The following is a 56,768-nucleotide window of genomic DNA, read 5'->3' on the forward strand; positions in this document are numbered from 1 at the left end:
CTCCCGCGCCGGCTTGGACTCACGCTTGCGTGGACTCACAAGCTCCGATGTCATCACTCACCGTGCCCATCCCGCCGGACTTCAGCCCGGCGTGTCGGGCCGGAAACACCGATCTTGGAACAGTCCCGGGCGGGTCGTCGGCGACCCGGATTTTCCGGGGTCTGCGCACTTGGGACGGTCGGAGCTACCGAGACGGGGGCCGGACGCGGTGTGCCTATGGGGCGACGTTGCCGCCGTCGTCATCCGGGCGAGAGGTGGTGAGCTTGAATGCGTACGGCGAGGGTAAGTCGTCGCCAATCTGCCGCCGAAACTCATCGTCGACGGCGATCAGGAAGTCGACCTCGTCTTCGGCGCCGGGAAGCTCCTGACCAGGTGCTGCAGCGGTGTAGAACAACGTCGTCCAGCGCTGCTCGGCCACCGACCAGACGACCAGGTGCACAGGCGCGAACAGCATCCAAACCGCGTCAACGTCTTCAGGTAAGTCCGTGAGCGGCTCGAGGTGGTGGGCAATAACGACGTCGAGGAACTCGACGGACATGTAATCCAGCATGTGCGCGATGAGGAAGATGTTGCGCGCACGCTCCGGGGAAGACTTCCTGTGCAGCTGCTCGGCTGCCTTGTCGAGCATTCCGCGGCCAGCGTGCACGACGTCGTTCACCGACACGATCCGGGTCATTATCGTCGGTTCGCCCGGTTCCTCGCCGCGTGCCAGAGCACGCTCGATGGCGGCGTCGAACAGGCGAACCTGACCAGGCAACGACTTCACTTCGAAGTCGGCGAACCGTGCATCGCCGCGGCCGATCATCGCTGGCGCCCACTGCGGCGGCGTTTCGCTGAGATCGAACACCAGGTCCGTGCCGCCGTCGAGGTCGGTCGAGATCGGCGGCGAGCCGAGGAACGCAGTGGTCAGTACTACGGCCAGATGTTCCCCGGAACGCACCTTGAGCCGGGCTGCCCCTTCGACGTCGAGGGCGCCGACGACCTCGCCGACCGCCGCCCACACCGTCTGGTGTGCGATCGCGACAATGTGGCTACCAGCGGGGTTCTTGTCCGTCATCGCTGCAGCATGCCATCGCCGCCGATCAGAACAGCCGGCTCTCGACGTCCGGGTCGCCCACCGGCACCGGCGACGCGTCCATCAGCGGAGCCCTCACCGGCATAACGCTGCGCAGAGGAAGGCGCCGACGGGTGGCTCTCCAGCTGAACCCGGCCCTGCGGGCGGCCGCGGCGCGGGCCAGGACGCGGCCGATTCCGCGGCGGTGGTGCCGGGCTTCGACGTCCCGCAGACCGCGCCGAGCGGCCGGGCACAGCGACGGCTGGACCTGGCAGTAGATCGTGGTGCCCCACCGCAGCTGGATTAGCCCGGCGGGACGACGACCACCCACAGCTGACCAGGTCGGAGCGAGTGCCCGGCCGAGCAGCGGGCCGGCAGGAGCGGACCGGACGACAGCCGGGCCACAGCCACAGCGAGACGGCGAGGTAGCGTCCGGCCCGCACGGCTTCGGCCGATCGATGCGTCGCGTCGAACTCGGCCGGCAACAATTTTCGCCACGCCAACCGGGTTCTCGTCGTTCGCCAGTCGGCGAACGACCCGGAACGCACCGGCCGAAGACCTCGATCAGTCCCAGGGCGTCTCACAACCCAGCTGTGGTCCCCGACGTGACCAAGTGGCGCCGAGGATGAGACCTCGAACAGGCCACCTATCGGTCGGGTCTCGGTACAAGACCTCTGGCACACCTCATAGCGCCCGGCGCCGGACCGGTGCCAGCCCTCGGATACACCTATGCCCAGCATGCGCAGTACGGTCATGGCTCGAGGTGCTCGGCACGAACGACGGCTGGTCGCGCGGGGGCAGTCCGGGCGTTGGGCAGCGGCGTAACGGTGCCGTCGCGAGACTCACAGGCACGACGATCCGAGCCCGACTGGCTCGACTGGTCCAGCCACCGGAAGCTCCTGCCCGCGTTAGAGCCGCCGGGCTGCATCGACCGGTATAGCTGAATGCACCGGTCGTCTCTGTCGGTCCTTGTGCACGCGCGATTGGGGCCGTGGCCGAGGACTCGCTCGTTCCGAGCCCTCCGGTCGTCCCGAAGCCTGTCGGCCAACCGCGGCGCTCGCGTCGCAGGAGGGGGCCGTGGTCTTCGCCCGGGCCGATGGGCGAACGCCCGCATCGCCCGGGTCCTGAAAGGGTATGGATAGGGTTCGTCCATGGGATTCGACTGGGAAAGCATCCTCGGCACAAGGGAAGCCGGACTCGACGATGCCTACGATGCCGCGGTGTCGGCCGTCATGTACCCAGACCGGCCCACGGCGGAGGTGCGCCGGTCGCTCCCGGTTGGGGAAGCGCACGATAGGATGGATGGCTCGAACTCGTGATGGGGAGCTGTCTCCAGTCGAACTGCGGGATCACGACTCCTGCCGGGGACACGATGACGCTATGGCCGGCCGTGGGCGACCGCTATCCGGGCCGCGTCGCCGACCCTCACGTCCTCGACCCGGCCGGGACGGAGAATCCGCGCGTCGGGTCCGGTCCTGGACCGCACTGCCGCATCGGCGTGCTAACGGCCCGGATCGGGCTCGTGGTGGGGCTCGCCGCCTGGGTTGGCGTCTCGTGACCGCCATCGGGCGGCTGGTCCTTGGGCTTGCACGGCTGCTGGAGGAGGATGAGCGCGAGGAAATCGGCCACTTTCTGGCCGAAAGTGTGCACGGCACCGACGCCGGAGACGCAACGTCCGAGGAGCAGTCCGGCGATGAGCCGGATTGGGACTACCTCTGGCATGCGCTGCTGGGCGCGTCCGATCACGCGCATCGGATTCTGGCCCTGCTCGAGTCCGAACGGGTCGCCTTCGATGTCTCGGCCATCATCGAGTCGGCACGGGACCTGCGCTCGCAGATCAACAGCGCTTACGAGCTGATGTGCGAGGTCCACGCCCTGGACGGGCTAGTTCTCGAGGCGAATGCCACGATCGACGACCTTCAGTTGCAGGCCAGACTCCACCGCGCCCGTGCGGTCGACGCCGATCTCGAATCCATGCGCCGGAATCCGTTGCCCGAGGCGCCAACGTGGACCGTTGACATCGACGAGCACGGCGGTTTCGTCGCCACCACCACCTCCCAGGCCGGCGAAGTTGCGCCGTGGAAGTTCTGGGGGAGCGCGGCGACTGCCGCGTCGGCGGCCGACACCCTGGCCTGGTTCTTCCACGACCGGCTGCCGAAAGTCGTCTTTGATCCACCGGCTTCCCCTATGCCACTCGCCTCGAGTGTCGCGGACGCCGACCGTTCCCCCCGAGGGCCCGTCGGTTGAGCAGCTGCTGGACCGCCGCGGCACGGCCTATGCCGAGCACGTGACCGCGGTCGAGAATGCCCGTGACGCGCTTCGCCGCCGCGCCGCGGACGTCGAGGGATTCCTCACCGAGCGCGCCGCCGAACTTAATGCAGCCCGCCCGCAGCGCCTGCGTCACCACCAGGTGCTCACCACCCTCCCGCCAGGCGCCAACCATGACCATCTCGGCTTCGCCAACACGGTGATGTGGGTGCTGTCCCGACTGGTTGTCGGCACCCGCCACCCCGTGTGGGGCGACTTCGGCGGGCACCGGGACGAAACGCCGCTGGACATCGCGATCGGGCTACTAGGCGCCAACGACGTGGACGCGTTCACCGCCAAGCTGTTCACCCCCAAGATCGTCCTGATGATGGCTCCCGGCTGGGCCGGCCCGCTCTACCGCGTGGGCTATAACGGCAACCATCGCGTCCACATGGCCCGGATGCTCGATCTGCCCTGGCTGGCCGCCGCGGTCGAGATCAAAGCAGTCCCGCCATCGTTTCGGATCAGTGACCTCCTGGCCATGGACCCCGATGACGGTACGAGAACCCGTTCCTGCGAGCGTCGGATCCGGGAGCGAACGGAGCTCGTGACCGGACTGTTGCGCCGCGGGGTCATCGGCGGCGAACTCACCGGAGACCGGGGCGAGCTTCTGCGGTGTCGGAGGCTGCCGGCGGCGTGGTTGCTGCACCGCGCCGAGTACGCCACTGCCGTCAACGCCGTCTACGAGGATCGTTATCCGGGCGCGTTGGCCCAGCTCGGCATCCCGCTCGAGGCCGGCACGAATCCAGCAGCGTGGCGACGCTGGCTCACCGAGGCCTGATGCCGTTCGGCGCCCTTGCTGCAGCGCCCGTCCTCGCCGCGGAGAAGGTCCGGCACGGCGGGACGCGATGAATCCGAGGGCGCAGTGGAAACGGAGCGGGTCATAGTCGCGGACGTCATCTTCGATGGTGAGCAGCCCGGTCTCTCGGCGGGTTGCGCACGTGGAGGAGTCCCATTCGATTCCGAGCGCGCGGATGCTGAGTTGCCGGGCCGCCACGTCTCATCCGCCGGGCCGTCGAAAACGTCCATGGAGTTGGAGGTGTTCTGAGTGAAAGCCGGGCATTCCGTGAAGGCCTACGCGACTTCACTAGTGCGCGCGCCTCAGCAGCTGAATACGTTTCGTGCTCGATTATAACTTTTCCGTAAGTATCTCCCATGCCCTCCAGGCGGCAGATAGCGTCTCGGACGTCGTCGGCTTCGGCAATGGCCAGACCGAAGGCGGCACCGCGATTGGGCTGTCTGTCATCGCGAATTTCCATCCAATCCCTGAAGACGTGGGTCCTTCGTGCCCGTGTGCCAGTCAGGATGCAAGGAGACGGCTGTGGATCTCGTCGGTGTCATCGCAGCGAGCGTGATGCTCGTGCTGTTCTGCGCGTGGGTGGTGGTTGCGCTCGTGAGAAGAGCGCCCGTGATGGCGGTGCTCGCGCTCGTCGGCGCTTTCACGTTCGGCGTGCTTTCCCTGGAACTGAAGGATCCGGAGTTGGTCCGGGCCGCGGCCGAGTTCGTGAAGTCGCTCTTCGGGAAGGCGTCGGGTTCGTGAGGGCCGCGCGAAAAGTCCGCCGTTGTGGGAGAGGCGGACTCTTCGAGGCGTCACGACGCCACCTTGGCAAGGATCGCGCGGGCGAGGACCGGCGGAATCGGGCTGCCGACCAGCGCGCCCGGCAGGGCATCGTGGCGTTGTCGTGCTCGTCGTCCAGATCGGCGAACAAGATCGTGTCCCCGACGTGCTCGATGGTCTTCGCGGTCGATTTGCGACCCAGCCAGGTTGCGACGAAGACCCAGACCGCTGCGCAGCTGACCTCCGGCGGTCGAGCAAGATCGCCCGGTCCGTATCACGACGGCCAGGCACACGCTGCCCGCAGTTCAGATCGACCGCCGCGGCGCTTCCTGGACTGCAGGTTCGACACCGTCCGACAGTGCGGCAGGCCGGTCCCGACTGGATCCTGCTCCCCGGTAACGGTCTGCGAGACGAGTTCGGGCTGACGGGTGTAACCGGCAAACAGGTAGCTGCCCCGACCGCTGTCTGGCACGCTTCATGCCGTGGAAAAGCTTGAGCGCCTCGTGGTGCACGTCGAAGAAGCGATTCGCTTCGGCACGGCGACGGATGAACCTCACCTTCGGCTGGGCCTGATGATGATCGACTCCGCTGCCGAGCTCCTGATGTATCGCGAGACCGACTACCTGCTGCGGTGGGGCGCGAAATACGAGGGGATGCTGAAGCACGCCGAAGCGGCCTTAGCGGACGGGTTCGGTGACCAGAAGCACATCGACGAGTTGCGCGGGAAGGTGTTCTCGAAGACTCAGCGCAACAAGATCGATAAGGAATTCGATCCGAAGTGTGACCTACTGGTTCGGGAAAACATCATCGACCTATCCCAGGCGCGGGTCTTGAAGAAGCTGCACAAGTACCGCAACGAGACCCTACCACCGAGACCAGCTGCGCCCAGCCACACTGGCCAGTGCGAACAGGATCTACATCTACTTGGTGTGCACGATGATGACCACAATCCCGGTACACATCATGAGGTTGTCGGTTGTGCCCGACACGCTGAAGAAGTACCTGAAGCCGGGCGAGACAAGTTTCGGCTTCGGAATGGATGCACAGGCATATATTGGGCGGGAGTTGCTCGCCGGCTCTGGCATCGGCAAACAGATGGGACTGGGCGAGGCCCTCGCCGAGCACGTCGCCTACCGCCTAGACGAGATCGAGGCCATGGTGGAGGAGTGCGTCTCGTTCTTCAACGACACGATTGACCCCGGCTGGGATTTCCTGACCGTGCTTGGCATGATCCAGGCACCTGAGCCCGGCGATCCGCTCGATCATGTGCGGCGCACCGTCGATGACTATCGCAAGTGGGCGCGGCCGGTGAACATGGCGAAGTTTCGGGCTTGGCGGAAGGCTGCCGCGGATCTGGCCACCGAGACCGACGACCTGACGGCGTTCGCTGCCTTCGCCGATCTCGAAGATGCGTTCGAGCCGATCGAGCAGCAGGTGAAGGGACTCGCACATGAGGTTGACGAAGCGATCCAGCTCCAGATTGACATCGCGCGGGGCAAATGACGACGGCCTTGGGTCTAGTGGCGGCTGTCCTCGCGGTGCTTGCGGATACGGTCCAACGGTCGCAGGCGGTGCCGGGGCACGCAGTGCGTGACGACGGCCGGCTCGCCGACGAACCGGTCTCCAACGGGATGCCGCGCGTCCAGGAGTGAACCTCGGCGGCATGCCGCCGAGGCCAGTAGCAGATCGTTCACACCCGGGACCAGCAGCCGGTCGGGTTCGACCAGCGCGGTCCAGACCGCTCCGGGACCTGCCTGCCGAAGCCGTCCCGCGGCGTAGGCGCGGGCGACGTCACGGGAGTCGTTCCACGACCAGGCGGCGCGCCGGCTGGTGACCGGGCCGCGATACACGCTCACCTGCTGTTCGAGGCCCTGTCGCACTCGAGCAGGTGGCGCGGAATACCCTCGAAGCCGAGGGCTTCCCGCACCTGATTGAATTCCTCGACCAGGTCTCCAGCACGCCGATGCGCCCGTCTAGGACGTGCAGCAGTCCGTCGGCGGCGTCCCGCCGGCCACCGAGGCGGAATTTCGGCTACGGATGCAGATAGGGCATCGTCAGCCGGTCGCCGGCAGGTATCCGCGCCAGCACCAGACTTGCCGCGCACACCTCCGTCCACCCAAATCAATTCCTGGTTCCCTGACGGTGGCCGAGCCGATCCGGCCACCGCGGGTCGTGGTGCGCGGCGACCTCTTCCGGGTTGCGGGGAGCCGCCAGCGATCTCGTCCTCGCCTCGCTTCGCGACCAGCCGCGCGAGCTTGCGGAACTGGCCGGCTCCAGCCCGGTGAACCGTGCAATCCACTCCGGCCGCGACGCTTGGAACGCCTGTACCACACCAACATGATCGACTACCGGCCCGGAACCGGGTTACGAGACATCCTTTAGTACTGTCGCCGCCCACAGGCGTCACGCGATTCGCGCTGTGCGCCAGGCAAAGGGTTCGTTGTTAAGTTGTGGGAATCAAGATTACTCTGGATTTGCTCTAGTTGGTCAGGCGTAACACTGACGGCGTAGACACAGTTGGTATCACCAATTTTGTCTTTACTGACGTCAATGGAGTAGGTGACCGTGGCTCCAGGTTGTGACGGTAGCACGTCTTTCGGGTAGAACTCTTTATGATGGTCAGTCCCAATATCCTCCGCTTCGATTACCCGCACGAACTCCCGGCCGGCCTCTGGTGCGCAACGAATGGTGAACGTAACCTTTGGTTGTGGCCCAGTTTCACTCGGATACAGCACATCCACCCGAAAACCATTGCAGGGAGCTGTCCCTGAAGTACTCGTAGCTGTCGAGCTTGGCACGGTTGGCGGCGGTGTGGGGTCGGGCGCTTTGTTCGTCAAACTGTTGATGATCGCAGCAACAGCAGTTCCAGCTGCGGTGAGTATGGCCGCACCGATTACGGCCGGTATCCTCCACTTCCGGCGACGCGGTGCAGAGGTGTCCGATGCCGGAGGCGCATCCTTTTGATCTTCTGGTTCGTCCGCCATCTTTGCTCCAGTCTGCCGCGCCTGTCGATGCCGATAGATCGGTGCCGCTTCCCAGGCTGTTACGGGGTGACCTCGCACATGCAAACGCCGGGCCATCCGCACCGGATGGCCCGGCGTTTACTGTCACATCAAGCTACGCCACAGCGGTCGCACTACTCTGCGCCATGTGATACAGCCACGTCCGAAACTCCGGCGAGCGGGTGTAGACGGTCGGCGCTTCGCCGGGATACTTCGCGGCCGCCCATTGGCCAGGGCGTTGCAGGGATGGCAGGCATGAGGTTGCCGTCCAGGCACAGCGCGCTGCGCCTACCTGAGTGGCCCAGTGCCTACGGAAACGACTCGATAGTGACGGTGATCCAACCCATTTGCCAACCGCCATGGGGCAGCGGCGCCAGCCGACGTCCTTTCCGCGAGCGCGTGCGGTATGGGGCCGAAGGGCTCTGGTGAGGCGGTCTCGTCGGTCGAAGACTGGTGGGACGCCGAGGCCTCGTGACCTTCCCCCGGTTGTCCGGACAAAGTCAACTCGGTGGATCCAGGCTAGTCACGATCAACTCCGGCCGTGGCGCACCGCCGAACCGGGGACGGGCATCGCTCTACCGATCTTGAGCACGTACGGCAGCGTTTGTCGTCCTTCCTTCTCAAGGATCTCGGCCGCCTGGCCACGCAAAGTCTCCAGAAGTTCCTCAGCTACGGGCAACTTCGCCGCCTTTGCCCTTCGATTGCTGTCTTCCGCGTTCCATTGATCGATCGGATACCAACCGACGACATACACTCCTGCATCGGTCTTCTCAGCGGGTAGGTACCGATCGGCAAGCTGAGTGCGCTGCGCTGTGAGAACCTCCTCGTGCCACGAGCCCTTGATCTCGACGGGGACGCTCGCCGTGGTCGCCGTTTCGAACTCGGCGTCGGGCGAGATCCCCTCCACGAGGATGTCCGGGCGCTCACCCGAGTCGCCCGCGTCCGTAGGCCTGATGACGACTTCTCGGTTGACCACAACGGCCCGTCGGGCAAGTCTGATCTCGAGTTCGTGAGCGAGGTATGCGGCGAGCGTTCCTTCGGGTTTAGGCCGCCAAACCAGAGGACGGTGGGTACCGCTGGGAGATCCCGTCGGTACCGGCGCACGTTCGCAGTCCCATAGGAGGTTCGAGTGACTCGGCAGGTCACGGTCGATCTCGGAAAGCACGTCGATGACCAGCTCGGCCAGCTGTAGCGCGGTCCGGACGACACGCCGGTGCGGGTTCGCCAAGAGCTCGATGACCTGCCGTGGCTTCAGCAGGATTGTTGCCCTGGCCTGCGCTCGGCGTCGAGCCGAGATCAGCGCTGATCGGATCCTAAGGCTGTCTGGGAAGCTGTCTACGAGGCCACGTATACCCAGCACGGCTTGTTGAGTGCCGAGCTGTGACAGCGTCTCGAGTATGGCGCTGCGCCAGTCGTGGCCGGATCGTTCGGGGGGTACGGGGCCGCTTTGGAACACGTCGTTCTCCAGCGGGAACACGTCTGCCAGCCAGCGCCAAGCCTCGATGAGGGCGTCCTCGTGCAGAGAGTCCGTAACCGCGTCTGTGCGGTAGCTTGACGCGCACGCCAGGGCAACATCGTGCGAGAGCTCGGAGGACGCGGTCACGGCTTCGCGAATCCGAGGCCAGAACCTCTCTGGGTCTGATGTCAGAAGAAGTTGGCCGGCCGCGACGACCAAACGCTGCTCCTCGCCGCCGGTCAGGTTGTCAGCAAGCACCTCTTGTGCCCTCTCCAGGGCAGCGTCGTTGTTGGCAAGGAGGGGTTCACGCAGTAGGTCGGTCCAGGTCTTGACTGCGGCATTTCTGGCTTCGAGCGTGTCGGGGAGCTGGCCGAGCTCGGTCGGACTGGCCGGTTCACGGAGCACTGCGCCTACGTCACGTGCCAGCGCCACAAGGGCGGCGTGCAGGTCGACGGGCATCAGCGACGCGATTGCCGGCAGCGCCCAGGGCGCCTCGCCCCGGGAAAGTGCTGCGGCCACTAGCTGGCGGATTGCGGTGGTGAGTTCAATCGGCGCGTGAGCTGCGACGCGGGACATCAGGTCACGAATCAGTGAGGACTCGCCCTGTACGTCGACGCGGTGCGCCTTGTCGAGCACGACTCCGACCCAAGCCGCCCAGCGGTCCGCCATATCGTCGAGGCCGTCACTCTCGTAGAGAACGATGAGCGCCGCGTAGCCAGCCTCGGCGCGGTAGTCCATGACCTGGGCTCCCAACCATTCGGCGCGATGGTCGTGTTCGATGTGCAAGAACCTACGTGCTGCGGCGTTGAAGGTCGCAACGAACTCGTCGGGTGACCACAGACCTGCGCCTGGAAGAGAGCGTGGGTCATAGGTGTCGGAACCGCTGAACTCGCCAGTGGCCGGATCCGCTCGCAGGTAGCGAGCCAGCTGCCAGAAGGCGTCGGAGTCCCCGGCGACGGCGGCCTGCAGGCGTTCGATCTGCTCAGTCGCGAATGTGTCCGCGTACTCCCAGCTCTTCTCTTTCGGTGCATTGAGGCGCATCGACTTGGCGAGATTACCGTTGAGATCGACCCCATCGAAGACCCAGCGGAAATGTTCCCCTTCGGAGGTGTTGCGCCTTGTGTAGGCCAGTTCCAAGGTCGCGCTGTTGTACAGGTCCGCAACGCTGGCCGCGACAGTCCCCATCGCATCGGCCTTCTCGTTCTCCCCATCAGCCCGAAGTACGTCGACTCGATCGATCAGCCAGGCGAAGTCTGCATCGCTGAGCAATAGAGATCGCTCGCCGCGGTGGAGGCCGTGCGGAACGGCTCGTCCCCCACGTTCTGCCGTCCACTCAGAGGTGATCTGGTAGGCCCGGTAGCGGTCGAATGTAGCGTGTTGCACGGTGAATTCGGAGATCAAGGCTTCAGCAAGCGTCCGCCTGACTTCTGTGCTTGCGGGAGTACTGTTTCCGCTCTCGTCGATCAGATCGGCGCCAAGAGGGAACGGCAACGTGGCTGATGCAGAGAGTAAGCGCATCATCTGGTGAGCCAACGTGGGCAGGTTTTCGGCGAAAGCTGGTGACAACGTGATTCGGTCGAATACCGGTGCAAGAGATTCTCCCACCGTCGAGTTGCGCCAGAGATCGGCATGGTGGTGGCTCGGATTTGCGATGTGCGTACCGTCTGGCTTCAGAAGCTCGTCGATGAGGCCGGCACTTATGTTAAGCAGACCTGGAAGGTCCGCCTCGCTGACGGCGCCGGGAATCTTCCGCAGTTGCCATCGATACATACCGAGCATCGACTCCGCGCGGACCGGATGTAGGTGCGGCATGACGTCGGCCAGTTCAAGATGAGCGGGCCACAGCACGGACAGGATGGTCCCGACGAGCTCTTCGCTTTTGTCGTCGTGGTCGTCTCCGGTCGCGAGGGTCGCCAGCAAGTCGCGCAGCCGCGGAGCAGTCGTGAGCGAATCGGTTGTCATCGAGGCCTTGATTGCGTTGTAGCGCAAGCCCGGTGCAAGTTCCGGCGTCTCGGCCAGTCGCAGAAGAGAGTCGGTGACCTCAGCGACCTCGTTATCCCGTGCGAAGCGGATCGCCGACCTCGCCGCCGCGAAGTTCTGCCACTCGTCAGAGCCATTGGCCAGGACGTCGTCCAGCGCAGCCTGCAGCTGCCCGGGCAGTCCTGGATGCTTGAGCATCCACCGGGTCCGGTGCCATGCTCGATCAGTGAGCTCCACTTCGGCGGCGCGGCGCAGTAATCCCTCCACCATTACGGCACGTGAACTGCCGTCGGTGATGTATGCACCGTGGGCAATCAGGCCTTCCGGGTCGGCCGCAGCCAGCCATTGATGGTCTTCAGGTGCATGGGCGAGCATCCACGCTGCAGTCTCACGAAGGTGGATCGGAATACTGGCGGTTGCTTCATCGGGAGCTGCTACGAGGAAGACGCCGGCTATTCCCTGCCGGGCAGTGGCCTTATCAGCGAGCCGGGACGTGAGATACCTGGCGGCAAGGAACGCGGCGAACGAGGAATGCGCGAACGCTATCCGGTCCTTACCGCTTCGTGAGAACAAACCGGTCTTGAGCGTCTCGCCCACTGTGGCCGGCGATACTTCAAAGGAGCCAGCCGTGGTCTCGGTTCCACCCGACAGCATCCCTTCTGTGAGGTCATCTGGGCTGGAGTGAGCGTGCTCGCCACACCAGATCGTGCGCTGCCCGCAAAGCAGCATGCGAGTGGCGATGCGTGAGGCGACAACGAGCCGTTGCTCGACGGTGGTGACGGTGAACGAATCCGTCGCTCGCTGGCGGTCGGGCTCGTCAGCCAGGCGTGTGACGCCCATTTCGAAGAGCTCGCGCGGCGTCTTGCCCAGGGAGTTCGCTTCTTGCTGAAACGCGGCGAGCAGAACCTTCAGGGTCAAAGGTACGTTCGCAAGAGTCCCCACGCCCGCCTCGGTGACCGCGTCCATGAATGCCTCGGCGTTGACTCCTGCGCCGGCAGCGAGCGTGACGGCATCGTCACGCGTGAGGGGAGCAAGGTCGGCGACGACGCACTCACCCACCGCCTGTTCCAGCACTTGGGTGAGCTTTTCGGGATAGTCGGAGGTCCGACACGCGATGAAGAACCGAAGCGCTCGTGTGTCCTTGCCGCTGAGAGCCCGTTTCAGGCGCGCCGGGAGCCGGTGCACATTCGCCGCCTCGTCGAGTTGGTCGAGCACGATCGTTAGCGTCCCCGTGGGTGGTTCCGCGGCTCCGGAGGGCGGCAAGGCTGCGAGATGGTCGCCGAAAACGTCGCTGAGGGCACCTGTGGAGCTGATCTCCGAACCAGTTACCCAGACTGTGCCCGGAGATCCCGGCTCGGGTTCTTCGACCCCCTGGTCAACGGCAGTCAGTTGGGAGAATGTCGTTGTTTTCCCCGCGCCCGGTTCACCGAGCAATACCAGCGCGCCTGAACCGACAACGGCGTCATCCGGACGCATCATGGCCGTGCCGCTCCGGATCAGCCCGACGTGCGCGGGGTCAGGCAGGAACCCGTCGTGATCCAGCTCGAACGGCGGATCTTCCTGATCGTCTCCGCTCCGAGGGCGCAACCAGCGCAAGACAGGCTCGGCGAACTCCAGTTCTCGAATCATCCTCAACCGTCCTTGCGCTCAGGGTCTGCACCGCATCCTGCCTTAGGCCGCGCAGTCGACGGCGGTGCGGGTGCGGTCGGGCAGAACGTGCGCCGTGCTGGGTCTTACCGACCGGGTACCGATCCCCATCAAGGTTGACCTGCATGTTCATGTCGCTTAGTGCCGGTGGCGAGATCACCGCGGGTGTGCTGCTCGTCGAACTCGGCGCGACCGCGCACTGAATCCGGAGAACCGCGATGGCCAAGCTGGTGGACGAGACGATCTTGATCGTCGTGCGTCCTCCGGCATCGGCGCCCAGGTGGCTCGCGACGTCGCGAGCCACCGCAACCGGGTGGTCGTTCGGCGCCCGGTGGAGCTCGCGATCGTGGCGGCCGACGTCCGGGCGGTGGGAGTGCCTGTCTCGACACCGTCGCCGATGCCGATGCCGATGCCGATGCCGCGGCCGCGGCCGCCGCGGTGGCGGCGCGGGTGGTGGCGGAGTTCGGCGCGGTGGATGTCGTTCGAACTGATCACGGAACTCCGGGGAAGTAAGCGTGACGACTCGTATCGTCTTCGGTGGCGGAAACGCGACATTGTCCGCACTCATCGGTCCGACCTGCACTGTCCACCCGGGGCTCGACCTGTTCACCGCGGATCCCGTCGCGGCTGGGCAGGATCGCCACGGTCGGCGCGGTACTCACATACGCGGGACTGATCCCCAAAGTGGTGACAGGATGTGCAGGATCATAGCCATGGCCGGAGGTGGGTATCCGGCTGCTCTGTTCGGAGTACCGCCTTCAGGTATTCCGGTCCACTTCGCTCTTGACTTGCCGCCACGGGCTGCTGTAGGGGACATCGCGATGCCTTGGTGGCGACCCGATCCCGGTGAACTCGCGTCCGCAGGTTGCCGCGGCTCTTGCTGAAACACCACGGGATACGTAAGCGACGTCGGCCGGCATATCGCCCTCCGGCTTTCCGGACAGGAATTCACGCCTGCCGCGAGCTCAGCAGGAGCAGGCACAGCACGGCGATCCCGGTGACGAGCCCGGCGACCAGCAGCATCGGGCTCAATGTCGGCGGCGTCGCCGCGGTCGCCTGCGCAGCCGGCCTCGCTCGGCCACCATCCATTCGCCGGTCAAGCCCTCGGGCAACGACGTCTTCCGCCGGTCGGTTCCCCTAGTGCTGGGCATGCTGACCAACGGCCCAGCTCGGGTCGCGCGCCGATCCAGCTGGCCGCGGTCGATGTCAGCGGCGGGATCTCCGACGCCTGGCGCTCCGTGGCTGGTTCCTTGACCACGAGCACCTTGTGCGACGAACACCGATTCGGGAGCCGGTCCGCGTCCTGTGCCCATATCCGGAGTCTTCGGAGACGATCGCCGGCCGAGTCAGGCCGATCGGGCAAGCGCCCTGCCGGTCTCAGCCTGCCTGTGCCCTGGCGATCAGCCGTTCCCGGGTCCGCCCTGACCGGGCGGCCTCGACGACGGTGAGAGCCATCGCCAAACCCGCGTCGCGGACGAACCGGTCGCCCTCGGGGCCGCCCGCCGCGAGGGCGAAGGCGGCGGTGTGGTTGCCCTCCTCGGGCGGCAGGTCGAAGGAGAGCATCGGGTGGATGGCGGGCACGCGCAGCGAAACGTTGCCCATGTCGGTCGAACCGAACATCTTGTCCGGGTAGTCGGGGAAGGTCCGGCCGACGGCCTTCGCGTGCCTCTCGAACAGCGGGGCCAGATCGGGATCGTGCCGGAATTCGCGGTAGATGGACGGCAGCGCGGTGTACTCGACGCCGGTGCCGGTGGCCACCGCTCCCGCCTCGAAGCAGCGCCGCACCCGCTCCCACACCTCGTCGACCTCGTCGATCGTGTCGGCCCGGACCATGCAGTCGACGACAGCGTGGTCGGGGATGACGTTGACGGCGGCTCCGGCCTCCTTGACGACGTGGTGCACGCGGATGCCGTCGCGCAACTGCTGGCGCAGCAACCCGATCGCGGTCTGGGCGACGACCGTCGCGTCCCCCGCGTTCAACGCGCTCCAGGGACGCGAGGCGTGGCCGCCGACCCCGGTGTAGGTGACCTGCCAGGAGCGCGAGGCACGCAGGTGCGGGACGACGACGTCCTTCAGCGTCGGGTGCACCATCATGGCCGCGTGGGTGCCGTCGAAGACCCCCTCGTTGACCATGATCTCCTTGCCGGTCCCCTTCTCCTCCGCCGGAGTGCCGAAAACCCGGATCGTCAGCCCGAGTTCGCCGGCGTACGGGGCCAGCGCCAGTGCGGCGCCGACGGCGGACGCGGCGATGACGTTGTGACCGCAGCCGTGCCCGATCCCGGGGAGCGCGTCCATCTCCGCGCACAGACCGAACACGAAACCGCCGGACCCGGCCGAGGCGGCGAACGCCGTCGGCAGGCCGGCCACCCCTTTCTCCACGGAGAACCCGCCGGATTCCAGGGCCGCGACGAGCGCGGCCGAAGTCGCGTGTTCTTCGAAGGCCAGTTCGGGGTGGGCGTTGATCCGGTGTGAAAGCTCCAGGACCGAGTCCAGGTTCTGCTCGAACGCGCGCTCGACGCGCTGCTCGATTCCGGTCATCGTGACAGCTCCTTTCCGACGTGGTCGGCGATCTGGGCGTGGGTGGCGAACCAGACGCCTTCGTGCGAGGCGATGTGTTCGAGCAGTTCGGTGAGGATCGTGACGCGGGAGCGATGCCCGATGACGTGCGGATGCAGGGTGAGCTGGAAGACGCCGCCTTCGGCACGGGCGAGAGCGAACTCGTCGCGCCAGATCGACAGGACCCCGCGCGGCGGCGTGTACGGCCGCTGTGCCCCGAAGCGCTCCATCATGAAGTACGGCATGTCGTCACGGATCCACTCGACCGGCAGTTCGACGATGCCGGTGGGCTCGCCGTCCGCGACGATCTCGTAGCAGTCGTCGTCGGCCATCAGCGACGAGTCGTACGTCAGCCCCAGGTCGCGGATGATCTCGAGCGAATGCCCGGAGAAGTCCCACGATGGCGTGCGGATGCCGACCGGCCGGGTCCCGGTCAGGCGTTCGAGCGTGTCCGCGGCGCGGAAAGCGAGTTCGCGCTCGGCTTCCGGCGGCACCTGGGTGTTGCGTTCGTGGATCCAGCCGTGCAGGGCGATCTCGTGCCCGGCGTCCACATAGGACTTCGCCTCGCCGTCGTGCAGCAGCGCGGACACTGCGGGCATGAAGAAGGTCGAAGGTGCTTCGAACCGGTCGAGCAGCTTCAGTATCCGGGGCACACCGACCCTGGCGCCGTACTCGCCCTGGGACAGCTTTCCCGGCAGCACTTCGCCGTCGCGCAGGGGGATCGTCTCGTGGTCGGAGTCGAACGACAACGCCACCGCCACCTCGGCGCCGCCCGGCCACGACTCCGGCCGCAGTGCACGCCCGGCGCGAACGCGCTCCACGTGCCCGCGCCAGACCGGTTCGTCCCATTGCCACGGTTCACTCATACTTCCTCCGTTTCTCCGAAGTTTCGCCGCAGTCGGCCGCCCGCATCGACCACGATGGACGGATCCAGCTCCCGGGACATCGCCGCGATCCGGGCGAGGATCGAGGCCGCCACCTCCGGGCGCGGCGGGATCGGCCGGCTGTCCGGATCGAGTTCGATGGGGTCCAGGCGCAGGGAAGGCCCGCCGGTGCCGCCCAGCCGGATCCGGAACACCGCGCTCTCGAACCAGGGGCCCTCGAGCAAGGCCGATCGGTAAGGCGGGGCCGGGCGCGCGTCTTCTCGTACGGTCATCGATTCCGCGTTCCACCCGTCGCACCAGTCGAAGAGGAAATTACCGGTGGAGTACAGGATCAGCCCGTTCTCGTGGAACTCCACCGGGTGCAGGCAATGCGGGTGGTGCCCGATGACGAGGTCCGCGCCGGCTTCGACCAGTCGCCGGGCCAGGGGGCGCTGGTATTCCGCCAGCGGGCCCTGCGTCGCGGGCAGGTAGCAGAACGGCACGCCCCAGTGCAGCGCCACCGCGACGAAATCGTTGTGCTGCTTGGCTTTCTCGATCAGGGCTTCGGCCGCGCGCACGTCCGGTTCGTGCGCGCTCGAATGCACGAAAGGCGGCATTCCCGGGGTTTCGTCGAGGAGCGTGCTGTCGAACTCGAAGCTTTGGCGCACCCGGATCGCCCCGACCCCGGCACGATCGGCCGTGGCGTTGAAGCCCAGCGGGAGGGCTGAGCAGAAGCTGAAGAAGGCCAGTGTCCGCCCGGCGGCGGACACGACGCGAGGCCTGGTCGCTTCGGCGATCGTCGCACCCGCCCCGGCGTGCCGGACACCCGCGGCGTCCAGCGCCCGCATCGTGTCACGCAGCCCTTCGCTGCCGAAATCCAGCGCGTGGTTCGTCGCCAAGGAGACCAGATCGAAGCCGAGTGCCGCCAGTTCCGCCGCGCCCGCGACCGGCGCCCGCATCGTGACCAGCTTCTCGGCACGCACCCCGGAATCGGTGTACGGGACCTCCAGGTTGCCGATCGTCAGGTCGCCGCCGCGAAGCAGCCCGAACGCCGGATCGCTCGCGCGTCGTCGCGGTCGCCCCGCCGCGACGACGTCTCCCACCACTACGAGGTCCATCGACCCTCCGTTTCACATTGCGATACGGCATATCGCATTGTAGCCCAGTTGCGGGTAGGCTCGGTGACATGCGAGAGGAAGCAGCCGATCGGCCGTCCGGCAGTGTCCGGTCGATGAACAGCGTCCTGACCACCTTGCGGGTGTTCGAAGAAGTCGCCCTGCGACAACCGATCGGGGTCTCGGAACTGGCCCGGGTGACGGAGATCCCGAAGGGCACCGTCCAGCGCTGCCTGGTGACACTCAGGCAGGCCGGCTGGCTCAAGGTCATGGACACCGAACGCGCGCGGTGGGGCGTGACGAGGAAGGTGCTGGCCCTCGGACTGCGCAGCACAGGGGAGCGAGATCTCCAGGACGTGGCGGCCCCGGTCCTCAAGCGTCTCGCGGCCGCGACCGACGAGACCGTCATGCTCGGCGTGCGCGACGGCGAGTGTCTCGTCATCCTCGCGCGTGAGGACACCACGCAGGTCGTTCGCGTCTTCCTCGAAATCGGCACGCGGGTGCCGCTGCGCGCGACGTCGGGCGGCACCGCGATCATGGCGCTGCTCGAGGACGACGAGGTCGATGAACTGCTGAGGTGCGAGCTCGCGGAGTTCGCCGACGCCCCCTTGCCGGACGTCGCGGAGCTCCGGCGCGAGATCGCCCAGACCGCGAAGCGTGGCTACGCGCTCAACGGCTCCTCCTCGTGGTACCGCCCGCACGTGGCCTCCATCGGCGCGGCCGTCCGGGACCCGCTCGGGCGTCCGATTGCGGCGGTCACGCTCGCTGTTCCGGAAACGCGATACCGCCGCGACCAGGAGAACACCCTCGCGCCCCTGGTCATGGCCGCCGCGGCCGAAATCAGTCACCTGCTCGCGGCCGACTGACACCGGGGAGGTCTCGTATGTCATCACGGGAGCCGGTCCATCTTCGCGCTGTCGGGCATCGTCGTGATCGTGACCACGCCGACGACCGCCGCGGCGACCACGTAGATCCAGATCTTGTCGCGGTGCCCGATGCCGGTCAGCCAGGTCGTGAAGTACGGCGCCGTGCCGCCGAAGAGCGCGACCGTTGTCGCGTAAGGCAAGCCGGTCCCGGTGGTGCGCACCCGGGTCGGGAACAACTCGGCGTAAAGCGCCGCCACGTTCGCCGAGTTGCCGACGAGCAGCACCACCCCGACGAACTCGACGAGCAGCAGCGTCCAGAAGCCTGCCCCGTCGAGCAGGCGATAGGCAGGCCACGCGTACAGCGCGAACCCGACCAGGAAGACCAGGAAGGTCGGACGCCTCCCGAACCGATCCGACAGCAGTCCTCCGAGGGGGAGCAGCAGCATGAACGCGACGACGGACAGCGAATTGGCGAGCAGGGCCTGATCGAGGTCGAGGCCGGTGGTCACGGCGACGTAGCCGGGCATGGCCGTGATCCACAGGTAGTAGATGATCGTCCCGGGAACGGTGATCCCGACGACGCGAAGCAGGCTCAGCTTGTGCCCGGCGAACAGCGTCCGGACCGGCCGGGGCGGGGCGGTGGTCGCCGCCGCGTCGTGGAAGTGTCGCGTTTCCTCGGTGCGGACCCGCAACCACAGGACGACCAACCCCAGAGCGGCGGCGGCCGCGAAGGCGATCCGCCAGCCGAAAGAGTGCAGCTGCCGATCGTCCAGAAGGGTGGTCACGGCGAGCGCGAACAGCGACGCGAGCAGGATCCCGCCGGCCGTCGACACCTGCTGGAAGGATCCCGCGAACGCCCGCCTCCCCGGAGCCGCGTTCTCCAGGATGTACGACACCGAGCTCGGCCATTCGCCGCCGGCGGAGAAAGCCTGCACCAGCCTGGCCGCCAGCAGGACCAGGGGCGACAACACGCCGGCCTGCTCGTAGGTCGGGCACACCGCGATGGCGAGACCACCGGCCGACATCAGGCCGATGGTCAGCGTCAGGGCCTTCTTCCGGCCGAACCGGTCGGCGTAGGCGCCGAGCACGAGGCCGCCGAGCGGACGGACGAAGAAGCCCACCGCGAAGATCGCGAGCGTGGACAGGAACGCGGCGGCCGGATCGCCCTTCGGGAAGAACTGGTTCGCGAAGACCGGCGCCAGGGACGCGTAGATCCCCCAGTCCACGTACTCGACAGCGTTGCCCAGCGCCCCGGCGAGCACCGCCTTCCGCTGCTGGGCGGTCATCTTGGCCGAAGGTGCCGCGGCACCAGGGTTTCCGGTCACGACGGTGTGCTGTTCTGCAGTCACGGCTCTCCCTGAGGTTCGAAGCCAGCCCGATCGATGGGATTACCGTAATACGGTATTCTCATCTGTCAACGGGCCGTACTACGGTCATACGATGTTGCGAGGAAGTGAGTTCGCTGTGCCCAGCACTGAAACACCCGGCCCGGAGCTGAACCCGTTGCGGTTGCGGGACGTTTCGATCCCCAATCGCGTGTGGATGTCCCCGATGGCCCAGTACGCCGCGGGACCCGACGGTTTGCCGACCGACTGGCACCTGGTGCACTACGGCCAGCGCGCGGTCGGGGGAGCGGGCCTGATCATGGTCGAGTCCACGGCGGTCGGCCCGCGGCACCGGACCACCTCGGCGGACCTCGGGATCTGGACCGAAGAACAGGCCGTCGCCCACCGTCGCCTGACGTCGTTCATCGCCGGACACGGCGCGGTCCCCGCGATCCAGCTGCTGGCCGCGGGCCGGAAGGGATCACACCAGGTGCCCTGGGAGGGCGAAGGGCAGAACGGCCCGGTCGGAGTGCCCGACGGCGGTTGGGGCGTGTTCGGGCCGTCGGCGATCCCGTTCGGCGACCTGGCCGTGCCCCGCGAAGCGACTCAGGCCGACCTCGACGAGGTCGTCGCCGCCTTCGCCCAGGCGACCCGGATGTCCCACCTCGCCGGGTACCAGGCCGTCGAGATCCACGCCGCGCACGGGTATCTCCTGCACCAGTTCCTGTCCCCGCTGGCCAACCACCGCACTGACGAGTACGGCGGGAGCCCGCGGAACCGGATGCGCTTCCCGCTGCGCGTGGCCCGGGCGGTCCGGCAAGCCTTCCCGGAGGGCAAGCCGGTCTTCGTCCGCATCACCGCGACCGACTGGGCCGAAGGCGGTATCACCGTCGAGGACGCCGCCGGGTTCGCCAAGGAACTGGCGGCCGCGGGCATCGACCTCCTCGACGTCACGTCCGGTGTCCTCGTGCGTGACCTCGAAGCCCGGCCGCCCGCACGGGCCGGGGTGAACGTCGGGTTCGCGACCACGCTCAAGCAGGCCTCGGGTCTCGCGGTCGCTCCGGTCGGGCAGATCGACGGCCTGGCGGCGGCGAGCCGGATCGTGGGCGACGGGGAGGCCGACGCCGTGCTGCTGGGCCGTCCCCTGCTGCGTGACCCGTACCTCGCTCTGCGCGGCCGCTCCGCCGACAAGGAAGCCTGGCCCGTCCGCTACCACCGCGCGCTCTGACCCTCTCCCGTACGACAAGGAAACCATTGTGAGCAAAGAGAACCGCGAAGTCGTCCGCCCCGACGGCACGACGATCCACTACACGGTCACCGGTCCGGCCGACGGGCCGGTCATGGCACTCGTCCACGGCTGGGGCTGCGACCGCCGCGACTTCGACGCGATCATCGGCTTCCTCCCGCGGCATCTCCGCGTGCTGGCGGTCGACCTCGCCGAGCACGGAGACTCGCGGTCTGCCCGCGACGTCTGGACGATGGCGGAATTCGCCCGCGACGTGGCGGCCGTCCTCGAAGCCGAGTCGGTCGGTTCGTGCGTCGTCGTCGGGCATTCGCTGGGCGGGGCGGTCGCGGTCGAAACCGGCAGGCTGCTGCCCGGGGTGGTCACCCGCGTAGTGGCGCTCGATGCCCTGCACTACCTGTCGTTGTTCCCCGCGCAGGACGAACACGCGGCCGAGGCGTTGCTGCACCCCTTCCGTGAGGACTTCGCCGGGGCGATGCGGGGCATGGTCGAGGCGGGCTCACCGCCCGGCACCGATCCCGCCCTGGTGGACGCCTACATCGAGAAGATGAGCGCCGTGCGTCAGCCGGCGGGCTTGGCCGCCCTCGAAGGACTGGTGAGCTGGGACATGGACGCCGCGCTGCGCGAGACGCCCCAGCCGATCGTGGTGTTCGCCGTGCGCGCGATCATCACCCAGGAAGCCATCGACCGCTACGGCGATCGCGTGCGGATCGAGACGATCGAGCTGGGAAGCCACCATTTCCACGTCGAATCGCCTGAAGCCACGGCGGCGCTGCTGGCCACCGAGATGTCCGCTTAGGACTCCCGGGTCCCGGTCGTCCCTCGGCGGCCGGGGGCCGCTCAGCCGGACTGCCGTGCGGCGAGTTCGCGCAGCGCGGTGGCCGCGGCGTTGCGGACGTGGTCCTCGCACGCCTCACGAGCGGCGGCGGCGTCACCGCGGACGGCCGCGGCGTCGTGGATGGCGGTCAGCTCGCGGACGGTTTCCGGCCCGCGGCCTTCGGCCTGCATGGACAGGCCACGCAGCAGCTGCACGCGGGCGTGGATGCCGCGCAGTGTCGAAGCGATGATCGGGTTCGCCGCGCCGTCGATGAGGACGTCGTAGAACTCGTCCTTCATCTCCAGCCGCTCGGCCAGATCCGCCTTGCGGTGCGTCCTGGCGTAGCGCCGGACGACCTTGCCCATCAGCTCACGCTGTTCGGTGGTGGCTCGCTCGGCGAACAGGGCTCCGGCCAGGCCTTCGAGCGCGCCGCGCACCTCGAACAGCGCTTCGGCGTCGCTGGTGGTCAGCTCGGTGACGACCGGCCCGCGGTTGGGCACCGTGGTCACCAGGCCTTCGGAGTCGAGCTGCCGCAGGACTTCGCGGACGACGGTGCGGGAAACCTCGTACCGCGCGCACAGCCGGGATTCGACCAGCCGCTCACCCGGCTTGAACTCCGCGGCCAGGATGTCCTTTCGGAGCGCTTCGAGGACCTGCGCCCGCAAGGGAGCGGCCACGCGCTGCACTCTTTGTCCGGTCACGCGGCCGCCTCCTCGTCATCGGTCTAAGACGGTATCACTGTAGTAGGACTCGTCAGGTCGACGCCGGTCACCTTGGCCAGGTAGCGGGCGATCTCGGACTGGTCCGGGTTCCCCTCGCCCAGGTCGGCGAGGGCTTCACGGCAGAACCGAACACAGGCCCGCGACACCTCCGGCGCCAGCCCGAGCGAGGTCGACAGGTCCAGCGCGGTGGTGATGTCCTTGACGGTCAGCCGAAGCGAGAAGCCGACCTGGAACCGCCCGTCCAGCACTTCGGGCCCGATCTTGACCTCCGTCGACTGGTTGCGGCCGGTGGACCGGTTGACGACGTCGAGCATGATCCGTGGGTCCAGGCCGAACTTGGCGCCCGCGGTGAGCACCTCCAGCGCCCCGACCAGGCCGATGGCCGACAAGAGGTTGTTGAGCGCCTTCAGGGCGTGCGCGGCCCCGACGGGGCCGACGTGCGTCACGGACGTCCCCATCGCGCGCAGGATCGGCAGGACCCGTTCGCAGTCTTCGGCGGAGCCGCCCGCCATGATCGTCAGTTCGGCCGTCGCGGCCTTGCGCGGGCCGCCGGAAACGGGGGCGTCCACCATCGCGACGCCGCCCTTCTTCAGTCGCCCGGCCAGTTCCCGGGTCGCACGGGGCGCGGACGATCCCATGTCCACCACCAGCGTGCCGGGCCTCAACCGGCTGGCGAAGCTTCGCGGGTTTCCGGGATCGCCGAGCACCCGCTCGACCACGGTGCTGTCGGGCAGCATGAGGATCACGACGTCGGCCTCGGCTCCGTCGAGGAGGCCGGGCAACGCCGTCACCCCCGCGTTCCGGGTGGCCGCGTCGAGCGCGGCACGGTCGGCGTCGTGGACCGCGACCGGCACGGATCGCGCGAGGTTGCGGACCATCGGCTGTCCCATCGTGCCCAGGCCGATGAAGGTGACGGCGGCTGCCATGACCACTTCCCTTCGTGGATGTCCGGCGGGTCAGCCCTGGAAGGCGGCGACGGTCGGCTCGAGGCCGTCCGCGCCGACGACCTCGCGCCAGGCCTCGAAACCGGTCTGGAACGCGACGATCCCCGCTTCGGGCAGAGAAATCTCGATCGCTTCGAGGATCTCGCGGGGCGTGACACCGAGTTCGAGGGCGACCTTGATGTGGCTCTGGATGTGCCCCTTCGTGGCCCGCATCACCGTGAGGCTGACGATGAAGATGAGCTCCTTCGTCTTGCGGTCCAGCGTGCGCTGGTCGAGGTACGCGGCGCTGACCAGCGTGTTGGCGGCCTGCAGCACATCGAAGTCCTGCTTGGCCATCACCTTGTGGTAGTCGAGGACGTAGCCCCGTTTGCGCGCCATGTCGTCGATGTAGGTCTGCGGATCGTGCTCAGTGGTGGTCATCTGGCCCTCCGGTTGTCGGTGCACTAACCATAATACTGTATTACGGTTAGTCAGGCCAAGGGCGACCGGGCGCAGCGTTCCGCGCCGCCAAGCTGTCGATCAGGTGAGCTCGGCAGCGGCAAGGAGGCGCCGAGCACGCCGCCGGACCGGATCGTCGATCATCTGTCCGTTGTGGACACCGACGCCCGAGTTCGGAGCTGCCAGCACGCCGCGCGCCCATGCGACGTCCTTCGCCGACGGGGCGAAGATCTCGGCGGTGCGCTTGACCTGTGCGGGGTGGATGAGCAGCTTCGCGCCGAACCCCAGCTCGCGGGCGTGCCGTGCGTCGAGGGCCAGGGACTCGGGGTCGCCGAAAGCCGTCGTGACGCCGTCGATCGGCGGCGCGCAGCACGCCGCCGCCGAGGCGTGGACGAGCTGCGACCGTGCGGCGGCCAGTGCCGCGTGGGAGGCCGGGTCGACGCCCAGCTCGGCGGCGAAGTCGACGTTGCCGAAGGCGACCCTGACCACGCCCGGGGCGCGGCAGATCTCACCGGCGGCCAGCAAACCGCGGGGGGTTTCGATGATGGGGATGATCGCGACGGCGCCGTTGCCGTGGCAGGCCGCGACGTCCTCCGCCGACTCCGCTTTCGGGACGACCACCGCCGTCGCCGTGCTGACCGCGGCTACGTCGTCGTCGTGCCACGGCGTGGTCCGGCCGTTGATCCGCACCGCGGCGCGTCCTCCGCCGGCCAGCCACCGCGTCACCCCGGCTCGGGCGTGGACCTTGCTCTCCGGCGCGACCGCGTCTTCGAGATCGATGATCACCACGTCGGCTCCGGCGGCGGCCGCTTTGCCGAACCGGTCAGGCCGGTCCGCGGGGACGAACAGGAACGTCCGGGCCGCTTCGAGGGCAGGTGCCGCCATCGCCGGTCTCCTCTGCAGTGTGTTCAGGCGCCGAACTCGGCGCGCAGGGCTTCGGTGTGTTCGCCGAGTGCGGGGACGGCGCCCATCCGGGCTTCGCGGCCGCGCACCGTCACCGGCGGCAGGAGCGCCCGGACGGTGCCGCCGGTGGTCTTGATCTCCCGCCCGCGGTCGCGGGCGGTGAGCTGCGGATGCTCGAAGAACTCCGCGGGCGTCCGGACTCGCGCCGACGCGATGCCGGCTTCGTCGAGCAAGGCCATGGCTTCGTCGGCGGTCAACTGCGTGAACGCGGCCTCGATCAGCGGGGTGATCGCATCGTTGTGTGTTACGCGGTCGGTGTTGGTCACGAACCGCGGGTCGACGGCGAGTCCGGGCTGCCGGAGCACCTCGGCGCAGAGGGTCGCCCATTCGCGGTCGCTCTGGACGCCGAGGAAGACCGCCGAGCCGTCGCCAGCGCGGTACGGGCCGTAGGGCGCGATGGACGCGTGCCGCGCGCCGGTGCGCACGTTCGCGCGCCGGCCGTAGACGGAGTAGTAGGCGGGCTGCATCATCCATTCGCCGAGCGCGTCGAGCATCGCGACGGTGATGGTGCTGCCGGTGCCGCCGCGGCTTCGCTCGTACAGCGCGGTCAGGATGCCGCTGTAGGCGTACATCCCGGTGGCGATGTCGGCGATCGAGACGCCGGCCTTGGCGTGCTCGTCCGGCGTCCCGGTCACCGACACCAAGCCGGTCTCGCACTGCACGAGCAGGTCGTAGGCCTTCTTCGCCCGGTACGGGCCTTCGCTGCCGTAGCCGGAGATGGAGCAGTAGATCAGCTCGGGGCGCGTCGCGCGGAGCGTGTCGGCGTCGAGACCGAGCCGATCGACCGCGCCGGGCACGAGGTTCTGCACCACCACGTCGGCGTGGTCGATCATGCGGCCCAGCAGGGTGCGGTCGGCGGGGTTCTTGAGGTCCAGCTCGATGCTTTCCTTGCCGCGGTTGAGCCACACGAAGTAGCTCGCCTCGCCGTGGACGGTGTGGTCGTAGGCGCGGGCGAAGTCGCCCGTGCCGGGGCGTTCGACCTTGATGACCCGGGCACCGAGGTCGGCGAGCTGGCGGGTGGCGAACGGCGCGGCGACGGCTTGTTCCAGGGCGACCACGGTGACGCCGTCGAGGGGCAGCGCGGTCACGAGATGACCTTGTTCCGCTGGATGAGCTGGCGGGCGATCACGGTGCGCTGGATCTCGTTGGTTCCTTCGCCGACGATCATCAGGGGGGCGTCGCGGAAGTAGCGTTCGACGTCGAACTCGGTGGAGTAGCCGTAGCCACCGTGGATCCGGACCGCGTTGAGGGCGATTTTCATCGCGGTTTCGGAGGCGAACAGTTTGGCCATGCCCGCTTCCAGGTCGGCACGGTGCCCGGAGTCGTAGGTGCGGGCGGCGTGGAAGGCGAGCTGGCGGGCGGCCTCCAGCTCGGTGGCCATGTCGGCGAGGTAGTTGCCGATCGACTGGTGCTCCCAGATCGGTTTCCCGAACGCCTCGCGCTCCTGCGCGTAGCGGAGGGCGTCGTCGAGCGCGGCCTGACCGACGCCGAGTGCGCGGCAGGCCACCTGGATCCGCCCGATCTCCAGGCCCCGCATCATCTGGGCGAAGCCGCGGCCTTCCTGCCCGCCCAGCAGGGCGGCGCGGGGGACCCGGAAGTCGGCGAAGGACAGCTCGCAGGCCTCGACACCCTTGTAGCCGAGCTTGGGCAGATCGCGGGAAACCTCGAACCCCGGGCCCTTCTCGACCAGCAGGATGCTGATGCCGCGGTGGGCCGGGCGCGCACCCGGGTCGGTGCGGCACAACAAGGCGACCAGCTGGGAGTGGCGGGCGTTGGAGATCCAGGTCTTGGTGCCGTTGACGACGTAGTCGTCGCCGTCGGCGCGCGCGGTGGTGCGGATGGCCTGCAAGTCGGATCCGCCACCCGGCTCGGTGAGCGCCATGGTGGCGCGGATCTCGCCGGTCGCCATCTTCGGCAGGTAACGGTCCTGCTGCTCGCGCGTGCCGTGCTCGAGGATCAGTTTCGCGACGACGGTGTGGCCGCCCATCGCGCCGGCCAGGCTCATCCAGCCGCGGGCGAGTTCGGTGGTCACGGCGGCGTAGCAGGACGTGCTGACCGCGACCTCGCCCCAGGGCTGGGGAATGGCCAGCCCGTAGACGCCCATCTCCTTCATCTGCTCGATGAGCCGTTCAGGGTAGGTGTTGGCGTGCTCCAGCTCGCGCACCACGGGCCGGACTTCCCGGTCCACCCAAGTGCGCACCAGAGCGACGAGCTCGGCTTCGTCCGCGGTCAGTTCAGGCATCGGAGGAGTCCTTCCGGTCGAGAGCTTCGGCTTCCATCGCGAGCCGGCCGTCTGCGGACGCGGCCCAGAGTGACGTCGTCTTCCCGTCGCGCCGCCCGTTGACGGTGAACGCCTCCGGCAGGAACAGCGGGGAGCGGGCACGGTAGCGGAACGAGGCGGGGGGCCGGTGCCGGCGGACGGTCAGGTCCAGCAGCAACGTGGCCAGCAGCGGCCCGTGGATCACCGGGTTCGGGTAGCCCTCGACGGCCCGGCAGTAGTCGGCGTCGTAGTGGATGCGGTGGCCGTTGAACGTGAGCGCGGAATACCGGAAGAGCGCGGTGCTGTCGAGCTGCCAGGTCTCGCTGAATTCCGCGTCGCCCGGCGCAGGTGGCCCTTCGTGCCCGGCCGGCCCGGCCGGCGGTTCCCGGTACACGATGGTTTGCGTCTCGGTGATCGCCGTCCGGCCGGCCACCCTGATCTCGTGGGCGACGTCGACGAAGTACAGCGGGCCGGTGCGGCCCTGTTTCTCCGAGATCGCGCGGATGGTCGAGATCTTCGTCGCCGTGGCGCCGAGCGGGACGGGGGAGTGGAACGCGAGGTCGCCGCCTGCCCACATGCGCCGGGACAACGGCACCGGCGGCATCGTGACACCGAGCGCGGGGTGCCCGTCGGCGCCGAGCTGCGACGCGCGAACCGTGTCGTGGAAGTACAGCCAGTGCCACGCGGGCGGAAGAGCGTCACCGGCTTCGAACAGCGGCGCGCGGTCGAGCGTGACCGCCAGCCCGTTCGCCGGTCCGGGGTCGAGCACAGTCGTGCTGGAACGGGTGGTCCCGATCCAGTCTTGCCAGTTCGTCTCCACTGTCATCGTCACGTTCCTCCATCGCCACGCTCGCGCCGGCCGCGCAGGTGGATCCATCTTGAACGAGCATGTTGCCTGAAGTCGAATGACAAGATTTCATTACCGTATGCCGAGGCGACATGGGGAGGACGGAAGATGGATTTCAAGCAACTGACCGCGGTCGTGACCGTGGCGGAGACGGGCAGCGTCACCAAGGCCGCGCACCTCCTGCACCTCGTGCAGTCCGCTGTCACGCGCCAGATCCTCGGCCTCGAAGAAGAACTCGGCGTACCGCTGTTCGACCGCTCCCGGCAGGGCATGCGCCCGACCGCAGCCGGCGCGAGGCTGGTGGAACGGGCACGCCGGGCGTTGGGTGAGCTCGAGCGGGCCCGCGCCGAGATCAGCCCGGTGCGCGGCGCCGTGACGGGCATCGCCCACGTCGGCATCCTGGGCGGCGCCATCGACCTGCTGGTCCCGCCGTTGGTCGCGGTCGTCGCGGAGAAGTACCCGCGGATCGATCTGCGCATCTCGACGGCGTACTCCGGCCATCTGCGCGAATGGCTCGACACCGGAGAGCTCGATCTGTCCCTGGTGTACAACCTCGACGACACCCCCGCGGTGCGCGTCATCCCGCTGCTGCGGGACCGGTTGTGGGTGGTGGGGCCGCCGGATGCCGGACTGCGTCCCGACCAGCCGGTCGACGTCGGCGACGCGCTGCTGCGGCCGTTCATCGTCCCGGTGCCCGGCCACGGGTTGCGGATCCTGTTCGACCAGGCCCGCCTGTCCGCGGGAGTCGAGCCCAACACGGTCGTGCAGGCGAACTCCATGGAACTGCAGAAGGTCCTGGTCAAGGCCGGACGCGGCTGGACCGTCCTGCCTGCCTCCGGCGTCGCGGCGGACTTGGCCGAAGGAACGTTGAGCGCGGCTCCACTGCGGAACCCCGAGATTCCGCGGACCATCGGCCTCGGCTTGCCGCGGACCGGCCGGACACCGCCGGCCGTCGAGGCGGTCGCGACGGAACTGGCCCGGATCATCCGCGCGGCCGTCGCGGACGGCGCGTGGCCCTCGGCACAGCTGCTCGACCGCTGACCGCGTGAGTGGCCGTCGTGGCGTCGGGCTAGGGGGCGTCGCGGAGATCCCCGGCCGAGCGCAAAGCCCATCGGGATCCACACCGGACGGTCGAACGGCAGAACCGTAGCTACGAGATCGGCCTGGCCGGATCATTCGTCACGGACAACCACGGCCATGGGGACACTGTGGACAGTCACACGCCGAGCAGTTTTTCCGCGTTGCCGTGCGCGATGCGGTGCTGGTCCTCGGTGGACAGTCCGGATTCGGCGAGGAACGCGGCCGCCCCGTCGTTGCCGACGAACGGGTAGTCGACGGAATGGAGGATCCGGTCCGCGCCGATCGTCTCGAGGCAGAACCGCAGCTGTGCCTGACTGAACATGCCTGACGGCGTGATGTGGGCGTTCTCCCGGAAGTACTCGGCGAAGGAGCGGTCCAGGCCGGTGATCCGCGTGGGCAGCTGGTCGTCGAGCCGGTCCAGGGAGAACGGGATCATCTCGCCCCAGTGCCCGAGGATCACCTGCAGTTCCGGATGCCGGTCGAACACCCCGGACAGCACGAGGTGCACGAAGTGCGTCGCGGTTTCCACGTGCCAGCCCCACGCGGCGGCCTGGAAGCGTGCGGTGACCACCGGATCGAGGCCACCGTAGGAGGCATCGGTGACCGCTCGCGGCGGGAGGCCGGGGTGGAGGTAGATCGGCGCTCGCAGCCGGGCCGCGGCGGCCAGCACCGGGGCGAACCGCGGGGCGTCGAGGAATTCGCCTTCGGTCCGTCCGGTGATCAGGGTGCCGACGAACCCCAGTTCGGACACGCACCGGGCCAGCTCGCGGGCCGCGGCTTCGGGCGCGGCGGTGCCGAGCGTGGCGAAAGCGGCGAACCGGCCGGGGTACGCGGCGACCGCCGCGGCAGCGGTGTCGTTGGCGTGGCGGGCCAGTTCGGGTGCGACGTCGGCCGGTGCCTGCTGCCCCCACAGTCCGGAAAGGACCTGCATGGTGATGCCGTGCCGGTCCATGTCCGCGATCCGGGCTTCGCCGAGTTCTTCGAGTTGTTCCGCCGGCGCCGCGGTGGCGGCGGTGGCATTGCCCTCGGCGGCCGAGTAGGCACGCACGAAACCGGGCCCCAGTTCGCGCATCACCGGGGTGCTCGCGGCGGTGAGGGCGGGGTCGGAGAAGTGCTCTTCCAGCGTGATGATCCGCACGGGGCCTCCTGGTCGAATTATTGGACAGGTTGTCCATTAATTCGATGTTAGGCTTCCGCCCCATGGCGCGCAACGACACCGAACCGGCCAAACGCGGACGGGGCCGTCCGCCGTCGGCCGAGGTGCGCCGCCGCATCCTCGAAACGGCGGCGGTCGTGCTGGTCGAGAACGGCGTCTCCGAGGTCACCTTCGACAAGGTGGCGCGCCGCGCCGGGGTGAGCCGGATGACGCTGTACAAGTGGTTCCGCTCGCCCGCCTCGCTGGCGCTCGCCGCGTTCGAGGACACCTACGCGGACTCACTGCGCCCCGAGTCGACCGGCGACCTGTGGACCGACCTGCGCACCCACCTGCGGGGGTTCGTGGCCGACCTGTCCGAGCCGCGCCTCGGCGCGATGGTCGCCGGGCTGCTCGGCTCCGCCCAGCACGACCCGGCGCTGGCCGGCGAGATTTCCGGCAGCTACACCCGGCCCCGCCGCGAAGGAGCCGCGGAACTGCTGCGCGCCGGCCAGGAACGCGGGCAGCTGCCGGCGTCGGTGGACGTCGAGGTGCTGGTCGATCAGCTGTGGGGTGCCTGTTACGCGCGCCTGCTGCTACCCGAGGGAGTACTGGACGAAGCCTTCGCGGACACACTGGTGGCGAATCTGCGTGCCTTGTCCGGTACGGATTGAGGGGCTCAGGACCGCGACCGGGCGGACGACCCCGGCTGCGGTCGCGTCAGCCCGCCCGGAACTTGTCGGCCACGCCCTGCTCCAGATAGTCGTCGGGCAGGTCGTGGACAACGAGCTCGGGCAGTTTCCGCTCGACGTGGAGCTGCCAGTACGCATCCGCCAGCGTGTCCGGGTGGGAGGCGGGGCCGCCCTGGCCGATGAAGGCCGCGATCGCTACGTGGGCGGCGTACACCCCGGTGCCTTCGAGCGCGGCGTGCAGGTTGAGCACGTAGTTGCGCAGGCCGCCGGTGGCGATCTGGATGTTCGCCACGTGCGGGGCGATGATGGGTCCGGAGCCCGCACCACTGGTGACCAGGATCGTGCCGGTGCGGCGCTGCAGCAGGCCGGGCAGGACCTGCTGAATCGTCGCGATGCCGCCGAGCAGGTAGAGGTCCAGCTGCGCCAGGACGGAGTCGACGGTGATGTCGATGGCCCCCACCATCGGTGCCGCGCGCAGGTCGGCCGGAGTCGGCGCGGGTGAGTACTCGACCACGTCGATCGGGCCGAGCCGCTCCTCCGCGGTGGCCAGGGCAGTCCGCAGGGCGGGCCGATCGGTGATGTCCGCCGGGAATGCCTCGACCTTGGAGCCGTGACCTGACAGGCTCGCCGCGACGCCGTCGAGCGTGGACCGGGTGCGCGCGATCAGTGCCACGTCGAACCCTTCGGTGATGAACCGGCGCCCGATCGCGTGCCCCAGTTGCGGACCCGCGCCGACGATGGCGATCGTGCTCATTCGCTCTCCTCAGCCAACGAAATCAGTGCCGCCGTGAACCCTTCGACGTCCACCTTCAAGCCGACGGCCATGCGTTGCTGCAGGCCGCTCACGGCACAGAGCACGACCTCGGCGCGCTGCAGTGCTTCCGCGCCGGGCTCGCCCGAGACGGTCCCCTCGATCAACCGGGCCAGCGTCGCGCACACCCGGGCGTGCCGCTCGGCGATCATCGCCTGGAGCGCCGGTGCCCCCACGGCCTTGGCCCAGACCTGATTGCTCAGCCCGCCGCGGTGCTCGTCGGAGGCCGCGGCGACCATCGCGCCGATCGCGTCCCTCAGCGTGAGTGCCGGCGCATCCTGTGCCACGAGACTGATGCCCATCACCCGCTCGGTCGCCGCCATGACGATGGCTTCCTTGCTGTCGAAGTAGCGGTAGACCGTACCTGTCGCGACGCCGGAGGCCCGGACGATGTCGGCCATGGAGGTCTCGGCGAAGCCGTTGCGGGCGAAAAGTTCCTGGGCGGCCGCGATGATCGCGTCACGGCGGCCGGTCATGCGCTGCTCGGTCATCTTGACCATGGCTCGGATCCCATCACGACGGCTTCTTCCCAGCATGAATGAACGTTCATTCCGCGTCAAGGGCGGCAGCTGAGCGGTTCACCGCCGCGGCGAGCTCGCGCTGGCGGCTAGCGATCTTCAGGGACGCCGGCAGCGGGGAGTACCGCGAACGTCTCCACGTGGTCGATGGCTGCCAGCAGAGCGTCTTTCACCGGGGTGATCTCGCGGGCGACCTGGGCGAGGAGCATGCCGCCCTGGAAGGCGGAGAGCAGGAGATGGGCCAGCCGGGTGGGATCGGCCTCGGCGCTGATGCGGCCGAGGCCCTGCATCCGTGCGAGGCCGTCTCGGAAGACGTTCCTCCATTGCTCGAACGCGTTCGCGAGTTCGGTGCGAACGTCCAGGTCGGTCTTGATGATCTCGCCGGCGAGCGAGCCGAGGGTGCAGCCTTCCTGGTAGGAGCGCTCGTAGGCGATGTAGTGGCCCGCCCACTCCCGAAGCGAGTCGAGGCTGTCGAAGTGGGCGAACCGTGCACTGCGATGGAACGTCAGGACACGCTCGGCCTGCCACTCGATGACCGCCAGGACGAGGCTTTCCTTGGTCGGGAAGTAGTGGTTGAGCTGCGACCCGCTGACGCCGGCGGCGCGGCGGAGCTGCTCGTTGTTCGTCGCGTGGACGCCTTTGGCGTAGATGAGCTCCGCGGCGTGCTCGAGGATGCGGGCTCGGGTCGCCTGCCCCTTGCCCGTGAGCTTCTGCGGTGCCCGGGCTTCCGATGTGACGTCCATGCCTCGCACAGTACCGCAAAGTGGGCTTGACAGCCCAGTCTGCGCCGTGTTGACTGCCGCAAGTGGGCTAGCCAGCCCAAAATGGCCACAGGGCCGTGACCGAGAGACATGCGGAGGCACCCCATGAAGGCACTCGTCGCGACGGACCAAAACGCGGAAGCAGCCGGGATCACGCTCGCGCAGCGTCCCGAGCCGACGCCGGGGATCAACGACGTCGTCGTCGAAGTCCATGCGTCGGGCTTCGTCCCCGCGGAGTGGGAGTGGCCCTCGACGTGGGTGGACCGCTCCGGACACGATCGGACTCAGGCGATCATCGGCCACGAGTTCGCCGGCGTGGTCTCCTCCCTCGGCTACGGCACGACAGGACTTTCGCTGGACCAGCGGGTCTTCGGGATCACCGACTGGCACCGCGACGGAACCCTGGCGGAGTACGTGGCCGTGGAGGCGCGCAACCTCGCACCGCTGCCGGGGAACGTCGACTTCACGGTGGGTGCGAGCCTGCCGATCTCCGGGCTGACCGCGTGGCAGGGCCTGGTCCAGCACGGTCGTCTCCGGTCGGGGCAGACTGTCCTCGCCCACGGCGCCGCCGGCGCGGTCGGGTCCGTGGTGACGCAGCTCGCCCGGGAGTTCGGCGCCTACGTCATCGGGACCGGGCGAGCGGCGGACCGCCAGGCGGCGCTCGACTTCGGCGCGAACGAGTTCCTCGACCTCGACCACGACGATCTCGACGGCATCGGCGGGGTCGACCTGGTCTTCGACGTCATCGGCGGTGCCGTCCAGCGGCGCTCGGCGAGCATCATCCGTCCCGGTGGGACGCTGGTGTCGGTGGTCGGGCCCGTCGAGGCTCGCCCTGCCGACGGCCTCGCGATCGACTTCGTCGTCGAGTCCGTTCCGGGTCAGCTGGTGGAGATCGTCGACCGGGTGCGGGACGGGCGCCTTCGCACGCACATCGGAACGATCGCGACCCTCGATGACGCTGTCCCCGCGCTGAACCCGGCCGAGCGACGCAAAGGCAAGACCGTCATCCGCGTGCGCCCCTGAACGTAGGCAGTTCGAAAGCGCACACCGGCTGTAACCTCGGGGCGGTGGTGAGCGACTCAGCTCCTGAGCGAGGAGCTGCCCATGCCACAGCGTGAAATCGTCGTCACACCGAGCCGGTTCGGGTGGCTGGTGCTGGCCCTCATCTTCGCCGGCACGGCCGTCGTGCAGATCTACCTGTTCTTCTCGACCGCGGCCAGCTGGCCGGCCTGGGCGGCGATGGTCCTGGGGGCGCTGGCCCTGAGCTGCTTCGTGAACTCAGGGCTGCATGCGGGCTCTCGTCTCGAGATCAAGAACGTGAAGAGCGGGGAGCCGGCTGGCTGAGGGGGTGGTCCGCCCCGTCGGCCGGTGGCGGCCCGGGTGAAGGGGCCGCCACCGGGCCGGTCAGGGACGGTGCTTGTGGCCGAGGCGGCGACGGCGGCCGGCGTTGCGTTCGTCGTGCAGTTCCTTCAACGAGCGCATCATCGCGTCCTCCTGCTGCATCAGCGGGTCGTGGCGCAGGTCCTTCCAGACCGACAGGCACAGCCCGACCATCACGAACAGGAACGGCACCGCGATCAGGATCGTGAGGTTCTGCAGGCCGGTCAGCGCCTCGTTGCCGCCGGCCAGCAGCATGACCGCCGCGACCGCGCCCATCAGCACACCCCAGAAGATCACCACGCTCTTCTTGGGGTGCACGCTGCCGCGCTGGGACAGCGTGCCCATCACCACCGACGCGGCGTCCGCGCCGGAGACGAAGAAGATCGACACCAGCAGCATCACCAGTATCGCGATCGGCACGAACCACGGCAGGGTCTCCAGCAGCTCGAACGTCGCCGACTGCGCGCTGCCCGCGCCCGCGATGTCCGTTCCGGCGCGCTGCCTGCTGATCGCCGCGCCGCCGAAGATCGCGAACCACAGCAGGCTCACGATGCTCGGGATGGCGATGACGCCGAAGATGAACTGCCGGATGGTGCGGCCGCGCGAGATGCGGGCGATGAACATGCCGACGAACGGCGTCCACGAGATCCACCACGCCCAGTAGAAGACCGTCCAGCCGCTGAGCCACGTCTGCATCTGCTCGCCGCCGGTCATGCCGGTGCGGCCGGACATCTCGGCGAACTCGCGGAAGTAGTCCCCGATCGCGCCGGGCACGATGTTGAGGATCAGCACGGTCGGCCCGACCACCAGCACGAACACCGCGAGCACCGCGGCGAGCACCATGTTGATGTTGGACAGCCACTGGATGCCCTTGGCCACCCCGGAAACCGCCGACGCGATGAACGCGACGGTGAGGATCGCGATGATCGCCACCAGCAGGCCCTTGCCCGGGTCGTCGATCCAGCCGACGGCGCCCATGCCGCCGCCGACCTGCAGTGCGCCGAGGCCGAGCGACGCGGCCGAACCGAACAGCGTGGCGAAGATCGCCATGACGTCGATCGCCTTGCCCAGCGGCCCCTCGGTGCGCCGCTTCCCGAGCAGCGGCGCGAACACCGAGCTGATCAGCTGGGTCCGGCCCTTGCGGAAGGTGCTGTAGGCGATGGCGAGGCCGACGACCGCGTAGATGGCCCACGGGTGCACGGTCCAGTGGAACAACGTGGTCGCCATCGCGGTGTGGACGGCTTCGTCGGAGTTCGGGGCCGCGGTCCCCGGCGGCGGGCTGGCCAGGTGCGAAACCGGTTCGTAGACACCGAAGAACATCAGCCCGATGCCCATCCCGGCACTGAACATCATCGCGATCCACGACGACGTCCGGAACTCGGGCAGCTCCTTGTCCTGCCCCAGCGGGATCCGGCCGTAGCGGCTGATGGCCAGGCACACCGCGAAGAGGACGAACCCGCTGGCGGTGAGCACGAAGGCCCAGCCGCCGTACGGGATCACGGCGTTGTTCAGCACGGTCGAGGCGACACTGGCGAGGCTCGCCGGGGAGAGGACGCCCCAGCCGATGATGGCGACCGCGAGCACGGCCGCGACCCCGAACACGACGCGGTCGGTGGCGGCCGGGCGGTCGGCCGCGACGTCGAGGGGAACGTGCTCGTCGGGCGAGTGCCCGGGACCGGTGGTGTCCGGTGCGTTGGCGACGTCCGTCGCGGCGGACGTCACCTCCTCTTCTTCCGCTTGCCTGCCGTCCTGCGAAGTCATGGTTCAGGCGCGCGCCAGGGGCGCACGATCTCCTTCCGCCCGAGTTGAGCCGTTTGTCCTACCCGGCACCCTAACCAGAAACGGGGTGCGCGGCAGAAAATGCGGACATCCGGGTTTGAAGCGGCGATCGTGGTGCTGACCTGCGGGGACGCGGGCCGGAGCGGTGATCCGCTCGGCTCGGCCGGTTTCCCCGGCACCGGTGAGTTCGGGGCCTCGGGTGCGTCATACGTGCACAGGCTGAAGTTCGCGGGGAAGGTGTGGTCCTGGTGACCGACGAAATGATCTTGGTGACAGGCGCGGCCGGCAGAGCCGGATCCGCGGTGATCAAGGCGTTCATCCGCCGAGGAGTGCCGGTGCGGGCCCTGGTGCGCGACGCGGCACGCGCGCCGGAGCTGGCCGGCCTGCCCGGTGTCACGGTGGTCGAGGGCGATCTGCGTGACCGGTCGGCGCTGGCTCCGGCCCTGGACGGGGTGAAGCGGGCGTTGCTGATCTCGTCGCCGCGTGCGGAGATGGTCGACGCGCAGATCAGCTTCATCGACGCCGCGCGGGCGGCGGGCGTGCCGCACGTGGTCAAGTTCTCCGGCCGGGAGGCCGGTGTCGGCTTCGACCAGGACGTGTTCCGCGGCACCCGCTGGCACGGCCGGATCGAGCGGTACCTGGAGCGGTCCGGGCTGGCGTGGACGCACCTGCGCCCCAGCCAGTTCATGCAGAACTACCTGCCCGGCACGGTCACCGGGGTGGACGCCGCGGCGGGGGAGCTGGTGCTGCCGATCGGCGACACGCGGCTGTCTCCGGTCGACGTCGCCGACGTCGCCGAGATCGCGGCCGGGCTGCTCACCGCGGGCGGCCACGAAAACCGCGCCTACGACATCACCGGCCCGGAAGCGCTGACGATGACCGAGATCGTCGAGCGCATCTCCGCAGCGACCGGCAGGCCGTTCCGCTACGTCGACGTGACGTTCGAGGAGCAGCGCCGCCGCTACGCCGCCGCCGGCCTGCCACCGCACGTGGTGGATCTGTTCGACGAACAGTTCCGGGAGCGCCGGCGCACCCCGGAGGCCCGGGTCGAACTGGCCGCGCACCACCTCTTCGGGGTGACGCCGACCAGCTTCGCGGACTTCGCTCGGTCTCACGCGGCCGAGTTCGCCGGGCAGGCGCGGTGAACGCCACGCATGCGCCGCGCGGTGCGGTGTTTCAATGATGACCATGCCGCTCGACGAACTGCGTGCCTTGCTGGCCCGGCATGCCCGGCCCGATCTGAGCACGGACATCGATGCCGTGCGCATCTTCCGCGCCGATCGGCCCACCCCGCCGACGCCGACCACCTACAGCAAGGTGCTGGCCGTCGTCGCCCAGGGCGTCAAACGGTTCGCGCTGGGCGACCGCGTCTACGAGCACCGCGCCGGGGAGTACGTCATCGCTTCGGTCGACCTGCCGGTGACCGCGCAGTTCCTCCGAGCCAGCCCGGAGGAACCCGCGCTCGGCTTCGGCCTGGACCTGCGGCCGGCCGCCGTCGCCGAGGTGCTGCTGGCCGCGGACGCCGGGCAGCTGCCGGAACTCGCCCCCGGTGCGGCGGCCGGTCTGGCCGTCAGCGCCGCGTCCGCCGAACTGCTCGACGCCGTCGTCCGTCTCCTGCGGCTGCTCGATCAGCCCCGCGACATCCCCGTGCTCGCGCCCCTGATCAAACGGGAGATCATCTGGCGGTTGCTGACCGGTGAGCAGAGCACCGTTCTGCGTCAGTTCGGCCTACCCGACAGCAGTCTCAGCCACATCGCCAGGGCCGTGCAATGGATCCGCGACAACTACGCGCTGCCCTTCCGCGTCGAGGAGGTGGCGCAGAGGGCGGGCATGAGCGTCTCCGCGTTCCACCGCAACTTCCAGGCCGTCACCTCGATGAGCCCCATCCAGTACCAGAAGCAGATCCGCCTGCAGCGTGCCCGGCTGCTGCTCGCCGCGGATCCCGGCGACATCGCCGGCATCAGCCGTCAAGTCGGCTACGAGAGCCCCGCCCAGTTCAGCCGCGAATACCGCCGCCAGTTCGGTGACCCGCCGAGCCGAGACGCCATCCGCCTGGGCGCGAACGTCCGAACCGGAGCATCCGGCAGTTCTCGGGACCGTTGACCAGAACTCGCGACTTCTTGTCCGATCCTGCCCGCCTGCCCTGTTGACGGGTCCGGCCGCGGGGGACTCGCTATAGCCTGCCCGGACAGAGGCACCTGAGGACGGCTCACGGCCGGCTGGTGTCCGGCAAGCGACGACGGGCGCGTGCACGACCGCACGCACTGTTGTCAGCCTGAGAGGACGGCGATGACCGACCACACCCGCAGCGAAATATCGTTGCGAGTCAACGAGATGACCCACCGGCTGTCCGTGGACAACCGCAGGACCCTGCTCGACGCGTTGCGGGAGGACCTCGGCCTCACCGGGCCCAAGAAAGGGTGCGACCACGGGCAATGCGGCGCCTGCACGGTGCTGTGCGACGGCCGGCGGGTGGTCTCCTGCCTGACCCTCGCGGTCGCCGCCGACACCACCTCGGTCACGACCGTCGAGGGACTGGCCACCGAGGGCGAGCTGCGGCCGATCCAGGAGGCTTTCCTGCGCCTGGACGGCTTCCAGTGCGGTTTCTGCACCCCCGGACAGCTCTGCTCGGCGGTCGGGATGCTCGCCGAACACGCCGCGGGCTGGCCCAGCGCCGTCACCGCCGTCGACGCACCGGACCAGGCGCCGGAACTGGACGAAACCGAAGTGCGCGAACGGATGAGCGGCAACCTGTGCCGCTGCGGGGCGTACCCGCCGATCGTGCGCGCGGTGCTCGAGACCGCGGCACGCGAGGGTGGTGCGGCGTGAGGGAGTTCGCCTACCAGCGCGCGGCCCAGGTGCAGGACGCGCTCACCGCGGTCGCCGGCGATGCCGGCGCCCGGTACCTGGGTGGGGGCACGAATCTCGTCGACCTGATGAAGTGCGGAGTCGAGGAGCCGACCCGGCTGGTGGACGTACGGCAGCTGCCGCTCGACGGTGTCCGCGACACACCGGACGGCGGGCTGGTCATCGGTGCGACCACGACGAACAGCGACGTGGCCGCGCATCCCGAGGTGCGCCGCCGGTTCCCGGCACTGACCCAGGCCGTCCTGGCGGGCGCGTCCGGCCAGCTGCGGAACATGGCCACGGTGGGCGGCAACCTGGTGCAGCGGACCCGGTGTGGTTACTTCGCCGACCTTTCCCAGCCGTGCAACAAGCGAGTGCCCGGCAGTGGGTGCGCCGCGCTCGGGGGAGTGCACCACAACCACGCGGTACTCGGCCACTCCGAGCACTGCGTGGCGACCCATCCCTCGGACATGGCGGTGGCGCTCGCCGCGTTGGACGCGGTCGTCCGCTACGAGACGCTCGACGGCGCCGGTGAAATCCCGTTGTCACGGTTCTACCTGCCGGTCGGTGACCGGCCGGACCGCGAAACCGCGTTACCGCCCGGCGCGCTGATCACCGCCGTCGTCCTGCCGGGGTCCGCGGCGGGCCTGCGGTCGCGTTACCGCAAGGTCCGCGAGCGCGCGTCGTACGCCTTCGCGACGGTGTCCGTCGCCGCCGCGCTCGACATCCGCGATGGCGTGGTGCGCGACGTACGCATCGCGCTGGGCGGTGTGGCTTCGCGTCCCTGGCGGGCCAGTTCCGCCGAGGCTCTGCTCCGCGGCGCCCAACCCACCGCCGACCGGCTCCGGACCTGCGCCGAGGAGGCGCTGAGCGAAGCCGATCCGTTGCGTGACAACGGGTACAAGGTGACCTTGGCGCGGAACCTGATCGCGGCCACGCTCGGTGAACTCAGTGGAACGGACCAGAACCGATGAGCGCGAACCCCGCTTCCGGCGCCGTCGGCGCGCCACGCCCCCGGACCGAGGGCCGGCTCAAGGTCACCGGTGCCGCCCACTACGCCGCGGACGTGCCGATGCCGGACCTGGCCCACGGCTGGATGGTGACCGGCACCGTTTCCCGAGGCCGGATCCGCGACATCGACGCCTCGGCAGCGCTCGGTATGCCGGGCGTGCTGGGCGTACTCGACCACCGCAACGCACCCCGCCTCAACCCCGAGGCCGGCAACTACTTCGGCCCGGACGGCAGCCTCCGGCTCCTGCAGGACGAGGCGATTCCGTACGCGGGCTGGCCCCTCGCGCTGGTGGTGGCGGAAACACCCGAGCAGGCCAGCGCGGCGGCAGCGGCGCTGCGGGTGACCTGCGACGTCGAACCGCACGATCTGGACCTGCGCCTGGAACACCCGGCCGCGCGGCCGGCGTCGACCGCCTTCGGCCCGGAGGCGGACATCGGCGACCTGGACGCGGAACTGGCGGCGTCCGCCGTGGTGGTCGAGGAGCGGTACCGCACTCCCGAGGAAAGCCACTCCGCCATGGAGCCGCACGCCGCGACCGTGTGGTGGGACTCCGGCCACGTGTACGCCGAGGACTCCAACCAGGGAGCGTTCAGCGTGTCCGAGGTCCTGGCCGCGTTGTGGTCCATCGACCGGGAGCGGGTGCACGTTCGTTCCGAGCACGTCGGCGGGGGTTTCGGCGGCAAGGGCGCCTGCGGCCCGCAGGTGGTGCTCGCGTCGATGGCCGGCCGGTGGTTCGGCCGTCCGGTCCGGATCGCCATGACCCGGGCACAGGTTTTCGAGACGACCTCGTCGCGGCCTCGAACGGACCAGGTGGTGACCATCGGCGCGGACGCCGACGGCCGCCTGCGGGCCATCCACCACCGGGCGGCCTACGGCCTCTCGCCGCTTTCGGAGTACATCGAGGCGTGCACCGAGCAGGCCAAGATCCTGTACTCGGCACCGGCGATCCGCACGCGGCTCACCGCCGTGCCCCTCGACATCCTGCCGCCCGCCTCGATGCGCGGCCCCGGCGCGACGCCCGGCTCGTTCGCCCTGGAGTCGGCGATCGACGAGGTCGCCGAGCGGCTGGACCTGGACCCCCTCGAACTGCGCCTGCGCAACCAGCCCGCCGTCACGCCCGTCTCGGGAAAGCCTTTCAGCACCCGCCGCCTGGTCTCCTGCATGGGCGAGGGCGCGCGCCGGTTCGGCTGGGCGGCGCGCGACCGGCGCCCCCGCCGCCGGCGCGAGGGCCCGCTGCTGGTCGGCAGCGGCATGGCCACCACGTCGTTCAGCGCCGGGGTGTTCCCGTCGAAGGCCTCGATCACCGCGGAGACGGACGGGACGTTCACGGTGTCGATCGGGGCGAGCGACATCGGCACGGGCGCCCGGACCGCGCTGACCGCGGTCGCCGCCGACGCGCTGGGAGCCGGCACCGAGCGGATCCGCATCCGGATCGGCGACAGCGATCTCGGAATGGCTTGGGGCGCGGGCGGTTCACGCGGCACGACGTCCTGGTCCTTCGCGATCACCGAGGCCGCGAAGGAACTGCGGGAGAACCTGGACGACCCGGTCCGGCCGATGACCGTGACGGTGGACACCAGCACGAGGATCGATTTCCAGCCGGCCACGGAACGCCAGACCTACAGCGCCGTCTTCGCGGAGGTCACCGTCGACCCGGCCACCGGCGAGGTACGGGTTCGCCGGCTGCTCGGCATGTTCGCCGTGGGCCGGGTGATCAACCCGCTGCTGGCGCGCAGCCAGGTGGTCGGCGGGATGATCATGGGGCTGTCCATGGCATTGCACGAGGAAAGCGTGCGAGACCCCCGCACCGGCCGGCTGGCGAACGGCGACTTCGCCGGCTACCACATCGCCGCGCACGCCGACGTGCCCGACATCGAGGCCGGCTTCGTGCCGGACTACGAACCCCAGGACCCGTCGGGGTTCAACGGCCTCGGTGAAATCGGCACGGCAGGCACCGCGGCGGCGATCGCCAACGCCGTGTGGCACGCCACCGGCACCCGCCAGCGGACCCTTCCGATCCGCCTCGACCGCGTGCTGGAGCAGACCACTGCCGTCGCTTCGCCTTCGCTGCGATAGCGGGCGGACAACCGCGCCGAGACTGGGAACCCCCGTCGCAGCGGTCAGTTCTCGTCCACGACGCAGCGGGCCAGGCTCAGTCTCCCGGCCGGGGTCGCAGGGTTCCGGCGAAGTCGTGCGGCCTGGCTGCCCCGGCGCAGGTCGAGGGCGTCCCGAAAGAGTCATTGGGGGCTTCTGGTGTCCCGAATGAGTCATTCGCGACGTCCGGATCGCGGGCTGCCTGCTCAGGCGTCAGCCGCCGGCCGTGCGCAAGCCGGCCGTCGCTTGGTGGGACAAGTTGGCCCAGGATGATCGAGCCGGTGGTCAGGATCCTGGCCTGATGTGGATCACCGGCGTGAACGGCTCGACCTTCATCGAACCTGCGCCGTGGGCCGGCTTCTCATCCGCCGGAACTGCCGGAAGCCGATTGATGAAGCGAAAGGCCGATACTCTCGATGAACCTCGACTCCTTGACGCCGGAAGACACCACTGTGGTGCTGGTCGACTATGCGGTCGGCTTCGCGAATGTGCTGCGCTCGCGTGATTTGGGTGAGCACATCAACAACGTGGTGGGGCTGGCCAAGACCGCGAAGCTGTACGGGAGCGGCTTGGTGGTGACCAACGGGGCCGATTCGACTTCGCTGGGCGCGTGGCGTGAGGGGTACGAGGTTACGTGGTGGAGGACGCCACTGCCACGACCGGCCGCCGGGCGCACGAGATGGCGATCCAGCGCATGGTCATGTCCGGCATCGTGCCGGTGACGTGGTGGTCGTCGGCGGCGGAGTTCCAGCTGGATCCGCGGTTCGCGGATTCGCCGGTGCGTGGCCGGCTGATGGCGGCGCACCAGCCGCTCATGATGATGAGCGGCCGGACGTTTTCGCGGGTGTCGCGGAAGGACACCGCTCGGCAGGCGAGCAGCCCTGAGCCGAAAATCCCGTGGAGGTCGTGGACACCACCCGTGATTCCTGCCGGGTGGCTCGGCCCTGCTCTCTGCTCGCGGTGTCCCGGCACACCGGCGCGGTGAGGCACGTCACTTGCTTCGAATTCGAATCAAAGCTACCTTGGGTCCAGTTGCTTCAACTTCGAAGCAAAACGCAGGAGCGAAAGCGAGACCCACCGATGAAGGCAGTGCGTTTCCACGAGTACGGCGAGCCCGGCGTCCTGCGCTACGAAGACGTCGAGCGACCGGTCCCCGGGGCCGGACAGGTCCGGGTCCGCGTCGCCGCGACGTCGTTCAACCCCATCGACGCGAGTGTGCGTGCGGGCACCATGCGCGGTCCCATGCCGGTGACCCTTCCGCACACTCCCGGCCGCGATGTCGCGGGCACGGTCGACGCGCTGGGTGAGGGTGTGGACGGCCTCGAGGTCGGCGCCGCGGTCATCGGGTTCCTGCCGATGACCGACGACGGCGCTTCCGCCGAGTACATCCTCGCGCCGGCCGACGCCCTGACGCCGGCACCCACGAGCATCCCGCTGCCCGACGCCGCCGCGCTGCCACTGGTGGGCCTCACCGCCTGGCGGGCGCTCTTCGACCACGGCAAGCTCCAAGCCGGCCAGCGGGTGCTGGTCAACGGCGCCGGGGGAGCGGTCGGCGGCTACGCCGTGCAGCTGGCCAAGAACGCCGGTGCGTACGTGATCGCCACCGCCGGCCCGCGCAGTGGTGACGCGGTCAAGTCGGCCGGTGCCGACGAGATCATCGACCACACCACCACCGGAGTGGCCGCGGCGGTGACCGAGCCGGTCGACGTCGTGCTCAACCTCGCCCCGGTCGACCCGGCCGAACTCACCGCGCTGGCCGCCCTCGTCCGCGGCGGCGGTGCCGTGGTGAACACGACGGTGTGGATGCCCGCCCCCAGCGACGAAGAGCGCGGCGTGCGGGGCATCGACCTGTTCGTCCGCGGCGACGCCGAGCAGCTGTCGCAGCTGGTGTCGCTGGTGGACGGCGGGAAGCTGCGCGTCGAGATCGCCGAGCGGGTGTCGCTGGCTCAGCTGCCGGCGCTGCACGCACGGGCCGCCGAAGGCGCGGTGCACGGCAAGGTCATCGTCGTCGTCCCGCCCACTGTCTGACGCCCACCCCGTTCCGAAAGGCAGTCGTCATGTCCCTCAGCTTGGATCCCGAAATCGCCGCGGCACTGGCCCCGATGGCCGGCGCGATGGCGGACGCCCCGCCGCCGGCGGTAGGTGACATCGCGGCACGGCGTGCCATGTGGGAGCCGATCATCGGCGCCGCGGGAACGGCCCAGCCGATCCCGGCCGACGTCAAGACGCGCGAGTACTCCGCGACCGCGGACGACGGCGCGCGGATCACGATGCGCTGGTACGCCAAGGACGGCGCGACACCGGGCCCGGCCGTGCTGTTCTTCCACGGCGGCGGGTACATCTTCGGCCACATCGACCTGTTCGACGGGCCGGTCAGCCGCTACGTCTCCGCCAGCGGCGTGCCGATGCTGTCGGTCGAGTACCGCCGCGCCCCCGAGCACCCTTATCCCACCCCGCTCGAAGACGCCTACGCCGCGCTGGGCTGGCTGCACGAGCACGCCGCCGAACTGGGCGTCGACCCCGAGCGCATCGGCGTGATGGGCGACAGCGCCGGGGGAGGCATGGCGGCCGCACTGACCATCCTGACCCGCGAACGCGGCGGCCCGAAGATCGCGCGCCAGATCCTGCTCATGCCGATGCTCGACGACCGCACCACCACCCCCGACCCGCACATCACGCCTTACGTGCTGTGGTCTTACGACGACAGCCGCACCGCGTGGCCCGCCCTGCTCGGCGACACCGCCGGCGGCCCCGACGTCCCCGCCACGGCCGCGCCGGCCCGCCTCGAAGACGCGACCGGCCTGCCCCCGGCCTACATCGAGGTCGGCCAGCTCGACGTCTTCCGCGACGAAGACACCGCCTACGCCACCAAGCTCAGCCGCGCCGGCGTGCCGGTGGAATTCCACCTGCACCCCGGCGCACCCCACGAGTTCGATTCCATCGCCTTCGGCTCCGACGTCGCCCGGCGCGCCCTCGCCGACCGGGTGCGGGTCCTCAAGTCGATCTGAGCCGCACCCGGACATCGTTTCCCCGCGCACCACGCAACGAAAGCTTGAAATCATGGCACTCCAGTTCGATCCCGAAGTAGCCGACGTCCTGGCCCGGATGGGCGGGACCGAGGCGTTCCAGCCTCCGCGCGACGACGTCGAAGGCCGCCGCGCCTTCTGGGAGCCGATCCTCGCCGCCTCCAGCGGCGCCCAGCCCTTCCCCGAAGACGTCAAGACGAGCGACAGGTACGTCTCCGCCGGCGGGGTGCCCATGCTGTCGGTCGAATACCGCCGCGCCCCCGAACATCCCTTCCCCGTCCCCATCGAGGATGGTTACGCGGCGCTGAACTGGCTGCACGAGCACGCCGCGGAGCTCGGCGTCGACGCGGACCGGATCGGCGTCATGGGCGACAGCGCCGGCGGCGGCATGGCCGCGGCCGTGTCGATCCTCGCGCGAGAACGCGGCGGGCCGCGGATCGCCCGCCAGCTCCTCGTCATGCCGATGCCCGACGACCGCACCGGCGCTCCCGACCCCCACCTCGCGCCCTTCGTCTACAACCACGGCGACCTCGTCGCCGGATGGCGAGCTTTCCTCGGCGACGCGGTCGGGACCCCCGGGGTGCCGCCGACGGCCGCCCCGGCGTGCCGCACGAGTTCGACTCCATCGCCTTCACCGCCGGCGTCGCCCGGCGCGCGGTCGCCGATCGGGTCAGAGTGCTCAAGTCGATCTGAATCGACGCCGTTCACCCGAGCAAGCTGCCACAAGAAGGAGTTCTCATGAGCGACAAGAAGATCATCGCGGTGCTGGGTGCCACGGGCGCCCAGGGAGGTGGCCTCGTCCGGGCCATCCTGGACGATCCCGGCGGTCCGTTCGCCGCCCGGGCGGTCACCAGGAACGCGGGCTCGGCGAAGGCCCGTGCGCTGGCCGAGCGTGGCGCCGAGGTGGTGGAAGCGACCCTGGACGACGAGGAGTCCCTGCGCAAGGCGTTCGAGGGCGCGCACGGCGCCTTCGTGGTGACCAACTTCTGGGAGTCCATGTCCGCCGACGTCGAACTGGCCCAGGCCGCGACAGCCGCCCGTGCCGCGAAGGCGGCCGGAGTGGCGCACGTCGTCTGGTCGACCCTGGAAGACACCCGCGAGGTCATTCCCGTGTCCGAGCAGCGGGTCCCGGTACTGCAGGACCGCTACACCGTCCCGCACTTCGACGCCAAGGCCGAGGCGGACGCGTTCTTCCGCGACGCGGGTGTGCCGACAACCTACCTGCGAAGCACCTTCTACTGGGAGGGATTCACCCAGGGCACCGGTCCGGCGCGGGGGGCGGACGGCCGGCTCGTGCTCACCTTGCCGATCGGGGAGTCCCGGCTGTCGGGCATCGCGGCGGAGGACATCGGCCGCACCGCCTACGGAGTGTTCGCCGCCGGCGACGAGTACGTGGGCAAGACCGTGAGCATCGCGGGTGAACACCTGACCGGCGCCCAGTACGCCGCCGCGTTCGCCGACGCACTGGGCGAACCGGTCGACTACCGGCCGCTCACGCACGATCAGTTCCGCTCGCTCGGACTGCCCGCCGGTGACGAGTTCGGCAACATGTTCCAGTTCTACGTCGAAGGCGAGCGCGACTTCGTCGGTGCTCGCGACCTGGACCTGGTCCGGTCGCTCAACCCGCGCCTGCAGACCTTCCGCAGCTGGCTGAACGAGCACATCGAGGCGGTCAAGCCGGCCTGACCGCCGTCGCGCAGCCCCGGATGCGGCCAAGGGGCGGCACAACGGCGGGAGGTCGAGACTTGTCCGGCGGTTTGTCTACTTTGCGCACACGTTACTGTTGTATGATGTGTCATATATCACGCTGAACCGTCAGCCCTTCGCGTCTCTGTGCACGTCGGTGGACCCAGCCCGCCCAGGCCTTTGGAGACCCAGTGGAATTCGATCGTCGTACGGCGCTGTCGATCAGCACAGTGGGCGCCGCCACCGCAGGACTGTCCGCGCTGGGGGTCTCTTCGGCGGGCGAAGCGAGTGCGGCGCTCGCCGGTCCGGCGACCGAGACCATGCTCCTCACCGGCTGCGACGCCGACCACACCGTCGACTGGGACTTCCAGGTCACGGCCGGCCGGCGCGCGGGGGAGTGGAGCCGCATCCCGACGCCGTCGAACTGGGAGTGCCACGGCTTCGGCAGTTACCACTACGGCGGAGACCTCGTCCCGGCGGAGAAGGGAAACTACCGGCACCGGTTCACCCCGCCGGCGTCCTGGGCGGGCCGGCGGATCTTCCTGGTTTTCGAGGCCGCGATGACCGACGCCGAAGTGCGCGTCAACGGTGTCTCGGCGGGACCGGTGCACCAGGGCGGCTTCTACCGCTTCCGCTACGACGTGACCGCTCTGCTCCGGCTCGGTGAGCCGAACCTGCTCGAGGCGACCGTCAGCAAGGAGTCGGCGGACAACTCGGTGAACGACGCCGAGCGCCGGGGCGACTTCTGGAACTTCGGCGGGCTCTTCCGGCCGGTGTCGCTGCAGGCGTTCCCGGCCGCCCGGATCGACCGCGTCGCGCTCGACGCCCGCGCGGACGGGACCTTCACCGCCCACGTCACGCTCGCCGGGGTGACCGCCGCGGGCCGGGTGGTCGCCCAGTTGCGCCGACTCGACGGTACGGCTGTCGGCGGCCCCTTCTCGGTCGCGGTGGCGAGCGGAGCCACCGGTGCGACCCTGACCACCACCGCGTCCCAGCCGGCGCTGTGGACGGCCGAGACACCGAACCTCCACCAGGTCGAGCTGACGCTCGCGAGCGCCACCGGCGTGCCGCTGCACAGCGTCGTCGAGCGCTTCGGGTTCCGCACGGTCGAGGTCCGGGCCGGTGACGGCGTCTACGTCAACGGGAAGCGGATCGTCCTCAAAGGAGCGAACCGGCACACCTTCTGGCCGACCTCCGGCCGGGCGTCGAGTCCCCGGCTCGCCCGGCTGGACATCGGGCTGATGAAGGATATGAACATGAACGCCGTCCGGATGTCGCACTACCCGCCGGACGCGTTCTTCCTCGACCTCTGCGACGAGCTCGGCCTCTACGTCCTGGACGAGCTGACCGGCTGGCAGCGCCGTTACGACGAAGGTGTCGGCGCCCCGTTGGTCAAGGCCCTGGTGGAGCGCGACGTCAACCACCCGTCGATCCTGTTCTGGGACAACGGGAACGAAGGCGGCTGGAACACCGCGCTGGACGACGACTTCGGCCAGTGCGACCCGCAGCGGCGGGCGGTACTGCACCCGTGGACGACGTTCAGCGGTGTCGACACCAGTCACTACCAGACCTACAACAGCACCGCGAGCAAGGCCGCCGGCGGCACGGTCTTCCTGCCGACCGAGTTCCTGCACGGCCTCTACGACGGCGGCGCCGGGGCCGGCCTGAACGACTACTGGAAGCTCATGGGCGGGTCACAGCGTTCGGCGGGCGGGTTCCTCTGGGCGCTCGTCGACGAAAGCGTCGTGCGTGACGACCGTGGCGGGGTCCTCGACACCAACGGCAGCCGCGCTCCCGACGGCATCCTCGGCCCGTACCGCGAGAAGGAAGGCAGCTTCTTCACGATCAAGGACATCTGGTCGCCCGTCCAGCTGGCCAATCCGTCTTACTACGACTCGGTTTTCCCCGCTTCGTTCGACAAGACGGTGAAGCTCGTCAACCGGTACGACTTCACGAACCTCCGGACGTGCCGGTTCGGCTGGCAGCTGCTGGCGTTTCCCGCGCCCGGCGCGGGACCCGGTCACCGGATCCTCGCCCAAGGCCAGGCGGAGGCGCCGGACGTCGCGCCGGGAGCCACCGGCGCGCTGGCGCTCGGCCTGCCCGCCGACTGGACCGCCGCCGACGCGCTGCAGCTCAGCGTCACCGACCCGACCGGCCGGACCATCACCGGGTGGACGTGGCGCATCCGCAAGGCGCCGGACTACGCCGCCCTCTTGGTCCGCCCGGCGACCACGGGGAGCGTCACCGCGGCCGAGACCGCCGGTGACGTGACGCTCATCGCCGGGGCCACCAGGATCACCATCAGCAAGTCCAGCGGGCGGCTGAGCGGCGTGCGCCGCGGCAGCACGCCGGTGTCGCTGGCCAACGGTCCCGCCCCGGCCGGGGGAGCGGCCACGCTCACCGCGTTCAGCCACTTCCGCGACGGCACCGGCTGGGTCGCCCAGGCGGACTACAGCGGCGATTTGACGTCGGTGCGCTGGCGGCTGGACGCCAACGGCTGGCTGCGGCTGGAGTACCGCTACCGGGCCACCGGCGACCACGACCACCTCGGCGTGAACTTCGACTACCCCGAGGCCGACGTGCGAGGCCTCACCTGGCTCGGGGACGGGCCGTACCGCGTCTACAAGAACCGGCTGCGCGGTGTGCAGCCCGACGTCTGGCGCAAGCCGTACAACGACACCGCGACCGGGGCGAGCGGGTTCGTGTACCCGGAGTTCAAGGGCTACCACGCCCGGACCTGCTGGGCCGTGCTCGAGACCACCGAAGGCGCGGTCACGGTGGTCGCCGCGGAAGAGGGCTTGTTCCTGCGGCTGTTCACCCCGGCTGTAGGACCCGACCCGCAGAACGCCGTGGTGACCTACCCGGCCGGCGGCATCTCTTTCCTCGACGGCATCGCGCCGATCGGAAACAAGTTCCACGGCGTCGCGTCGCTGGGGCCCGAGAGCCGCCCGAACGCCGCCGCCGGCGACTACCACCGCACGGTGTACTTCCGTTTCGACGCGTGAGGTATCCCGAGCCGACCACAGTGAAAGGCCGACAGAATGGTTCCCTCGAACGTCCGCCGCCTGCGCCTCGGTGTCCTGGCCGCGGTGATCGCCACCGTCGCCGCCGCGGCGCTGGTGGCCGTGCCCGGCGCGGCGGCGGCCGCCGGCTCGACCGTGGTCGGCGTGGCGTCCGGGCGGTGTCTGGACGTCGTCGGCAACAGCACCGCCGCGAAGGCGCGCGTCAACATCTACGACTGCAACGGGCAGGCCAACCAGGCGTGGACGTTCACGCCGGCGGGCGAGCTGCGGGTGTACGACCCCGCGATGTGCCTCGACGTCGCCGGTGCGAGCACCACCGCACCCGCCGACGCGCAGATCTACCCCTGCAACGGCGGCGCCAACCAGAAGTGGCGGATCACCGCCGACGGCGCCATCATCGGTGTGCAGTCGGGCCTCTGCTTGGACGTCACCGCGGCGGGCACCGCCAACAGCACCCTGGTCGGGTTGTGGACTTGCACCGGGGGAGGCAACCAGAAGTGGCGGACCACGCTCGGTGCCGACACCCAGCCCCCGAGCGTGCCGGGCAACCCCCGGGTGAGCGACCTGGTCTGCGACGCCGTCACGTTCTCGTGGAACGCGTCCACCGACAACGTGGGCGTGGCGTTCTACGACGTCTACCACGACGGCCAGTCGATGAAGTCGGTCAGCGGGAGCACTCTGTCGACGAGCCTCACGGTCGTCGCCGGCGCGACCTGGGGCCTGTACGTCAACGCGCGTGATGCCGCGGGCAATGTGTCGCAGGCCAGCACGACGGTTTCGATCACGCCGCCGCAGTGCCAGCCGGACGACCAGGCGCCGAGCGCGCCCACGAAGCTGACCGGCGCCGCGTCCGGCACGACGGTGACGTTGAACTGGACCGCGGCCACGGACAACATCGGCGTCCGGGCCTACGACGTCTACCGGGGCGGCGCCAAGGTCGGTGCCGTCACCGGGACCGCCACCGCGCCGCCCGCGACGACCTTCGTCGACAGTGGCTTGGCGGCGAACACGAGCTACCAGTACTACGTCGTGGCTCGGGACGCGCAGGCGAACGTGTCGCCGCACAGTGCGACCACGACCGTGACCACCGGCGCAGCCTGTGGCGACTCCGTGTGCGCGGTGACGCAGATCGCCACCGACACCGACATCCCGTGGGGCCTGGTGACCCTGCCCGACGGCACGATTCTCTACACGCGGCGCGACGCCCACGACATCGTCCACCTGAACCCCGCCACCGGGGCGAAAACGTCGGTGGGCACGGTCCCCGGCGTGGACAACACCGACGGTGAGGGCGGGCTGCTCGGCCTCGCCATCTCGTCCGGCTTCGCCGGTGACCACTGGCTCTACATCATGCACACCTCGCCGACCGACAACCGGATCGTGCGGATCAAGCTGGAGGACGACCGGCTCAGCACGGCCACGGAACAAGTTCTGGTCAGCGGGTTGCTGCGCAACAAGTACCACAACGGCGGCCGGCTGCGCTTCGGTCCCGACGGCAAGCTCTACGCCACCACCGGTGACGCCCAGAACGGTAACAACGCGCAGAACACGGCCGGCCTCAACGGAAAGATCCTGCGCCTCAACGCGGACGGCACCGTGCCTGCGGACAACCCCTTCGGCAACTACGTGTGGAGCTACGGCCACCGCAACCCGCAGGGACTCGCGTTCGACTCCCAGGGACGGTTGTGGGAACAGGAGTTCGGCGACGGGATCATGGACGAGACCAACCTGATCACCAAGGGCGGCAACTACGGCTGGCCGGCGTGTGAAGGCACTTCCGGAACGTGCGGCACCGCCGGCTTCATCGCCCCGAAGCACACCTACCCCACCTCGGAGGGGTCCTGCTCCGGCATCGCCATCGTCCGCGACGTGCTCTACGTCGCCTGCGAACGCGGGACGCGGATGTACCGGGAAGTGATCAGCGGCAGCGACCTGACAGGAGTCCAGGCGTACTTCAACGGCACCTACGGGCGGTTGCGCACCGTGGAGCCGGCCCCGGACGGCGGCCTGTGGCTGACCACCACCAACACCGGCGACAAGGACAGCACTCCCGACAACAGCAACGAGAAGGTCTTCCACGTCGCACTGGGTGGGGGACAGTCCTAGACCGACAACGAAGCCGACTCGTCAGGGCGTCGCTGAAACGCGGCCGGTCACCACGGATCGTTTCGCTGCGGCTATGTTCGCTTCTTGCCGGACTTGGTGTGTAGCCCGTCCAGTACGAGGGTGATGACACCGTCGGCTTCGGTGCGCCACCCGGGGCGGTCGTGGGCCGCGCCGATGCCGTGCAGCGCCATCATCACGGCACCGGCGTCCACGTCGTCGCGGACGGTGCCCTCCTGTACGGCGGCGGCCACCAGGTCGGTGACCGCTTGTTCCAGCGCCCGGCTGCCCTCGGCGAGAGCACCCGAGCGGTCGGCCCACAGCGTGGCCAGCGTCCGGGCCAGGCCCTGATGGGCGGCTATGTGGTCGACCATGTCGCGCAGGAAGGTCGCCAAGGCCTCCGCCGCGGGCAGCGTGGCCTGTAGCCGGCGGGCGCGGTCGCACAGCGCGGCGACTTCCCCGTGGTAGACCGCCTCGGCCAGCGCTTCCCGGGTGGGGAAGTGGCGGTACAGCGTGCCCGTGCCCACCCCGGCCAGCCGGGCGAAGTCATCGAAGCGCAGGTCGAAGAAACCGCCGGCGTCGAAGACCTCCCGGGCCTTGGCGAGCAGGGCGTCACGCTTGCGCTGGGCGTCGGCCCGCAGCGGCTTGTCGGCGGTCATGCGTTCCCTCGCGTTGACAAATGGAGATGACCTCCATATTCTTCCAGAAGTGGAGATGATCTCCATATCAATCGTACCCCACGAGGTGCCCTGTGAAGATCCTGATGTTCGGCCGAGGCGTGATCGCCACCGTCTACGGCTGGGCCCTGCACCACGCGGGACACGACGTCGAGTTCTACGTCCGGCCGGGCCGCGCGGCGACGTACGGCGACGCGGTGGACCTCGACCTGCTCGATACGCGGCGCCGGGTGTGGGGGCAGCGCGTCGTCGAGAAGTGGCCGGTGCGCTACCGCGAGGAGCTGAAGCCGGACCACGACTTCGACCTGATCGTGCTCAGCGTGCCGCACCACCGCCTCCCCGAGGCGACGGCCTTCCTGGCCCCGCGGGTCGGCCAGGCCACCGTGCTGGTCTTCGGCAACGTCTGGACCGAGCCGCAGGACGCGATCGGCGACCTCCCCGCCGACCGGGTCGCCTGGGGCTTTCCCCAGGCCGGTGGCGGTTTCGACGCGGACGGTGTGCTCCGTGCGGGGCTGCTGCCGTCGGTCGTCTTCGGCACCCTCGGCCGGCCCCCGGCCGACCGGGAGCGGGCCGTGCGCCAGGCGTTTCGCGAGGCCGGGTTCCGGCTCAAGGAGCGGCCCGACTTCCGCGGCTGGCTGTGGGTCCATTTCGTGTCGGACGCCGGCCTGTTTTCGCAGGGCCTGAAGCGGGGTTCCCTGTCCGAGCTGGTCGGGGCCAGGGGCGACCTGCGCGAGGGGCTGCTGGCCGGCCGGGAGCTGCTGCCGCTCCTCCAGGCGCGCGGCGTCGACCTGCGACGGCACCGGGGCGGTGTGCTGCCGTTCCGGGCGCCCACCTGGCTGACGGCCCCCGCGCTCGCCTGGCTGACCGCTCATGTCGCGCTCGCGCGGGTGAGTCTCGCCGCGCACTCCGACCCCGACGCCGAGGAACCACGTGAGGTCTGCCGGGACACCCTGGCCGAAGCACGACGGCTGGGTATCCCGGTACCGCGGCTGGAAGCGGCGGAACCGTATTTCGCCCGTGAGCGGAAGGAAAAGTCATGACCACCGCCGAGAAACACGAGTTCCCCATGGCCCGCACGTGCCCGTTCGCGCCGCCGCCGGCGTACGAAGAGATTCGCGAAGGAGAGCCGGTCTCGCGGGTGCGCCTGCCCGACGGCGGGCAGGCCTGGGTGGTCAGCCGCCACGAAGATGTGCGAACCGTGCTGAATGACCGGCGGTTCAGCGCCGACCGGCAGCATCCGGACTTCCCGGCGCTGGTCGAGGGCGAGGCGGCGTCCCGGCGGCCGGACGAGGAGCGCATGCTGATCGCAATGGACGCGCCCGAGCACGGGCCGGCGCGCAAAGCCGTGCTCGGCGAGTTCACGGTGCGCCGGCTGGAGGCGCTGCGGCCGCGGATCCAGGAGATCGTCGACCGGCGGATCGACGCGCTGCTGGCCGGCCCGAAGCCCGGCGACCTGGTGGAGGCGCTGTCGCTGCCGGTTCCGTCGTTGGTGATCTGCGAGATGCTGGGTGTGCCCTACGCCGACCATGAGTTCTTCCAGGAGCACACGGTCAAGGTGATCAAGCAGTCGACACCGCCCGAGGAGCGGTGGGCGGCCATGGCAGCCATCCAGGGCTACATGGCCGATCTCATTCAGCAGAAGGAAAAGAATCCGCCGGACGACCTGCTCGGGCGGCAGATCGTCAAGCTGCGCGCGGACGGCACCTACCGGCGGGCGGCACTGGCCGGCATGGGCTTGCTGCTGCTCGTGGCCGGCCACGAGACGACGGCGAACATGATTTCGCTGTCGACTGTGGCGTTCCTGCGCAACCCGGAGCAGCTCGCGATGATCAAGGCCGACCCGGGCACCACACTGAACGCGGTCGAGGAAATGCTGCGGTACTTCACGATCATCGACGTGGCGACGGCCCGGCTGTGCGTCGAAGACATCGAGGTCGGCGGTCAGCTGATCCGCGCCGGCGAAGGCGTGCTGGCGCTCGGTTATTCGGCCAACCGGGACCCGCGGGCGTTCGAGAACCCGGACGAGCTCGACATCGAGCGCGGCGCGCGCCACCACCTCGCGTTCGGGTTCGGGCCGCACCAGTGCCTCGGCCAGAACCTGGCCCGGATGGAACTGCAGATCGTGTTCGACACGCTGTTCCGCCGCGTCCCCACGTTGGAGCTCGCGGTGGATGTCGACGAGCTGCCGTTCAAGGACGACGCGAACATCTATGGCCTCTACCAGCTCCCGGTGACCTGGTAGCGGACGAACTGTCGAAGACCGCGAACCCAGGGGCCGCCCGGCCGGTGCCCGGAAACGGCCGGGGCCACCGGTGGCACTCGAGTGCGCAGCGTCGCGTTCTCGCACCACCGATTCACCCGGGCGATGTACGCCGCGCGGCCGCGGCCGCCTGCCACGCATGCCCTGCCGGCTGAACTCCGGAACACCGCCCGGGCATGTCAGGATGCCTTGATGTCACCTCGCCCGCGTGCCGTCGATCCGGTCCGGCTTGCCCGGTGGTGCGGGCAGCAGCTGGGCAGCCCGCCGGCGGAGGAGATGTTCAGCTCCGGGTTCCTGTCTGCCGTCATCGGGCTGCGGCTGGCCGACGGCCGAGAGGTCGTGGTCAAGGTACGTCCGGACTCGCCGCGGATCGCGGCCTGCGTCGAAGTCCAGCGCCGCCTGTTCCAGGCCGGCTATCCCTGCCCCCGGCCGCTCACCGGCGCCGTGCCTTTCGGTGGCGACGTCGCCACCGCGGAGGCCTACGTCCCCGGCGGTGCGCTGCTCCCGAGTGCGGAGCACGCGGCCGAGGCCTTCGCCGAGGCGTTCGCGCGGCTGATCCGGCTGGCCCCTCGGCCGGCCGAGGTGCCCACGCTCGATCCGGCGCCGTCGTGGGCAGCCTGGAACCACGCCGGGGACGGGTTGTGGCCGTGCCCGGAGGAAGACCCTGATGTCGACCTCGACGAGGTGGCCGGGCCGGCGTGGATCGACGATGCCGGGCGCCGTGCCCGGAACCGGCTGCGAGACAACGGCTCCCCAGCGGTGCTCGGCCACTGCGACTGGCTTGCCGGCAACCTGCGCTGGAGCGGGGAAGCGCTGCTGGTGGTGCATGACTGGGACAGCGTGATCGCTGAGAGCGAAGCCGTCTTGGTCGGCTTCGCCGCCGCGCTGCATTCGACCGTCAGCGTGGACGAACTGGCCACCGTCGAGGACACGGAGCGGTTCCTCGACGCGTATTGCCGGGCGCGGGGCCGGGAGTTCGGCGCCGGCGAGCTCCGGCGGTCGTGGGCGGCGGGCGTCTGGACCAGGGCCTACGACGCCAAGTACCAGCACGCGGCCGGGCGGCCCATCACCTCACTGACGGAGGATGAGGCTCGCGAGCGGCTCCGTCGTGCGGCGTCGCCGCGGTGCTGCTGAAGACGTCGGCGTCCCACCGTACCCGGGGCGGAGCGGAGCCGGCCGCCGCTCACGCACAGCGTCCGCCGCGACGTCACCCGATCCACAGTGCGAGCGGCTCCGAATCCCGTTCCGGCATGGATTCCTCACAGCGGCGAGAGGTGGGAAACGATGAGCCACGGACGGGAACTGGTGGACGAGCGGGACGCGGCCCGCCGGGTCGACGAGGTCACCAGCGCGCTGGAGCAGCTGACCGCGGCGCTGGACGAGGACGAGCGGCTGCCGGTGATCCTGCAGCGCGTGTGCCGGCAGGTCGCGCACGCGGTGCCCGACACCGAGCTGGCCAGCATCACGCTGCTGCGCGAGGGCGCCCCCTACACCGTCGCGGCCACCGGCGACGGGGCCGCGCTGCGCAGCGCCCGCCGCTACACCGCCGCCCAGGAGACCATCGAGCAACTGCGCACGGCCCTGTCTTCCCGCGCGGTGATCGACCAGGCCAAAGGCATCCTCATGGCGCTGCACCGCATCTCCGCCGACGACGCGTTCGGGCGGCTGGTCGAGCAGTCCCAGAACACCAACCTCAAGCTGCGTGACGTTGCCGAGCAGTTCGTCACCGACGTGCTCGACAACCCGGGCTGAGCTCCCCGATCGGGCGAACGCGATCACTTTTCGCCGGTCGAAAAGCGTCTGTGGGCTAACGCGTGACGAACACCGAGCGACGAAGACACCAGGGGATCCCGGCGTGGCCCCCGAGGGAAGAGGAACCGGACGGATGAACATGGTGACCGAACCGCCGGGCGAGCGCGACCCC

At 69.2% G+C, this 56,768-nt stretch carries 50 protein-coding genes (1 of these 50 running past the window's edge); 27 read left to right on the forward strand and 23 right to left on the reverse strand.

Features of this window, described 5'->3' with window-relative positions; genetic code table 11:
• Positions 1-214: 214 nt before the first annotated feature.
• Positions 215-1,057: a hypothetical protein gene (locus AB0M83_RS06745; RefSeq protein ID WP_364513495.1), complete on the reverse strand. Its 843-nt coding sequence runs from the start codon at positions 1,055-1,057 to the stop codon at positions 215-217.
• A gap of 25 nt (positions 1,058-1,082) precedes the next feature.
• Positions 1,083-1,385, reverse strand: coding sequence for a hypothetical protein (locus tag AB0M83_RS06750; RefSeq protein WP_364513498.1), 303 nt, complete (start codon positions 1,383-1,385; stop codon positions 1,083-1,085).
• Between the two features lie 1,223 nt (positions 1,386-2,608).
• Here AB0M83_RS06750 and AB0M83_RS06755 point away from each other — a divergent pair.
• The 4 genes from AB0M83_RS06755 to AB0M83_RS06770 all read left to right on the forward strand — a co-directional run bounded on the left by AB0M83_RS06755 (position 2,609) and on the right by AB0M83_RS06770 (position 6,422).
• Positions 2,609-3,301: a hypothetical protein gene (locus AB0M83_RS06755; protein ID WP_364513501.1), complete on the forward strand. Its 693-nt coding sequence runs from the start codon at positions 2,609-2,611 to the stop codon at positions 3,299-3,301.
• Positions 3,302-3,341: 40 nt separating this feature from the next.
• Entirely contained in the window at positions 3,342-4,142 is an 801-nt protein-coding gene (locus tag AB0M83_RS06760; RefSeq protein ID WP_364513504.1) for a hypothetical protein, read from the forward strand.
• A gap of 540 nt (positions 4,143-4,682) precedes the next feature.
• Entirely contained in the window at positions 4,683-4,901 is a 219-nt protein-coding gene (locus AB0M83_RS06765) for a hypothetical protein (RefSeq protein WP_364513507.1), read from the forward strand.
• 996 nt (positions 4,902-5,897) lie between these two features.
• On the forward strand, positions 5,898-6,422 hold the full coding sequence (locus AB0M83_RS06770; RefSeq protein ID WP_364513509.1) for a hypothetical protein: 525 nt from the start codon (positions 5,898-5,900) through the stop codon (positions 6,420-6,422).
• Between the two features lie 14 nt (positions 6,423-6,436).
• On the opposite strand, the gene AB0M83_RS06775 is transcribed toward AB0M83_RS06770, so the two are convergent.
• The 6 genes from AB0M83_RS06775 to AB0M83_RS06800 all read right to left on the reverse strand — a co-directional run bounded on the left by AB0M83_RS06775 (position 6,437) and on the right by AB0M83_RS06800 (position 17,541).
• Positions 6,437-6,775, reverse strand: a complete 339-nt coding sequence (locus tag AB0M83_RS06775; RefSeq protein WP_364513512.1) for a hypothetical protein — start codon at positions 6,773-6,775, stop codon at positions 6,437-6,439.
• A gap of 1,675 nt (positions 6,776-8,450) precedes the next feature.
• Positions 8,451-12,986 (reverse strand): hypothetical protein, encoded by a 4,536-nt coding sequence (locus AB0M83_RS06780; protein ID WP_364513515.1) that lies wholly within the window; start codon positions 12,984-12,986, stop codon positions 8,451-8,453.
• A gap of 966 nt (positions 12,987-13,952) precedes the next feature.
• Positions 13,953-14,093: a hypothetical protein gene (locus tag AB0M83_RS06785; protein WP_364513518.1), complete on the reverse strand. Its 141-nt coding sequence runs from the start codon at positions 14,091-14,093 to the stop codon at positions 13,953-13,955.
• A gap of 288 nt (positions 14,094-14,381) precedes the next feature.
• Positions 14,382-15,542, reverse strand: a complete 1,161-nt coding sequence (locus AB0M83_RS06790) for a M20 family metallopeptidase (protein WP_364513521.1) — start codon at positions 15,540-15,542, stop codon at positions 14,382-14,384.
• A complete protein-coding gene (locus AB0M83_RS06795) occupies positions 15,539-16,426 on the reverse strand; it encodes a polysaccharide deacetylase (RefSeq protein WP_364513524.1) in 888 nt (295 codons plus the stop codon). The genes AB0M83_RS06790 and AB0M83_RS06795 overlap by 4 nt, the downstream gene beginning before the upstream one ends.
• Positions 16,423-17,541 carry a CapA family protein gene (locus AB0M83_RS06800; RefSeq protein WP_364513527.1) on the reverse strand — a complete coding sequence of 373 codons (1,119 nt, stop codon included), beginning with the start codon at positions 17,539-17,541 and terminating at the stop codon, positions 16,423-16,425. Before AB0M83_RS06800 ends, AB0M83_RS06795 begins: the two co-directional genes overlap by 4 nt.
• 68 nt (positions 17,542-17,609) lie before the next feature.
• Here AB0M83_RS06800 and AB0M83_RS06805 point away from each other — a divergent pair, with 68 nt between their 5' ends.
• A complete protein-coding gene (locus tag AB0M83_RS06805) occupies positions 17,610-18,404 on the forward strand; it encodes an IclR family transcriptional regulator (protein WP_364513530.1) in 795 nt (264 codons plus the stop codon).
• Positions 18,405-18,427: 23 nt separating this feature from the next.
• Here the strand turns inward: AB0M83_RS06805 and AB0M83_RS06810 are convergent, their stop codons facing one another.
• A complete protein-coding gene (locus AB0M83_RS06810) occupies positions 18,428-19,753 on the reverse strand; it encodes an MFS transporter (protein WP_364513533.1) in 1,326 nt (441 codons plus the stop codon).
• A 115-nt stretch (positions 19,754-19,868) separates the two neighbouring features.
• Here AB0M83_RS06810 and AB0M83_RS06815 point away from each other — a divergent pair, with 115 nt between their 5' ends.
• Together AB0M83_RS06815 and AB0M83_RS06820 are read left to right on the forward strand one after the other, a co-directional pair.
• Positions 19,869-20,957: an NADH:flavin oxidoreductase/NADH oxidase gene (locus tag AB0M83_RS06815; protein WP_364513536.1), complete on the forward strand. Its 1,089-nt coding sequence runs from the start codon at positions 19,869-19,871 to the stop codon at positions 20,955-20,957.
• 28 nt (positions 20,958-20,985) lie between these two features.
• Positions 20,986-21,771 (forward strand): alpha/beta hydrolase, encoded by a 786-nt coding sequence (locus tag AB0M83_RS06820; RefSeq protein ID WP_364513539.1) that lies wholly within the window; start codon positions 20,986-20,988, stop codon positions 21,769-21,771.
• Positions 21,772-21,812: 41 nt separating this feature from the next.
• On the opposite strand, the gene AB0M83_RS06825 is transcribed toward AB0M83_RS06820, so the two are convergent.
• From AB0M83_RS06825 to AB0M83_RS06855, 7 genes are all read right to left on the reverse strand, one after another.
• The gene (locus AB0M83_RS06825; RefSeq protein WP_364513542.1) at positions 21,813-22,490 is read right to left on the reverse strand and encodes a GntR family transcriptional regulator; all 678 of its coding nucleotides are present in this window, start codon (positions 22,488-22,490) and stop codon (positions 21,813-21,815) included.
• A 23-nt stretch (positions 22,491-22,513) separates the two neighbouring features.
• A complete protein-coding gene (locus AB0M83_RS06830; RefSeq protein ID WP_364513545.1) occupies positions 22,514-23,437 on the reverse strand; it encodes an NAD(P)-dependent oxidoreductase in 924 nt (307 codons plus the stop codon).
• Positions 23,438-23,467: 30 nt separating this feature from the next.
• Entirely contained in the window at positions 23,468-23,875 is a 408-nt protein-coding gene (locus AB0M83_RS06835) for a carboxymuconolactone decarboxylase family protein (protein WP_364513548.1), read from the reverse strand.
• Positions 23,876-23,974: 99 nt separating this feature from the next.
• Positions 23,975-24,778, reverse strand: a complete 804-nt coding sequence (locus AB0M83_RS06840) for a CoA ester lyase (RefSeq protein WP_364513551.1) — start codon at positions 24,776-24,778, stop codon at positions 23,975-23,977.
• A 23-nt stretch (positions 24,779-24,801) separates the two neighbouring features.
• On the reverse strand, positions 24,802-25,944 hold the full coding sequence (locus AB0M83_RS06845) for a CaiB/BaiF CoA-transferase family protein (protein WP_364513554.1): 1,143 nt from the start codon (positions 25,942-25,944) through the stop codon (positions 24,802-24,804).
• Positions 25,941-27,098, reverse strand: coding sequence for an acyl-CoA dehydrogenase family protein (locus tag AB0M83_RS06850; RefSeq protein ID WP_364513557.1), 1,158 nt, complete (start codon positions 27,096-27,098; stop codon positions 25,941-25,943). Before AB0M83_RS06850 ends, AB0M83_RS06845 begins: the two co-directional genes overlap by 4 nt.
• Positions 27,091-27,942, reverse strand: a complete 852-nt coding sequence (locus tag AB0M83_RS06855; RefSeq protein ID WP_364513560.1) for a MaoC family dehydratase N-terminal domain-containing protein — start codon at positions 27,940-27,942, stop codon at positions 27,091-27,093. Before AB0M83_RS06855 ends, AB0M83_RS06850 begins: the two co-directional genes overlap by 8 nt.
• A gap of 129 nt (positions 27,943-28,071) precedes the next feature.
• On the opposite strand from AB0M83_RS06855, the gene AB0M83_RS06860 reads away from it, so the two are divergent.
• Positions 28,072-29,004 carry a LysR family transcriptional regulator gene (locus AB0M83_RS06860; protein ID WP_364513563.1) on the forward strand — a complete coding sequence of 311 codons (933 nt, stop codon included), beginning with the start codon at positions 28,072-28,074 and terminating at the stop codon, positions 29,002-29,004.
• Positions 29,005-29,179: 175 nt separating this feature from the next.
• Here the strand turns inward: AB0M83_RS06860 and AB0M83_RS06865 are convergent, their stop codons facing one another.
• Complete coding sequence (locus AB0M83_RS06865) at positions 29,180-30,181, reverse strand: amidohydrolase family protein (RefSeq protein WP_364513566.1); 1,002 nt, start codon at positions 30,179-30,181, stop codon at positions 29,180-29,182.
• A gap of 62 nt (positions 30,182-30,243) precedes the next feature.
• On the opposite strand from AB0M83_RS06865, the gene AB0M83_RS06870 reads away from it, so the two are divergent.
• Positions 30,244-30,849, forward strand: a complete 606-nt coding sequence (locus AB0M83_RS06870; RefSeq protein ID WP_364513569.1) for a TetR/AcrR family transcriptional regulator C-terminal ligand-binding domain-containing protein — start codon at positions 30,244-30,246, stop codon at positions 30,847-30,849.
• 46 nt (positions 30,850-30,895) lie between these two features.
• On the opposite strand, the gene AB0M83_RS06875 is transcribed toward AB0M83_RS06870, so the two are convergent.
• From AB0M83_RS06875 to AB0M83_RS06885, 3 genes are all read right to left on the reverse strand, one after another.
• Positions 30,896-31,621: an SDR family NAD(P)-dependent oxidoreductase gene (locus AB0M83_RS06875; RefSeq protein ID WP_364513572.1), complete on the reverse strand. Its 726-nt coding sequence runs from the start codon at positions 31,619-31,621 to the stop codon at positions 30,896-30,898.
• A complete protein-coding gene (locus tag AB0M83_RS06880) occupies positions 31,618-32,178 on the reverse strand; it encodes a helix-turn-helix domain-containing protein (RefSeq protein WP_364513575.1) in 561 nt (186 codons plus the stop codon). The genes AB0M83_RS06875 and AB0M83_RS06880 overlap by 4 nt, the downstream gene beginning before the upstream one ends.
• Positions 32,179-32,285: 107 nt before the next feature.
• Complete coding sequence (locus tag AB0M83_RS06885) at positions 32,286-32,939, reverse strand: TetR/AcrR family transcriptional regulator (protein WP_364513578.1); 654 nt, start codon at positions 32,937-32,939, stop codon at positions 32,286-32,288.
• Between the two features lie 123 nt (positions 32,940-33,062).
• Between AB0M83_RS06885 and AB0M83_RS06890 the strand changes: the two genes are divergently transcribed.
• Together AB0M83_RS06890 and AB0M83_RS06895 are read left to right on the forward strand one after the other, a co-directional pair.
• The gene (locus AB0M83_RS06890; RefSeq protein ID WP_364513581.1) at positions 33,063-33,980 is read left to right on the forward strand and encodes an NADP-dependent oxidoreductase; all 918 of its coding nucleotides are present in this window, start codon (positions 33,063-33,065) and stop codon (positions 33,978-33,980) included.
• Between the two features lie 81 nt (positions 33,981-34,061).
• On the forward strand, positions 34,062-34,301 hold the full coding sequence (locus AB0M83_RS06895) for a hypothetical protein (protein ID WP_364513584.1): 240 nt from the start codon (positions 34,062-34,064) through the stop codon (positions 34,299-34,301).
• A gap of 60 nt (positions 34,302-34,361) precedes the next feature.
• On the opposite strand, the gene AB0M83_RS06900 is transcribed toward AB0M83_RS06895, so the two are convergent.
• Positions 34,362-36,098 (reverse strand): BCCT family transporter, encoded by a 1,737-nt coding sequence (locus tag AB0M83_RS06900; RefSeq protein ID WP_364513587.1) that lies wholly within the window; start codon positions 36,096-36,098, stop codon positions 34,362-34,364.
• A 266-nt stretch (positions 36,099-36,364) separates the two neighbouring features.
• On the opposite strand from AB0M83_RS06900, the gene AB0M83_RS06905 reads away from it, so the two are divergent.
• From AB0M83_RS06905 to AB0M83_RS06925, 5 genes are all read left to right on the forward strand, one after another.
• On the forward strand, positions 36,365-37,261 hold the full coding sequence (locus AB0M83_RS06905; RefSeq protein WP_364513590.1) for an SDR family oxidoreductase: 897 nt from the start codon (positions 36,365-36,367) through the stop codon (positions 37,259-37,261).
• Positions 37,262-37,304: 43 nt separating this feature from the next.
• A complete protein-coding gene (locus AB0M83_RS06910) occupies positions 37,305-38,219 on the forward strand; it encodes an AraC family transcriptional regulator (RefSeq protein WP_364513593.1) in 915 nt (304 codons plus the stop codon).
• 186 nt (positions 38,220-38,405) lie between these two features.
• Complete coding sequence (locus AB0M83_RS06915) at positions 38,406-38,945, forward strand: 2Fe-2S iron-sulfur cluster-binding protein (protein WP_364513596.1); 540 nt, start codon at positions 38,406-38,408, stop codon at positions 38,943-38,945.
• The gene (locus tag AB0M83_RS06920) at positions 38,942-39,937 is read left to right on the forward strand and encodes a xanthine dehydrogenase family protein subunit M (RefSeq protein WP_364513598.1); all 996 of its coding nucleotides are present in this window, start codon (positions 38,942-38,944) and stop codon (positions 39,935-39,937) included. The genes AB0M83_RS06915 and AB0M83_RS06920 overlap by 4 nt, the downstream gene beginning before the upstream one ends.
• Positions 39,934-42,051: a xanthine dehydrogenase family protein molybdopterin-binding subunit gene (locus AB0M83_RS06925; RefSeq protein WP_364513601.1), complete on the forward strand. Its 2,118-nt coding sequence runs from the start codon at positions 39,934-39,936 to the stop codon at positions 42,049-42,051. Before AB0M83_RS06920 ends, AB0M83_RS06925 begins: the two co-directional genes overlap by 4 nt.
• 648 nt (positions 42,052-42,699) lie before the next feature.
• On the opposite strand, the gene AB0M83_RS06930 is transcribed toward AB0M83_RS06925, so the two are convergent.
• A complete protein-coding gene (locus AB0M83_RS06930; RefSeq protein WP_364513604.1) occupies positions 42,700-42,930 on the reverse strand; it encodes a hypothetical protein in 231 nt (76 codons plus the stop codon).
• A 219-nt stretch (positions 42,931-43,149) separates the two neighbouring features.
• Between AB0M83_RS06930 and AB0M83_RS06935 the strand changes: the two genes are divergently transcribed.
• From AB0M83_RS06935 to AB0M83_RS06960, 6 genes are all read left to right on the forward strand, one after another.
• Positions 43,150-44,097 carry an NADP-dependent oxidoreductase gene (locus tag AB0M83_RS06935; RefSeq protein ID WP_364513607.1) on the forward strand — a complete coding sequence of 316 codons (948 nt, stop codon included), beginning with the start codon at positions 43,150-43,152 and terminating at the stop codon, positions 44,095-44,097.
• Positions 44,098-44,126: 29 nt separating this feature from the next.
• On the forward strand, positions 44,127-45,077 hold the full coding sequence (locus AB0M83_RS06940; protein ID WP_364513610.1) for an alpha/beta hydrolase: 951 nt from the start codon (positions 44,127-44,129) through the stop codon (positions 45,075-45,077).
• Positions 45,078-45,129: 52 nt separating this feature from the next.
• Positions 45,130-45,837, forward strand: a complete 708-nt coding sequence (locus AB0M83_RS06945) for an alpha/beta hydrolase fold domain-containing protein (protein ID WP_364513613.1) — start codon at positions 45,130-45,132, stop codon at positions 45,835-45,837.
• Complete coding sequence (locus tag AB0M83_RS06950; protein ID WP_364513617.1) at positions 45,834-46,781, forward strand: NmrA/HSCARG family protein; 948 nt, start codon at positions 45,834-45,836, stop codon at positions 46,779-46,781. Before AB0M83_RS06945 ends, AB0M83_RS06950 begins: the two co-directional genes overlap by 4 nt.
• A 191-nt stretch (positions 46,782-46,972) precedes the next feature.
• The gene (locus AB0M83_RS06955) at positions 46,973-49,786 is read left to right on the forward strand and encodes a glycoside hydrolase family 2 TIM barrel-domain containing protein (RefSeq protein WP_364513620.1); all 2,814 of its coding nucleotides are present in this window, start codon (positions 46,973-46,975) and stop codon (positions 49,784-49,786) included.
• A 36-nt stretch (positions 49,787-49,822) separates the two neighbouring features.
• The gene (locus AB0M83_RS06960; RefSeq protein ID WP_364513623.1) at positions 49,823-51,910 is read left to right on the forward strand and encodes a PQQ-dependent sugar dehydrogenase; all 2,088 of its coding nucleotides are present in this window, start codon (positions 49,823-49,825) and stop codon (positions 51,908-51,910) included.
• 71 nt (positions 51,911-51,981) lie between these two features.
• Here the strand turns inward: AB0M83_RS06960 and AB0M83_RS06965 are convergent, their stop codons facing one another.
• A complete protein-coding gene (locus AB0M83_RS06965) occupies positions 51,982-52,566 on the reverse strand; it encodes a TetR/AcrR family transcriptional regulator (protein ID WP_364513626.1) in 585 nt (194 codons plus the stop codon).
• A gap of 92 nt (positions 52,567-52,658) precedes the next feature.
• Between AB0M83_RS06965 and AB0M83_RS06970 the strand changes: the two genes are divergently transcribed.
• The 5 genes from AB0M83_RS06970 to AB0M83_RS06990 all read left to right on the forward strand — a co-directional run.
• Positions 52,659-53,624, forward strand: coding sequence for a 2-dehydropantoate 2-reductase N-terminal domain-containing protein (locus AB0M83_RS06970; RefSeq protein ID WP_364513629.1), 966 nt, complete (start codon positions 52,659-52,661; stop codon positions 53,622-53,624).
• The gene (locus AB0M83_RS06975) at positions 53,621-54,826 is read left to right on the forward strand and encodes a cytochrome P450 (protein WP_364513632.1); all 1,206 of its coding nucleotides are present in this window, start codon (positions 53,621-53,623) and stop codon (positions 54,824-54,826) included. Before AB0M83_RS06970 ends, AB0M83_RS06975 begins: the two co-directional genes overlap by 4 nt.
• A 210-nt stretch (positions 54,827-55,036) precedes the next feature.
• Positions 55,037-55,978, forward strand: a complete 942-nt coding sequence (locus AB0M83_RS06980) for a phosphotransferase (RefSeq protein ID WP_364513634.1) — start codon at positions 55,037-55,039, stop codon at positions 55,976-55,978.
• A gap of 150 nt (positions 55,979-56,128) precedes the next feature.
• The gene (locus AB0M83_RS06985) at positions 56,129-56,596 is read left to right on the forward strand and encodes an ANTAR domain-containing protein (RefSeq protein WP_364513637.1); all 468 of its coding nucleotides are present in this window, start codon (positions 56,129-56,131) and stop codon (positions 56,594-56,596) included.
• 133 nt (positions 56,597-56,729) lie between these two features.
• A protein-coding gene (locus tag AB0M83_RS06990) for an anti-sigma factor antagonist (RefSeq protein ID WP_364513640.1) crosses the window boundary here: on the forward strand, positions 56,730-56,768 show its 5' end (the start). The gene runs 303 nt beyond the window's last position; 39 of the gene's 342 nt are visible here — the first part of the coding sequence; the start codon lies at positions 56,730-56,732; its stop codon lies off the right edge, out of view.

The sequence above is a fragment of the Amycolatopsis sp. NPDC051106 genome, from assembly GCF_040682775.1.
Classification (GTDB): Bacteria; Actinomycetota; Actinomycetes; order Mycobacteriales; family Pseudonocardiaceae; genus Amycolatopsis.

What these genes read in the sequence shown, in the direction of transcription:
- AB0M83_RS06795 (WP_364513524.1), bottom strand. Translation starts at nt 16,426, where the DNA reads ATGAGTGAACCGTGGCAATGGGACGAACCGGTCTGGCGCGGGCACGTG.
- AB0M83_RS06965 (WP_364513626.1), bottom strand. Translation starts at nt 52,566, where the DNA reads ATGACCGCCGACAAGCCGCTGCGGGCCGACGCCCAGCGCAAGCGTGAC.
- AB0M83_RS06890 (WP_364513581.1), top strand. Translation starts at nt 33,063, where the DNA reads ATGAAGGCACTCGTCGCGACGGACCAAAACGCGGAAGCAGCCGGGATC.
- AB0M83_RS06885 (WP_364513578.1), bottom strand. Translation starts at nt 32,939, where the DNA reads ATGGACGTCACATCGGAAGCCCGGGCACCGCAGAAGCTCACGGGCAAG.
- AB0M83_RS06805 (WP_364513530.1), top strand. Translation starts at nt 17,610, where the DNA reads ATGCGAGAGGAAGCAGCCGATCGGCCGTCCGGCAGTGTCCGGTCGATG.
- AB0M83_RS06785 (WP_364513518.1), bottom strand. Translation starts at nt 14,093, where the DNA reads ATGGATGGTGGCCGAGCGAGGCCGGCTGCGCAGGCGACCGCGGCGACG.
- AB0M83_RS06850 (WP_364513557.1), bottom strand. Translation starts at nt 27,098, where the DNA reads ATGCCTGAACTGACCGCGGACGAAGCCGAGCTCGTCGCTCTGGTGCGC.
- AB0M83_RS06940 (WP_364513610.1), top strand. Translation starts at nt 44,127, where the DNA reads ATGTCCCTCAGCTTGGATCCCGAAATCGCCGCGGCACTGGCCCCGATG.
- AB0M83_RS06945 (WP_364513613.1), top strand. Translation starts at nt 45,130, where the DNA reads ATGGCACTCCAGTTCGATCCCGAAGTAGCCGACGTCCTGGCCCGGATG.
- AB0M83_RS06860 (WP_364513563.1), top strand. Translation starts at nt 28,072, where the DNA reads ATGGATTTCAAGCAACTGACCGCGGTCGTGACCGTGGCGGAGACGGGC.
- AB0M83_RS06895 (WP_364513584.1), top strand. Translation starts at nt 34,062, where the DNA reads ATGCCACAGCGTGAAATCGTCGTCACACCGAGCCGGTTCGGGTGGCTG.
- AB0M83_RS06925 (WP_364513601.1), top strand. Translation starts at nt 39,934, where the DNA reads ATGAGCGCGAACCCCGCTTCCGGCGCCGTCGGCGCGCCACGCCCCCGG.
- AB0M83_RS06790 (WP_364513521.1), bottom strand. Translation starts at nt 15,542, where the DNA reads ATGACCGGAATCGAGCAGCGCGTCGAGCGCGCGTTCGAGCAGAACCTG.
- AB0M83_RS06875 (WP_364513572.1), bottom strand. Translation starts at nt 31,621, where the DNA reads ATGAGCACGATCGCCATCGTCGGCGCGGGTCCGCAACTGGGGCACGCG.
- AB0M83_RS06900 (WP_364513587.1), bottom strand. Translation starts at nt 36,098, where the DNA reads ATGACTTCGCAGGACGGCAGGCAAGCGGAAGAAGAGGAGGTGACGTCC.
- AB0M83_RS06835 (WP_364513548.1), bottom strand. Translation starts at nt 23,875, where the DNA reads ATGACCACCACTGAGCACGATCCGCAGACCTACATCGACGACATGGCG.
- AB0M83_RS06855 (WP_364513560.1), bottom strand. Translation starts at nt 27,942, where the DNA reads ATGACAGTGGAGACGAACTGGCAAGACTGGATCGGGACCACCCGTTCC.
- AB0M83_RS06985 (WP_364513637.1), top strand. Translation starts at nt 56,129, where the DNA reads ATGAGCCACGGACGGGAACTGGTGGACGAGCGGGACGCGGCCCGCCGG.
- AB0M83_RS06915 (WP_364513596.1), top strand. Translation starts at nt 38,406, where the DNA reads ATGACCGACCACACCCGCAGCGAAATATCGTTGCGAGTCAACGAGATG.
- AB0M83_RS06880 (WP_364513575.1), bottom strand. Translation starts at nt 32,178, where the DNA reads ATGGTCAAGATGACCGAGCAGCGCATGACCGGCCGCCGTGACGCGATC.
- AB0M83_RS06830 (WP_364513545.1), bottom strand. Translation starts at nt 23,437, where the DNA reads ATGGCAGCCGCCGTCACCTTCATCGGCCTGGGCACGATGGGACAGCCG.
- AB0M83_RS06975 (WP_364513632.1), top strand. Translation starts at nt 53,621, where the DNA reads ATGACCACCGCCGAGAAACACGAGTTCCCCATGGCCCGCACGTGCCCG.
- AB0M83_RS06745 (WP_364513495.1), bottom strand. Translation starts at nt 1,057, where the DNA reads ATGACGGACAAGAACCCCGCTGGTAGCCACATTGTCGCGATCGCACAC.
- AB0M83_RS06960 (WP_364513623.1), top strand. Translation starts at nt 49,823, where the DNA reads ATGGTTCCCTCGAACGTCCGCCGCCTGCGCCTCGGTGTCCTGGCCGCG.
- AB0M83_RS06870 (WP_364513569.1), top strand. Translation starts at nt 30,244, where the DNA reads ATGGCGCGCAACGACACCGAACCGGCCAAACGCGGACGGGGCCGTCCG.
- AB0M83_RS06910 (WP_364513593.1), top strand. Translation starts at nt 37,305, where the DNA reads ATGCCGCTCGACGAACTGCGTGCCTTGCTGGCCCGGCATGCCCGGCCC.
- AB0M83_RS06800 (WP_364513527.1), bottom strand. Translation starts at nt 17,541, where the DNA reads ATGGACCTCGTAGTGGTGGGAGACGTCGTCGCGGCGGGGCGACCGCGA.
- AB0M83_RS06780 (WP_364513515.1), bottom strand. Translation starts at nt 12,986, where the DNA reads ATGATTCGAGAACTGGAGTTCGCCGAGCCTGTCTTGCGCTGGTTGCGC.
- AB0M83_RS06935 (WP_364513607.1), top strand. Translation starts at nt 43,150, where the DNA reads ATGAAGGCAGTGCGTTTCCACGAGTACGGCGAGCCCGGCGTCCTGCGC.
- AB0M83_RS06980 (WP_364513634.1), top strand. Translation starts at nt 55,037, where the DNA reads ATGTCACCTCGCCCGCGTGCCGTCGATCCGGTCCGGCTTGCCCGGTGG.
- AB0M83_RS06950 (WP_364513617.1), top strand. Translation starts at nt 45,834, where the DNA reads ATGAGCGACAAGAAGATCATCGCGGTGCTGGGTGCCACGGGCGCCCAG.
- AB0M83_RS06840 (WP_364513551.1), bottom strand. Translation starts at nt 24,778, where the DNA reads ATGGCGGCACCTGCCCTCGAAGCGGCCCGGACGTTCCTGTTCGTCCCC.